We start from the raw sequence: 42,381 nt of genomic DNA, 5'->3' as shown, positions 1-42,381 counted from the left end.
GAGCACTGGCTGCGCCCACCGCCAACATACCGCTCAGAAAACGGCGGCGAGACGGGTTAAAATCATGAATATCCATACATTTTCCTTAATTTTTGTTAGATTCAGACACATCGCTGGCATGGGTCTGGAGGTATTTCAACAACGTACGTTCTTCCACCGGATTAAGTCGGTAATAGGTGGACATCGCTTTCAATCCGGCGATCCAGCCGTTGGCGGTATATCGGGTCGTAGGAGGAGTGCTATGACAGGCGCTACAGGTGGATTGCAGCATTTGATCCGAATATTCCCAGATCGGTGCAATATCGTTGATAAGCCCCTGAGCAGAGGTCCAGGCGGTCACACTCACCTGCTGCCATTGCTGGTGTGAGTCAGGATCGACCTGAGTTTGCAGCACTTTGACGTTAGCCATCAGAGAGTCATCCAGCACGGCCGAGAACACACGCTTACCCATATACTGGGTTATCACCCGCCCGCGTCCTTTGCTTTCACGCCAGCCCGTCAGTTCAAGCTGCACGTTGCTGCCCTCTTTTTGCAGCACTTTGACCTCGGTGGCAGGAAATAACAGCGCTTTACCTGCGGGGCTTCCGGCCGTTGCCGTCAGTGCTTTTTCGCTTAACGAGAACAGCATGCTCGCATTCGATAAAGACGCTCCCTGCTGCTGCAACTGCTTATAGCGATCGCGGAAACCGCTGCTCATATCGGGTTTGTGATGGGCAATACCTTTATGGCAATCAATACAGTTGCTGTCTTTTGCCGCCGCCGCGGTCATTTGCGCCGCCGCATTCGCAGATTGTTTGCCGTGATCCATCGCCTCATAGCTGTGGCAAGATTTACATGCCGCCGAATTGTTAGCGCTCATTCGCGCCCACTCTCGCTGGGCCAATTCCGCTCGTTTTGCGGCAAATTTTTCCGGGGTATCAATCGAAGGAGAGATAAAGGTGTGGTAGAGGTCGTTTAAGGCTTCCGTTTTACGAACCAGCGTCGGGACGATCCCTGGCGGAATATGACAATCCTTACACTCAGCACGCACGCCAGAAGCATTGCGAAAATGCACGCTGGTTTTATATTCCTCTCCTGATGTGCGCATCGAGTGACACGATAAACAAAATTCGGTGGTACTGGTGTAATGAACGCCTTGCCACGTTCCCCAAATTGCCAGGGCCATTGCTACTGCCCCGACGAATGCGCACCACAGTGCGTTCTTTTTTATCCACGACATGCTTGCCTCCATTTTTTTAATAGCGACACGCTAAGCGATCATAAAAATCAAAAATAGAGACAGCAAAAGCAGCTTATAGGAACAGCATCTACTCTATGAGGTGCATCAAAGCGGAAAGAAGAGAAGCTCGTAATATAGTGCGTATATATACATAAGGAATTTCTCATGCTAACACTGACTCTCGATCGAGAAAGCCGTACCCCGCTGCAATTGCAGATATTTCAATTTTATTTCCAGGCCATTCAGCGCGGTGATTTGCTTTGTGGAGATAAACTTCCCTCTATTCGCGAGCAGGCGCAGGTATTAAACGTTGCCAAAATAACGGTCGTGATGGCCTATGATAAGCTCATGGCCGCGGGATTAATTAAGAGTCGACAAGGTATCGGCTACGAGGTCATCTTCACCACACCTGTACGCACAACGCCAGCAATCGTGCCCGTCGCGCAGGGTTCCCCGCCGATGAAACCTAAAGCGGCTGGGATCCCCACCGATGTTTATGTAGAGCCTGGACGAGAGTGCTATTGTCAAATGAGCGTTCCCGATCCCAATGCTTTTCCCTGGTCAAGTTGGCGCAAATGGAATAACGCCCCCAGCATCCTCAAGGAACAATTATTTACCCGATATCATTCACCAAATGGATTATTTTCACTGCGTGAACAATTGGTCAGATATCTTAATTTATCTCGCGGTATTAATACTCGAGCAGAGAACATCATTATTACTAACGGGATTCAGGAAGGACTATCACTGCTCACTCAACTCTTTATTAACCATCATACTTTCAGTCAGCAAAAAAAGTGCCATATTGTAACCGAGTCCCCTTGTTATTCGGGTGCCTGGCATCTGTTTAATTATTACGGCGCAGACATTACGCCAATTGCCGTCGATAACCACGGACTGCAAACAGATAATTTACCGGAATATGCCACCCAGCTTTGTTATGTTACTCCAGCGCATCAGTATCCGCTGGGTAGCGTCCTGTCACTGGAGCGGCGTCAGGCATTATTAACATGGGCGCAGCGCGTCGGCGCTTACATTATTGAAGACGATTACGATGCCGTTTTTACCTATGGAGAAAATCCCCTTCCCGCGCTGAAAGCCATGGATTATCACAACCGGGTTATCTATATGGGGACATTTTCCAAAACACTGGGACCAGGAGGACGTCTTGGCTATCTGATTTGCCCTGACGAACTGCTTCCGGCCGTACAGAATATGAAAGCGCTCAACAACAACGGGAGCCAGTGGTTGTTGCAGCAATTTTTGGCCGAATTAATGCAAAATCAGGTGTTTTATACGCATATCAGCAAGCTGGCCTGCAATTATGCGGCACGTCTTACGCTATTACGCGACGGCCTGTCCGCGTTGTTTCCGGAAGGGAAAATCGCTGGTGCAACGGCAGGTCTGCACCTCTCTTTACGCATTGCCTGGTCCCCCGAAACTATCGCCAGGCTGCAACAACGCTGCCTGCTGGCCGGGATTCGTTTTGATACCCTGCCAGATATAGAGAATGGATCAGAATCCGCATGGCGTAAGGAGAACAGCGATGGAGTCATGTTTTTTGGTTTTGGTGGATTGCAGATACAGCAGATAAAAAGAGTTCTGGCAGTACTGGAACAGGCGCTATCGCAGCCTTGATGGATTACAGGGATCGAGCCTGCCGCTCAATCCCTGTTGTTCGCCTTACAGCAGATCGCGAAACTGCGTTTGTTTCAGCGCCAGCTCAACGCCACGGACTTCCGCCAGGCCTTTCAGACGACCAATCGCAGAGTAGCCCGGGTTGGTTTTCTTATGCAAATCATCAAGCATCTGGTGCCCGTGATCGGGGCGCATCGGGATTGGACGTAGATCGCCCGCCTGTTTACGACGCTGCTCTTCGCTCAGAATCGCCGCCACCACCGATACCATATCCACATCACCCTGCAAATGCGCACCTTCGTGGAAGGTTTTCGGGTTATCTTCACGGCAAGTTGAACGCAGATGCGTGAAGTGAATACGATCGCCAAAAGTTTCAATCATTTTCACCAGATCGTTATCGGCGCGTACGCCGTAGGAGCCGGTGCACATGGTGAAACCGTTATTGATGCTGTCGACGGTGTCTTTCAGCCACTGCATATCTTCAATGGTCGAAACGATGCGCGGCAGGCCGAGGATGGGACGCGGCGGATCGTCCGGGTGTACGGCCAGACGCACGCCGACTTCTTCTGCCACTGGCACTATCGCCCGCAGGAATACCGCCATGTTATTGCGCAAATCGTCTTTACTGATGCCGTCATATTCAGCAAGGCGCGCACGGAACTGATCCAGGGTATATCCCTCTTCGGCACCGGGTAGACCTGCAATAATATTGCGCGTCAGTTTTTCAATATCGGCTTCGCTCATGGCATTGAAATAGTCCAGCGCCTGGCGTTGTTCTTCCGGGGTGTAATCTGCTTCGGCCCCAGAACGTTTGAGGATATACAGCTCAAAGGCAGCAAAAGCGATCTGGTCAAAACGCAGCGCTTTGGAGCCGTCCGGCAACTGATATTCGAGGTCAGTACGCGTCCAGTCGAGGATCGGCATGAAGTTATAGCACACGGTATCGATGCCGCAGGTCGCCAGATTACGGATACTCTGCTGATAGTTAGCAATCCACGTTTGATACTGACCAGAGTGCGTTTTGATATCTTCGTGGACGGGGATACTTTCCACCACTGACCAGGTCAGCCCTTTTTCAGCAAGAATAGCCTGCCGCTTTTTAATCTCTTCTACCGGCCAGACTTCACCGTTGGCAATGTGGTGCAAGGCGGTCACAACACCCGTTGCGCCAGCCTGACGCACATCATCAAGCGATACTGGATCGTTAGGTCCGTACCAACGCCAGGTTTGTTCCATTGTTTCACCTCACAAGTTGTTATACCAAATTAAACTCACTTAATGACGACTACCATACAGGCATCTGGGCGAGGATCAACGAATCCGCGATGATTGGTTGATCCAGCTCACATTCCCCGGATAAATGAGGCACACCAATTCAATTTGCTGTCATATAACTTTATACTGCTATTGTTAATTAATGGTTAATCAGGTGTATTGAATGAAAACTATTGCCTCAGCGCCGCTCGCGAAAAATGTCATGATGCCGCAGTACGATCGCCAACAATTAAAAACGCGGATTGTGCATTTTGGTTTCGGTGCTTTTCACCGCGCCCATCAGGCATTACTGACCGACCGGGTACTGAATGCACAGGGTGGGGACTGGGGAATTTGCGAAATAAGTCTATTCAGCGGCGATAGGCTAATGAGTCAGCTTCGCGAGCAGGATCATTTATTTACCGTGTTAGAAAAAGGGGCGAATGGTAACCAACCGATTGTTATTGGCTCCGTCAAAGAATGCCTGAACGCCACGCTGGATTCACTGGCGGCCATTATCGAAAAATTCTGTGAACCTCAGGTGGCGATTGTCTCGTTAACCATTACGGAAAAAGGCTACTGCATCGATCCGGCAACAGGCTCGCTGGATCTTTCTCATCCACGCATTGTTCATGATCTACAGACTCCGGCTGAACCACACTCCGCACCCGGTATTATTGTTGAAGCGCTGCACCGCCGACGTGAACGCGGGCTGCAGCCTTTTACCGTCCTCTCCTGCGATAATATCCCGGACAATGGCCATGTGGTAAAAAACGCCGTACTGGGAATGGCGGAGAAACGCTCACTTGAGCTGGCACACTGGATCCAGGAACATGTCAGCTTCCCGGGTACCATGGTGGACAGGATTGTTCCTGCCGCTACCGAAGAGTCACTGGCTGAAATCGCCCGCGAGCTGGGAGTGGCCGATCCCTGCGCAATCAGTTGTGAGCCCTTTATCCAGTGGGTGATTGAAGACAATTTTGTGTGTGGTCGTCCGCAGTGGGAAACCGCCGGCGTACAAATGGTTGAAAACGTTCTGCCGTGGGAACAAATGAAACTGCGGATGCTGAACGGTAGTCATTCGTTTCTCGCGTATCTCGGCTATCTGGCTGGGTTTCAGCACATCAGCGACTGCATGCAGGACAGTGCATTTCGTGAAGCCGCCTACCGCCTGATGCTCAACGAACAGGCACCTACGCTGCAAATCACCGATGTTGATTTAGACCAGTATGCCGCTAACCTGCTGGAGCGCTTTGCCAACCCGGCGCTGAAGCATAAAACCTGGCAAATCGCGATGGATGGTAGCCAAAAATTACCCCAGCGTATGCTGGAAGGGATCCGCGTACATTTAGCACGGCGCAGCGAGTGGCCGCTGCTGGCGCTTGGCGTCGCAGGCTGGATGCGTTACGTGAGCGGAGTGGATGATTCAGGTGCGGCCATTGATATTCGCGATCCATTGAGCGAGAAAATCGGCGCGCTTGTGGAGCAGAGTACAGACTCAGAACGCGTCAGCGCCCTACTTTCTCTGCATGAGATTTTCGCCACCGATCTCGTACAGAATCCGCAGTTTGTTGCGGCTATTCAGCTCGCCTGGCAACGTATTGCCCAATATGGTGCGCATCAGGCTGTCATTGAGACGTTAAAAAGTTAACGATTTCTGCCATTAATCAGGACGAAGCGCGTCTTCGTCCTCTCACCCCTTCTCTTTTTCCCCGTTTTTCGCCAGGATTGTTAAATGCCATTACGGCAATTTATGATTCTGGAGTAAATGTGACTAAAACCAATCTCATCACCGGTTTTCTCGGCAGTGGCAAAACCACCTCTATTCTTCATTTATTGGCAAACAAAGATCCCGCAGAGAAGTGGGCCGTACTGGTCAATGAGTTTGGCGAAGTAGGTATTGATGGCGCCCTGTTAGCCGACAGCGGCGCATTGCTGAAAGAGATCCCCGGCGGCTGTATGTGCTGTGTTAACGGTCTGCCAATGCAGGTTGGCCTCAATACGTTGTTGCGTCAGGGAAAACCCGACCGACTACTCATTGAACCTACCGGTCTCGGACATCCCAAACAGATTCTGGATTTACTCACTGCGCCGGTTTACGAACCGTGGATCGATTTGCGCGCGACCCTTTGTATTCTTGATCCTCGCCAGCTACTGGATGAAAAAAGCGTCGCCAATGACAATTTCCGCGATCAGCTGGCTGCCGCCGATATCATCGTCGCCAACAAAGCCGACCGCGCCACAACGGAAAGCGAAAACGCCCTGCAAACCTGGTGGCAGCACTATGGCGGCAATCGTCAGTTGGTTCATGCCGATCATGGAAATATTGCTGGCCAATTACTGGATTTGCCCCGACTAAACCTGGCGCAGCTTCCCGCAAGCGCCGAGCACGCCCATAGTCATGCTGACAAAAAAGGGCTGGCGGCGTTAAGTTTGCCCGCACAACAGCGCTGGCGTCGCAGCCTGAACAGCGGTCAGGGTCATCAGGCCTGCGGCTGGATTTTTGACGCCGATACGGTGTTCGATACCATCGGCCTGCTGGAATGGTCGCGCCTTGCCCCCGTAGGGCGTGTAAAAGGAGTCATGCGTATAAAAGAGGGTCTGGTGCGCATTAACCGTCAGGGAGAGGACTGGCATATTGAGACGCAAAACGTCGCTCCGCCGGATAGCCGTATTGAACTCATCTCCGATACTGACACCGACTGGAATACGTTACAGAGCGCATTGTTGAGACTTCGTTTAGACGGTAGCGCGTAAGGTTGCCTTCGTTTTATAGCAATGGTAAACGACGATGAAAACCCGATACCCTCTTATTCTTCTGCTCAATATTGCAGGTATAGCGCTGTTTCTGTCCTGGTATATTCCCGCCGGGCACGGGTTCTGGTCCTCACTGGATACGGGCGTTTTCCGTTTCTTCAACCAGAAGCTGGTTGAAAGCCCGCTGTTCCTGTGGATTGTTGCGATCACTAATAACCGGGCATTTGATGGCTGCTCGTTGTTGGCGATGGGCGCACTGATGCTGCACTTTTGGCTGAAGGATACGACGGAAGGTCGCCGGCGTATTGTGGCTATAGGTCTGGTGATGCTGCTCACCGCAGTGGTATTAAATCAGTTGGGCCAGGCGCTTATTCCGGTTAAACGCGCCAGTCCTACGCTGATGCTGGATAATATTCATCGCGTCAGCGAACTGCTGCATATTCCAACCAAAGATGCCTCCAGAGACAGTTTTCCTGGCGATCACGGCATGATGCTGCTTATTTTTTCCGCATTTATGCTGCGTTATTTCGGAAAAGTTGCAGGTATAATCGGCCTTATTATCGCTGTGGTTTTTGCCTTTCCGCGTGTAATGATCGGCGCTCACTGGCTCACCGATATCGTGGTCGGCTCCATGACGGTTGTGCTGATTGGTTTGCCCTGGTGGCTAATGACGCCATTAAGCGATCGTCTGGTCACGCTGTTTGTGAATTATCTGCCCGGCAAAAACAAACAATTTTCAAACAAATAACGCAAAATAATTAACATCATCAGGGATACTTCTGATTCCCTGATGATGCCGACCAATATTCCATCATTCTGATTGTCATTCTCCTGTCATCTTATTCATGTTTAGAATGAATGACTTGCGTATTTTTTGCGCTAATTGTTCTTAATTTAGCCAATGCCGTTTATTCACTTTCTGTATCAATTTTTCTTATAAGAAATCACATAAAATCTCTCGCAATGACTGGGGCGATCGGGTAACCTCGAACTCGTTTTGCCTCGCGGGACAATTATTCCCTTTCTGAATAAATTTGTGCGTTCTGCCACAGATTTGACCTTAAGGAATTGTCTCATCGTGCGATGGTAATTAGTCTCGTCACGTTTGGCATTTTTTATAACGATATTTATCGTTAAGGACTTCAAGGGAAAACAAACAAAATGGTCAAATCTCAACCGATTTTGAGATATATCTTGCGGGGCATACCCGCGATAGCAGTTGCGGTTCTGCTTTCCGCATGTAGTACCACGAACACCGCCAGGAATATGCATTCTGAGACGCATGCTGTGGGCAATGGAGATAACTCTTCACTGCAAGCCTCTCAGGATGAATTTGAAAATATGGTCCGTAATATCGATGTTAAATCACGTATTATGGATCAGTATGCTGACTGGAAAGGCGTGCGTTACCGCCTTGGCGGCAGCACCAAAAAAGGTATTGACTGCTCCAGCTTCGTACAGCGTACGTTCCGTGAGCAGTTTGGTTTAGAGCTTCCGCGCTCAACCTACGAACAACAGGAAACAGGTAAATCCGTTTCGCGTACTAATCTGCGCACAGGCGATCTGGTTCTGTTCCGCGCTGGCTCCACAGGCCGTCACGTCGGTATCTATATCGGCAACAACCAGTTTGTTCATGCCTCGACCAGCAGTGGCGTTATCATTTCCAGCATGAACGAGCCTTACTGGAAAAAGCGTTACAACGAAGCTCGCCGGGTCCTGAGCCGCAGTTAATTTCGTTTGGCAGCTATCCCTTGGCTATCCTGATGAGACATATTGAAAAGCACTGCTACGGCGGTGCTTTTTTTTTGCGTTGCCTTGAGACTAAGAAAAATCTCACATGGTGAGTCATTTCAGGTTATATTCATACAGAATAAGCGGTTAAATCAGGTAAAATAAGGATCTATGTTCAGACGCTCCTCTTCATCCGGTCGGAAAATCCTGCTTTCCTGTATGATAACGGGGCTTATCGTCGCAATCCTTGTGAGTACCCTGCAATTTTTGGTCACCTGGCATAAACGAGAGGTTAAGTACGAAACGCTGCTTGCCGATATCCAGAATTATGTCAGTAGTTACTTTGCAGATCTCAAAACCACCACCGATGCGCTTCAACCCCTGCTGGAAAAGAACTGCCAGCAAGTCGCTGCAAAACTTACCTCCAGTGCGGCTTTTAACCTCAACGTTCGTGCTTTTTTGTTGGTAAAAGACGGTATTGCTTTTTGCTCCTCCGCAACAGGCGCAATGAACGCCCCCATTTTGTCGCTGATCCCCAAGCTGAATATCAACAAAGATGTTGATGTGGAAATACTTTCCGGTACGCCCATGATGCCGGATAAACCCGCGATAATGATTTGGCACCGCAATCACTCACTCCATAACAGCGGCGTATTTTCTTCACTGAATATCAACCTGGCCCCCTATCTGCTTTATACCGCCCGCGAAGATAATTTTAATGGTATTGCCGTTATTGCTGGCGACACGGCTATTTCAACATTTTCATCCCGAATTATGGACGTCTCTGCGCTACCTAACACGCCATGGCGCCAGGCGACGCTTAAAGAGGTGCCGCTGAAAATTCGTTTGTATGCGCAAGAGTGGACGTACAACGACATCTGGTACGCGATTATGTTGGGATGCATGGCCGGGATTATCACCGGGGTTCTCCTCTGGTATTACATCTTCACTATCCGGTTACGCCCTGGTAAAGATATCCTCCACGCCATCAAACATAATCAATTTTATGTGGTGTACCAGCCCGTCGTAGAGATGCAAACGCTGGAGGTAAAAGGTGTTGAGGTGTTATTACGTTGGCATCATCCATCAACGGGTGAGATCCCCCCGGATGCCTTCATTCATTACGCAGAATCGCAGAAAATGATTGTCCCGCTGACCCAACATCTCTTTAAGTTGATAGCGCAGGACGCCCCGACGCTGCAAAAAGTGTTTCCTGCTGGCGCCAAACTGGGGATTAACATCGCACCAACGCACCTGCACGGCGAGAGTTTTAAAGACGATATTCGACGGCTGCGCGCCTCACTTCCCGCGAACCATTTTCAGTTAGTGCTGGAAATCACTGAACGCGATATGCTCAATCAACACGAGGCGACCCAGCTATTTGAATGGCTACACTCTGTTGGCTTTGAAATTGCTATTGATGATTTCGGCACCGGTCATAGCGCGCTTATCTATCTGGAACGCTTCACCGTTGACTACCTGAAAATCGATCGCGGGTTTATTAACGCCATCGGCACAGAAACCCTGACCTCTCCGGTTCTGGACGCCGTGTTGACACTCTCTAAGCGTCTTAATATGCTGACGGTTGCTGAAGGGGTAGAAACACCTGAGCAAGCTCGTTGGCTGCGCGATCGTGGAGTACATTTTTTCCAGGGGTACTGGATTAGCCGACCGTTAAAGCTTGCTGATTTCGTGCGTTGGATGGCACAGCCCAATAAGCCAACGTGGTGATCGCAGTTTGCGATTCATATACTCTTACTCGCCGCCACACCCCTTATCTCTCAGGCATGATGCCCGTCGGGTTGTGACAGGAAAAGGAAAGCGCTTTTATATGATCCCTCGCCTACTGCTGCTGTTTATCGCCCTTATCGGGTTTAGCGTCCAGGCGCAATCCATCAAAGAAAGCTATGCGTTTGCCGTACTGGGCGAACCGAAGTACGCGTTTAACTTTAACCACTTTGATTACGTTAACCCGGCCGCCCCCAAAGGCGGGCAAATCACCCTCTCCGCGATTGGTACGTTCGATAACTTCAACCGCTATGCAATGCGTGGCAACCCCGGCGCGCGTACAGAAACGCTATACGATACGCTATTTACCACCTCTGACGACGAGCCTGGCAGCTATTACCCGCTCATTGCCGACAGCGCGCGCTATGCTGACGACTATTCCTGGGTAGAAATCGCTATTAATCCGCGGGCGCGTTTTCATGATGGCTCCCCCATTACCGCCAGCGATGTCGCCTTCACCTTTCACAAATTTATGACTGAAGGCGTGCCGCAGTTTCGCCTCGTCTACAAAGGCACAACGGTAAAAGCCATTGCACCGTTAACCGTGCGTATTGAATTAGCCAAACCGGGCAAAGAGGATATGCTCAGCCTGTTTTCATTACCCGTGATGCCTGAGAAATACTGGAAGGATCATAAACTCAGCGATCCCTTATCTTCCCCACCGCTTGCCAGTGGCCCGTACCGTATCACCCAGTGGAAAATGGGCCAGTATATTGTCTATTCGCGTGTCAAAGATTATTGGGCCGCGAACCTGCCCGTTAACCGCGGGCGCTGGAACTTTGATACCATCCGCTACGATTACTATCTTGATGACAACGTCGCCTTTGAAGCGTTTAAGGCCGGTGCGTTTGATCTGCGTCTGGAGAATGATGCCAAAAACTGGGCGACACGTTATACAGGCAAAAATTTCGCAAATCATTACATCATCAAAGATGAGCAGAAAAACGAATCCGCACAGGATACGCGTTGGCTGGCCTTTAATATTCAGCGTCCGGTATTCAGCGATCGACGCGTACGTGAAGCCATCACGTTGGCCTTTGACTTTGAATGGATGAATAAAGCCCTGTTCTATAACGCCTGGAGCCGGACAAACAGCTATTTTCAGAATACCGAGTATGCCGCAAAAAATTACCCCGATGCGGATGAACTGGTGATACTCGCGCCATTGAAAAAAGATCTCCCCCCTGAGGTCTTCAGCCAAATTTATCAGCCGCCGAAATCAACAGGTGATGGTTACGATCGGGACAACTTATTGAAAGCCAATACCTTACTGGAACAGGCTGGCTGGGTACTAAAGGGACAGCAGCGCGTGAACAGCACCAGCGGTAAACCCCTGAGCTTCGAACTGTTGCTCCCGGCGGGCAGTAACAGCCAGTGGGTACTGCCGTTCCAGCACAACCTGCAGCGCTTAGGCATCACCATGAACATCCGCCAGGTTGATAATTCGCAAATCACGAACCGTCTGCGCAGTCGCGACTATGACATGATGCCGAGGTTGTATCGCGCGATGCCGTGGCCGAGTTCAGACCTGCAAATTCTGTGGGCCTCTGAATACATTGACTCCAGCTACAATGCTCCCGGCGTGCAAAGCCCGGTGATTGATAAATTGATCAATCAAATCATCGCGGCACAAGGTGATAAAGCCAAACTGATCCCGCTGGGACGGGCGCTGGACAGGGTATTAACCTGGAACTACTACATGTTGCCAATGTGGTACATGGCCGAGGATCGTATCGCCTGGTGGGATAAATTTTCACATCCTACTATTCGCCCAATTTACACCATCGGCCTCGATAACTGGTGGTATGACGTCAACAAAGCGGCGAAGCTACCCGCAGCCAGACGGCAGGGAGAGTAAATGGGCGCTTATCTGATTCGACGTCTGCTACTGGTGATCCCGACGCTCTGGGCCATCATCACCATTAACTTTTTTATCGTGCAAATTGCCCCAGGCGGTCCCGTTGAGCAGGCCGTCGCCGCTATTGAGTTCGGGCAAAGTGGAGCCTTACCCGGCGCGGGCAGCGAAGGCGTTCGCGCCAGCCACGCGCAAACCGGCGTGGGTAACATCAGCGACAGCAATTATCGCGGAGGCCGCGGTCTTGACCCGGAAGTGATTGCAGAAATCACCCGCCGCTACGGGTTCGATAAGCCTATTCATGAGCGTTACTTCAAAATGCTCTGGGACTACATTCGTTTCGATTTCGGCGACAGCCTGTTCCGTAGCGCTTCGGTGCTGACGCTTATAAAAGACAGCCTACCCGTTTCCGTCACGCTGGGGCTGTGGAGCACACTCATCATCTATCTGGTGTCGATACCGCTAGGTATCCGCAAAGCGGTTCACAATGGTAGTCGATTTGATGTGTGGAGCAGTGCATTCATTATTATTGGCTATGCCATCCCGGCATTTCTGTTTGCGATTTTGCTGATCGTCTTTTTTGCCGGGGGAAGCTATTACGATCTGTTCCCGCTACGCGGGCTGGTTTCCGCTAATTTTGACGCTCTCCCCTGGTATCAAAAAATAACCGACTACCTGTGGCATATTACCCTGCCGGTGCTGGCGACGGTGGTTGGCGGGTTTGCCGCGCTGACCATGCTGACTAAAAACTCATTTCTGGATGAAGTCCGCAAACAGTATGTCGTCACCGCGCGCGCCAAAGGGGTAAGCGAGAAAAATATTCTATGGAAACATGTGTTTCGCAACGCGATGTTACTGGTGATAGCAGGTTTCCCGGCAACGTTTATCAGCATGTTTTTTACCGGCTCTCTGCTGATTGAAGTCATGTTCTCGCTTAACGGACTGGGGTTACTGGGGTATGAATCCACCGTATCACGCGACTACCCGGTGATGTTTGGCACGCTCTATATCTTCACCCTGATCGGACTGCTGCTGAATATTCTTAGTGATATCAGCTATACGCTGGTCGATCCCCGTATTGATTTTGAGGGACGCTAATGTCGCGATTAAGCCCCGTCAATCAAGCCCGCTGGGCGCGTTTTCGCCATAACCGCCGCGGCTACTGGTCGCTGTGGATTTTTCTGGTGTTGTTTGGCCTGAGCCTGTGTTCCGAACTGATTGCCAACGATAAGCCGCTGCTGGTGCGCTATGACAGCAGTTGGTATTTCCCTCTGTTCAAAAACTACAGTGAAAGCGACTTCGGCGGACCGCTGGCGACCAAAGCTGATTATCAGGATCCCTGGCTACAGCAGCGCCTGGAGAAGCAGGGCTGGATCCTGTGGGCGCCCGTACGCTTTGGCGCCACCAGCATTAACTTTGCCACCGATAAGCCCTTCCCTTCCCCACCTTCTGCACAAAACTGGCTGGGGACGGACGCCAACGGCGGCGATGTGCTGGCGCGTATCCTGTACGGCACTCGTATCTCGGTCCTGTTTGGTTTAATGCTGACTCTGTGTTCCAGCGTGATGGGCATCATGGCAGGTGCTATTCAGGGCTATTATGGCGGCAAGGTGGACCTGTGGGGACAGCGATTTATTGAGGTTTGGTCTGGTATGCCGACGCTGTTTCTAATCATTCTGCTGTCGAGCGTGGTTCAGCCAAACTTCTGGTGGCTGCTGGGCATTACCGTGCTGTTTGGCTGGATGAGTCTGGTTGGCGTGGTGCGTGCGGAATTTTTACGTACCCGAAACTTTGATTACATTCGTGCCGCGCAGGCGCTCGGCGTAAGCGATCGCAGTATTATTCTGCGTCATATGCTACCCAACGCGATGGTCGCCGCCCTGACTTTTTTACCGTTTATATTATGCGCCTCGATCACCACCCTGACCTCGCTGGATTTTCTCGGATTCGGCTTACCGCTTGGCTCGCCATCGTTGGGAGAGCTCCTGTTACAAGGTAAAAATAACCTGCAGGCGCCGTGGCTTGGGATCACTGCGTTCATCTCCGTTGCCCTGCTTTTATCGCTACTGATCTTTATTGGTGAAGCGGTACGCGACGCGTTTGATCCCAATAAGGCGATTTAAAATGACACAACCTCTGTTAGCTATTGAGAATTTATCGGTAGGTTTTCGCCAACAAGAGACCGTGCGCACCGTGGTCAACACTCTCTCATTGCGGGTTGATGCCGGGCAAACGCTGGCGCTGGTGGGCGAATCTGGCTCAGGGAAAAGTGTGACCGCGCTTTCTATTCTGCGCTTATTACCGTCCCCTCCCGCGGTTTATCTTGCCGGTGATATTCGTTTCCATGGTGAATCATTGCTTCACGCCAACGAGCAGACGCTTCGCAGCGTACGAGGGAACAAAATCGCCATGATTTTCCAGGAGCCGATGGTGTCACTAAACCCGCTTCACAACCTGGAAAAACAGCTTTACGAGGTGCTGTCGCTGCATCGGGGAATGCGTCGCGAGGCCGCCCGAGCAGAGATTCTGACCTGTCTGGACCGCGTCGGCATCCGCCAGGCGGCCAAACGTCTCGCAGATTACCCGCACCAGTTGTCCGGCGGTGAGCGCCAACGTGTGATGATTGCCATGGCGCTGCTAACGCGGCCAGAACTGCTTATTGCTGATGAACCCACCACCGCGCTGGATGTCTCCGTCCAGGCACAGATCCTGCAATTGTTACGGGAGTTACAGCGAGAGCTGAATATGGGATTACTGTTTATCACCCATAACCTAAGCATTGTGAAAAAGCTGGCCGATACCGTGGCGGTCATGCAAAACGGCCTGTGCGTAGAGCAAAATCGTGCCGCACAGCTGCTCTCTGCGCCCTCGCATCCGTACACGCAGAAATTGTTAAACAGCGAACCTTCCGGTGACCCGGTCCCCTTACCTGTAGGGCAAGCTCCCTTGCTGGAAGTGGAAAAACTCCGCGTCGCCTTCCCTGTCCGCAAAGGCATTCTGAAGCGCGTAGTAGACCATAACGTCGTGGTTAACGACGTCAGTTTTTCCCTGCGGCCCGGTGAAACGCTGGGGCTGGTCGGTGAGTCAGGTTCCGGAAAAAGCACCACCGGACTGGCGCTACTGAGGCTAATCACATCGCAGGGGAGTATTGTGTTCGATGGCCAGGCGTTGCATACCTTAAATCGTCGCCAACTGTTACCCGTACGTCACCGCATTCAGGTGGTATTTCAGGATCCTAACTCCTCGCTAAACCCACGCTTAAGCGTGCTACAAATTATTGAGGAGGGACTACGCGTTCATCAACCGACACTTACTGCCGAACAACGTGAAGCGCAGGTGAAAGCGGTAATGACAGAAGTGGGGCTGGATAGCGAAACGCGGCATCGTTATCCCGCAGAGTTTTCCGGTGGTCAACGTCAACGCATAGCCATTGCCCGGGCGTTGATTCTAAAACCTTCGCTGATCATTCTGGATGAGCCGACATCCTCACTCGACAGGACCGTACAGGCGCAAATCCTGATGTTGTTAAAGTCGTTACAGGAAAAGCATCGTCTGGCCTATATTTTTATCAGCCATGATTTGCATGTCGTACGCGCGTTATGCCATCAGGTTATTGTGCTAAGGCAGGGAGAAGTTGTGGAACAGGGGCAATGCGAGCACGTATTCAACTCGCCACAACAGGCCTATACGCGTCAGCTGCTCGCGCTAAGCTGACGCTCAAAACGGATTGTTATTTGAAAAAGGTTCTGCAATTGCTACGCCGAAATTTTTCAGTCTGCAGGTCGCAGCAAACTCATCCTGACGATTCACAAACAGGCACGGCTCCCCTTCGCATTCCAGCACGGAACAAGGAACCTCAATATCACTGAGGGCCTGGCTGAGTTTATGCATAACTGACCACGCGCTATCACCATCCGGGCTGAGCAATTTGAGCGCCACCAGGCTGTTCTCATTGCTCTGGCCGTTCTGCGGAATCGGTTCAACTTTCGAACCTGCGAAACCCACCGACCAACGATAGCACTGCGGCAGACGATGAACGATTGAGAGTTGTAATGTCATCACTTTCTTTCCCTGGAAGCACAATCACTTCACAATTATTTTACATCAATATTAACACATCATTGACAAAACGTCTTTAAACAGTTGGTAAACGTTTACACCCATGTCCATATGCTACTTTCCGAACCAGGTATTTAAATTTATTCAATGGTTCTGGCAAATTTCCGGGCTATATGTACTCGTTTCTGCGATCTAACTCAACCTTTTTAACTACAATGATGTGACTTTTTACATAAATTGATTTTACATAAAATAAACATAAGCAGGAGAATTGATAGATTTGCGGTTGATATACATCAACTCTGGAGGCCTTATGACCTCCATGTTGTGTATTAGATCACCGTTTTTTAGCGCGACTGGCGTAGAGATAGAAGAGAATAGAGCTGGTGGCGCAAAACGCTATCGACCAAATCATCGGCCAGGCCGAGTTAAAGGTCGCCAGTGACAACAGTGCCCCAACAATAGCGCCAATGCCAAAGCGGAACGTCCCCGCCAAAGATGATGCCGTTCCCGCCATATGCGGGAATTCATCCAGGATGACCGCCATCGCGTTAGATGACACCATCGACACGCAGCCGACAAATGCCGCCACGCCCACCACCAGCGCCCAAAAACCTACCCCGAACAGCGCACTGAAAACCATCCAGCCCGCCATCACAAACTGGATCCACAGCCCTGCACGGAACATATTCAATGCCCCTACCCGACGGACAAAGCGGCTGTTGATAATGGTCATCACGAACAGGAAAACAATATTCAGCGCGAAGTAGTAACCGAAATGCTGCGGTGAAACATGGTTAATCTCGATGTAGACAAAAGGCCCGGCGCTAAGGAAAGAAAACATGCCGGCAAAGCTGAACCCGCTGGCCAGCATATAGCTCAGTACGCGCTTATGACGAAACAACGAGGCAAAGTTGCCCAGAGTCGTGCGCAAGCGAAATGGCTGGCGACGCTCTACGGGCAACGTTTCTTTGATCAGCGTAAAGATCATCACTGAAGCCAGAATAGCCGCCACAGCGAGGATCCAAAAGATATAGTGCCAGCTCAGCCATACCAGCACCCAGCCGCCCACAATGGGCGCCAGCAATGGCGCTATTGTGGTGACCAACATGACGAATGACATCATGCGCGAGAACTCTTCCTTCGGATAGATGTCGCGCATCAGGGCGTTGATAACCACGCTCGCTGCCGCAGCCGCCAGACCATGGAAGAAACGCATTATGATCAGTTGATCGATAGTTTGCGCCAGCGCACAGGCAACTGCCGCCGCCGCAAATATCAGCGTTCCGCCCAGTATTACCGGTTTACGCCCAATGCTGTCTGCCATTGGACCATACAGCAACTGCCCCACCGCAAAACCTAAAATATAGGTACTGAGGGTCATCTGCGCGCTACCGGCAGGCACCCCAAACTGCTCAGAGATAACAGGCAGCGCCGGAAGATACATATCAATCGACAACGGCATCAGCATGGCTAACAAGCCAAGGATAAAGACAATGGCAATTGACGAGTTCTGCCGGGTGGTCACATTTAGCTCCTGAGATTAACGCGGGGTTAAGTTAACGCTGGCAATTTCTTCTTCAGTTAATGGACGGTATTCACCTGGCTCAAGATCATCATCGAGCTTAATGGCGCCGATCCGTTCACGGTGCAGTTCTACAACGTGGTTCCCCACGGCGGCAAACATGCGTTTCACCTGATGATAGCGCCCTTCGCTGATGGTCAATCGCACCTGAGTTGGCGTAATGACTTCCAGCACGGCCGGCTTTGTCAGGTCTTTTTCGTTATGTAGTTGTACACCACGGGCAAACTGCTCGGCGGTATCATCCGCCACCGGCGATTCCAGTGTCACCAGATAGGTTTTCTCACAATGGTGACGTGGTGAAGTGATGCGATGCGACCACTGACCGTCATCGGTCATCAGCACCAGTCCGGTGGTGTCGATATCCAGACGGCCTGCCGCATGTAATTTGTGGGCGACGGGCTCATCAAGGAAATAAAGAACCGTCGGGTGATCCGGGTCATCCGTTGAACAAACATAGCCCTGAGGCTTATTCAGCATAAAATAGCGCGGGCCATTTTGTTGAATCAGGGAATTGCCGTCATATTCGACGTCATGTTCTGGCAGCAGCTTAAAGGCGCTATTTCTGACGATTTCACCGTCGACGGTAACGCGGTTAGCACGGATCTCACGCCCGGCAATAGCGCGGCTGACGCCGAGTTGCTGAGCGATAAATTTATCAAGTCGCATGAGTGTGATTTTTGCCTGTAAAAATACGAGAATCGGGTTTGCGCCCGAAAAGTGGGACTGTTATCCGCCCAGTATAGCGGTGTTACACCATCCCTCAAGGGAAATGATTCATGGCATACTATTCATTGTTACTGTTTACCTTAGTGAGCCAATGATTTTTACTCTTCGTCCGTACCAAAAAGAAGCCGTGGACGCCACGCTCAACCATTTTCGCCACCACCGCACACCGGCAGTTATCGTCCTGCCAACTGGCGCAGGCAAAAGCCTGGTGATAGCGGAACTGGCCCGCGTGGCGCGTGGTCGCGTGCTGGTACTGGCACACGTCAAAGAGCTGGTCGCGCAAAACCACGCCAAATATTGCGCGTTGGGGCTGGAGGCAGATATTTTTGCCGCCGGGCTGAAGCGTAAAGAGAGCCACGGGAAAGTGGTATTCGGCAGCGTACAGTCGGTGGCGCGCAATCTGGACGCCTTTCAGGGAGAGTTTTCCCTGCTTATCGTCGATGAATGCCACCGCATCAGTGATGATGAAGAGAGTCAGTATCAGCAAATTCTCACTCACCTGACCAACGTCAATCCCCACTTACGCCTGCTGGGGCTTACCGCCACGCCTTTTCGTCTGGGTAAAGGCTGGATTTACCACTTTCATTATCACGGAATGGTGCGCGGCGATGAAAAAGCGCTGTTTCGCGACTGCATTTATGAATTACCGCTGCGCTATATGATTAAACACGGCTATCTGACGCCGCCGGAACGCCTCGACATGCCGGTCGTGCAGTATGACTTCAGCCGTCTGCAGGCGCAGAGTAACGGCCTGTTCAGCGAGGCGGACCTTAATCGGGAATTAAAAAAGCAACAGCGAATCACGCCGCATATCATCAGCCAGATTGTCGAGTTTGCCCAGTCGCGCAAAGGGGTGATGATTTTCGCCGCCACCGTTGAACACGCCAAAGAAATTCTGGGCCTGCTGCCTGCTGACGATGCCGCGCTTATCACCGGAGATACGCCAGGCGCGGAGCGTGACGTGCTGATTGAAGAGTTCAAAGCCCAGCGTTTTCGCTTTCTGGTGAATGTGTCGGTCCTGACTACCGGCTTCGATGCCCCGCACGTCGACCTTATCGCTATTCTGCGCCCGACTGAATCAGTCAGCCTGTACCAACAAATTGTTGGTCGCGGACTGCGCCTGGCCCCAGGTAAAACCGACTGTCTGATCCTCGATTACGCGGGCAATCCCCACGATCTGTACGCCCCGGAAGTGGGCGCGCCGAAGGGAAAAAGCGACAACGTGCCGGTGCAGGTATTCTGTCCTGCCTGCGGATTTGCCAACACCTTTTGGGGCAAAACAACGGCTGACGGTACGCTGATTGAACATTTTGGCCGCCGCTGCCAGGGATGGTTTGAAGATGATGACGGCCATCGCGAACAGTGCGACTTTCGTTTCCGTTTTAAAAATTGCCCGCAGTGCAACGCGGAAAATGACATTGCTGCCCGCCGCTGTCGTGAATGCGATACGGTGCTGGTCGATCCGGATGACATGCTAAAAGCGGCGTTGAGGCTAAAAGATGCGCTGGTCCTGCGCTGTAGCGGGATGGTGTTACAAAATGGCCAGGATGAGAAAGGCGAATGGCTAAAAATCACCTATTACGATGAAGACGGAGCCGACGTCAGCGAACGTTTTCGTCTACACACTCCTGCGCAGCGTACAGCATTCGAACAACTGTTTATTCGCCCACACACCCGAACTCCCGGTATTCCCTTACGCTGGATAACCGCCACCGATATCCTCGCCCAGCAGGCGCTATTGCGCCATCCTGATTTCGTGGTTGCGCGTATGAAAGGTCAGTACTGGCAGGTGCGTGAAAAGGTCTTCGATTATGAAGGTCGCTTTCGCCGGGCACATGAATTACGCGGTTAATTGTACTTTTGATTGATGTACCAGCCGTTTGAGTATAGAATCTCGCCCGCTTTTGCATACGCAAAGCAGATCACTTACCTGTTGCTGGGTCGCCTGTAGCAGGAATTATTAAAGAGAGATTTAAATGTTTACTATCAACGCTGAAGTACGTAAAGAGCAGGGTAAGGGTGCGAGCCGCCGCCTGCGTGCCGCTAACAAGTTCCCGGCAATCATCTACGGTGGCGCAGAAGCCCCGATTGCTATCGAACTGGATCACGATGCAGTTATGAACATGCAAGCTAAAGCTGAATTCTACAGCGAAGTTCTGACCATCGTTGTTGACGGTAAAGAAGTTAAAGTTAAAGCTCAGGCTGTACAGCGTCACGCTTTCAAGCCGAAGCTGACTCACATCGACTTCGTTCGCGCGTAATCGCCTGGAAGTTGAAGAAAACCCCGCCTCGGCGGGGTTTTTTTATGGGATTCTGTTGGCGCTAAAGATAGATCACGCAGGCCGGCTAAGGCGTTTCCTCCCCCACCCGGCAAACGGTTTTATTTCCCGCCCGACGTGCGGCGCTGGAGCTGGTCGCGCAGGTTCGGCGGCGTACCTTTGATGGTTAACGTGTCCGTCGCCGGATCCCAGAAAATACGCTCGCCCAGCAGCATGGCGTCAAAATTAATGGTTAACCCACCGCCGCTGCCGGCAAATTTGGTTAACTGGCGCAGCGTACTGCGATCCGCCGGGAAGCTCTCTTCCAGCTCATACCCTTTATCAGCAGCGAATTCGCTGAAGCTGACTTCACTGACGCCGGAAAGCTCTTTAGACAGCGACTCCAGCTCAATCTCTTCACCGGCCTGTAGCTGCTCGTTGCAGTAGCTGTAGACCTGCTGACGCACATTCTGGCGCTCGGCTTTATCCAGTTGCGCCTCATTGGTGAAGTCATCGACCGCCTGCAGCAGACCGCGGTTTTGCGCTTTGGCGTTCAGACCTTCGCTGGCGCCGAGAAAGTCCATGAAGAAATCGGCGACTTTGCGCCCTACCCGCCCTTTCAGGAACGTCAGATAGCGTGTGGACTCCGGATTGGTTTCCCACTCGGTTAAATCAATACGCGCCACGATGTCCGCATGATTGATATCCAGATAGTGCGTCGGGTTGATATCCAGATTTTCATTGACGCGCATGCTGCTTAAATTGTTCAGCACGGCAACCAGCAGATACTCTACCGCCAGATAGCGGTAATGGCAGAACAGGACAATACCGCCGTCGGCAAAAGGATATTTCGCCAGCTCGTCCCGCAAACGCCCTGTCGCGGCCCGGCTAAAAGCCAGAAAATCCTCTTCGCCCTGACGCTGTAAACGCAGCGTTTGCGCCAGCTCGCTCTCTTCGCTGAACAGGCCATAGGCTTTATTCTTGGCGCTATACACCCGATGCAGTTCAGCCATCATATCGACAACGGTCGCTGTCGGTTCCAGTAATGAATCGCGCAAGACCAGCTCAAGGTTTTGCTCATCACGTTTGATAAGCTGGTGCAGGGCAATCTGGTTGATATCCAGACTCATGATAAACTCTCCTTTTAGACCGGGCGGTATTCAACCACCTGCCGGGCAGTGACGCAATAGAAGATAAAAAAGCAGAAAAAAAACTGTCCGTACGGTAATATGTTGCCCTTTCATGAACAGACTGATTTCGATTTATGCCACAAATTTCCCGCTATAGTGACGAACACGTTGAACAACTGCTGAATGAGATGCTCAACGTACTGGAAAAACATAAGGCGCCGACCGATCTTTCCCTGATGGTACTGGGAAACATGGTGACTAACCTTATCAATACAAGCATCGCACCGGCCCAGCGCCAGGCGATTGCCAACTCTTTTGCCCGCGCATTGCAGTCTTCGGTAAACGACGACCAAGCGCATTAAGAGCCTGCTCCGGGGAAACGAACAACAGTTTATGGTAACTCATCGTCAGCGCTACCGTGAGAAAGTCTCCCAGATGGTTAGCTGGGGGCACTGGTTTGCTTTGTTCAACATTCTGTTGGCCATGGTACTCGGTAGCCGTTACCTGTTTGTCGCCGACTGGCCGACTACGCTTGCAGGGCGCGTTTATTCCTACCTGAGCGTTGTCGGGCATTTTAGCTTCCTGGTGTTTGCCACCTATCTGCTGATCCTGTTTCCCCTGACGTTTATCGTCATGTCCCAGAGGCTGATGCGATTCTTATCAGCTATCCTGGCGACGGCGGGCATGACGCTGTTGTTAATCGACAGCGAAGTTTTTACCCGCTTCCACCTGCACCTCAACCCGATCGTCTGGGAACTGGTCATTAACCCTGACCAGAATGAAGCGGCGCGTGACTGGCAACTGATGTTTATCAGCGTGCCGGTTATTCTGTTAATCGAAATGCTGTTTGCGACCTGGAGCTGGCAAAAGCTGCGCAGCCTGACGCGTCGTCGCCATTTTGCGAAACCCTTAGCAGCATTCTTCTTCGTTTCCTTTATCGCCTCGCATGTGGTGTACATCTGGGCAGACGCCAATTTCTATCGCCCTATTACCATGCAACGCGCGAACCTGCCGCTCTCCTATCCGATGACGGCGCGTAAGTTTCTGGAAAAACATGGTCTGTTGGATGCGCAAGAATATCAACGCCGCCTGATCGAGCAGGGAAACCCGGAAGCGGTTTCCGTACAGTACCCGCTCAGCGACCTGCGCTACCGCGATATGGGAACCGGCCAGAACGTTCTGCTGATTACCGTAGACGGCCTGAACTACTCCCGTTTTGAAAAACAGATGCCAGCGCTGGCTGAATTCGCTGAGCAGAATATCGCCTTTACGCGTCACATGAGCACAGGCAACACCACAGATAACGGGATTTTTGGCCTGTTCTATGGCGTGTCCCCAAGCTACATGGACGGCATTTTGTCGACCCGAACGCCTGCGGCGCTGATCTCTGCACTGAACCAGCAGGGGTATCAGTTGGGGCTATTCTCCTCGGATGGCTTTACCAGCCCGCTTTATCGCCAGGCGCTACTGTCAGATTTCTCTATGCCGAGCGTGCAAACGCAGTCTGACGAGCAAACCGCAAGCCAGTGGATTAACTGGTTGGGTCGCTACGCACAGGAAGATAACCGCTGGTTCTCCTGGGTCTCCTTTAACGGAACGAACCTGGATGACAGCAACCAGAAGAACTTTGCCAAACGCTACGCCAATGCCGCTCAGGATGTGGATGCCAACATTAACCGGATCCTTAGCGCCCTGCGCGACTCCGGTAAACTGAACAACACGGTGGTGATTATTACTGCTGGTCGGGGCGTGCCGCTGACTCAGGAAGAGAACAGCTTTGCGTGGTCGCGCGGCCATCTGCAGGTTCCTCTGATTATTCACTGGCCGGGAACACCTGCTCAGCGCATCAATAGCCTGACCGATCATACAGACCTGATGACGACGCTTATGCAACGTCTGCTCCACGTCAGCACGCCAGCTAACGAGTACTCGCAGGGCCAGGATTTGTTTAATGCAACCCGCCGCCATTACTGGGTTACCGCCGCCGACGGCAGCACGCTGGCAATTACCACACCAGAGATGACGCTGGTGCTTAACAACAACGGTAATTATCAGACGTATGATTTACACGGTGAGAAGATAAAAGATCAGAAACCGCAGCTGAGCCTGCTGCTGCAAGTTCTGACGGATGAGAAGCGATTCATTGCTAACTGATTAATTATAAATCAGTTAGCAAGCCATCCTCTTGCATTCGCGGTGGAAAGCAGTAGTATTATCAGCCATAGCGTCGGCACGTAGCGCAGCCTGGTAGCGCACCGTCATGGGGTGTCGGGGGTCGGAGGTTCAAATCCTCTCGTGCCGACCAAAAATCCTCAAAAAAAACCAACCCTTGTGGTTGGTTTTTTTTATGCCTGCGATTCAATGTTCCGCACCACCACGGCTTTTAGCACAGGTTTTACTACTTACCCATGTACAAATTGGGGTAAAATTTACCCTCTCATCAGCGCGATAAACCTGGACGATTGATGCGCTGAAAACAATAATGATACTAATAAAACTCAGGAGAATAGTATGCCTGAAGCAACGCCTTTTCGGGTGCTGATTGTCGACGACCACCCACTGATGCGGCGGGGAATTAGTCAATTATTGCAACTGGATCCCGCATTTAACGTAGTGGCTGAAGCAGGTGACGGCGCAAGTGCGATCGATCTGGCAAACCGTCTGGACCTTGACGTGATCCTGTTAGATCTCAATATGAAAGGTATGAGTGGGCTGGATACCCTGAATGCGCTGCGTCGGGACGGCGTTACCGCACAAATTATCATTCTGACCGTTTCGGATGCCGCCAGCGATGTATACGCCTTAATTGACGCGGGTGCGGATGGTTATTTGCTCAAAGACAGCGATCCTGAAGTCCTGCTGGAGGCCATTCGCAGCGGAGCCAAAGGCGGTAAAGCGTTTAGTACACGCGTCAGTGAATATCTGCGCGAACGCGACCTGTTCGGCGCACAAGAAGATCCGTTCAGCATTCTCACCGAACGCGAGCTGGATGTGTTACACGAACTGGCTCAGGGGCTGTCGAATAAACAGATTGCTTCGGTATTAAATATTTCCGAACAGACGGTGAAGGTGCATATTCGCAACCTGCTGCGCAAACTCAATGTGCGCTCTCGCGTTGCTGCCACCATCCTGTTTTTGCAAACGCGCGGCATGCAATAACCAGATATTGCCCGATGGCGCTACGCTTATCGGGCCTACAAATCACGAGCATCGCAAGGCCGGATAAGACGCTTTGCGTCGCCATCCGGCCCCTTCCACTCTTACTTCTCCTGCGGCGTTAGCTGCTCCATCGCCTGTTTAATACTGCGTTCTATTACCGCCCGACGGGTATCGTTAGCGGGCAATAATTTCAGCATCATCTCCCACGCCGCAACAGCTTCGCCGAAACGCTGCTGTTCGAAAGCGTTAAAAGCATACATGCTCAATACGCGCACGTTAGCATGCTCGCCTCTTATCAGCTGGCGCAACAACTCCCCTCCCCGACGGTTATCATCAGGATCGGAAGAACGGGTCAATGCTTCCGCATAACCCAGCGCCGCATCGCTGTTGTTAGGATCCAGTCGATAGGCATTGGCATAGGCTTCAGTAGCCGTACTGGCGTTACCGAGTACCATGCCAATACGTCCGAGCATGATCCAGCCTTCGACGTTTGCGGGATCGGCCTGTAAGCGAGTGCGCAGCCCCAGCGCCAGACGCGTCATGTCTTCTTCATTCAACGGGTCGGCTTTCGGATCCAATGCCCGCTCCAGCAGCGCTGGAGCCTGAGCGGTGGCCTGCTGCCAGACCTGCACCTGTTTATAGTTCCCGGTTTGATAATAGCTCACCGCGCCGACCACCAGCGCCACCACGATGCCGGGCACAAAGAGTCCGAATCCACCGCGCTTGCCATCCGGGATAATGTCGTCAGGAAACTCTTCTTGTTTCACCCGCACGCGTCGGCGAGTACGGGCGAAAATAATCCAGCCCCCGAGACCAATCGCTACCACAGGCATCACCCACAGCAGCACGGTCAGCGGAGTTAACGGCGGATCGTAAGTGACGAAGTTGCCGTAGCGCGCCACCATGTAGTCAACAATCTCTTTCTGGCTTTTGCCTTCCTGCATCAGTTCGTACACTTTCTGCCGCAGGTCGGTGGCGATCATTGAGTTAGAGTCGGCAATACTGTTGTTCTGACATTTAGGACAACGTAGTTGCTCGGTAAGCTGGCGGAACTGCTGCTCCTGCGCTTCATCCTTAAACTGCATTACGTCGATAGTCGCAAGCGCGGATCCCGAGATAACCAGCATCAGCAGGCCCAATAAAAATCTCATTGCGCAGCCTCCTTACTGTACTTGTCCCACAACGGTTTGATCTCGCTTTCCCACACCCGGGCATTCAGATCGCCGGCATGGCGATAGCGAATAATACCTTTCCCGTCGATCAGGAACGTCTCCGGTGCGCCGTACACGCCAAGATCGAGGCCGAGCATACCGTCGCCGTCAAACAGACTTAATGAGTAAGGATTGCCCAGCTCTTTCAGCCAGACAATGGCTTTCTGACGATCGTCTTTATAGTTCAGGCCCACTACCCGCACGCCTTGCGCAGACAGTTGATTCAGATACTGATGCTCGGCGCGACAGGTCGGACACCATGTCGCCCAGACGTTCAGCAACACTGGCTTCCCCTGCGTCAGCACATCGGCCTGATAATGCTGCCCCGGGTTTTCCAGCGATTCCAGACGGAACGTCGGAACAGGTTTGCCGATCAACGCCGACTCCAGATTAGTAGGGTCGTCTCCTTGCGCGTTACGCGCTAACTGCCATAGCAGCGCCGCTGCAATGATGAGAAAAATAATAAACGGAATTAACAGTGCGTTGCGCTTCATACAGCCTCCGACGCATTTTTTTGCACCGCGACACGCGGGCGCGTGCGCTGGCGATAGCGTGGATCAAACAGGCAGAACACCCCGCCCAGCGCCATCAGCAACCCTCCGGCCCAAATCCAGCGAATAAACGGTTTGTAATACAAACGTACAGCCCATGCGCCGTTATCCAGCTCTTCACCCAGCGCAGCATACAGATCGCGCGTAAGCCCGCCGTCAATCGCCGCTTCGGTCATCATCGAACTGGTGCTGTTATAAAAGCGTTTCTCCGCATGCAGCGTGGCTTCCGGTTTACCATCACGCGTGACGCCAATAATGGCGACCCCGCCCCGGTAGTTTGGTCCGGTAATGTCTTTTACTTCACGGAAGGTGAACTGATAGTTATGGATACTGACGCTATCGCCCGCTTTCATGCGCACATCGCGTTCCACGCTGTAATTCTGGCTAAAGGCAATACCAACAATGGTAATCGCCAGCCCAACGTGACCTGATACCATCCCCCAGTAGCTTGGCGTCAGCTTTGTTCCACGAGAAATGCGCAGGTACGCTTCGGACATGGCCAGCACAAATATCCAGCACGCCATCGCCAGCCCCACCACCGTCATGGCGGCAATGCGATCCTCAAACAGCCACGGCAGCAGCAGCGACAGAATAAGCGTGGTGACAAACGCGATGATCAGTAACGTTTTCAGTTTACGTGGTCGGTCACGGCCCCAGCGCACTAATGGCCCAATGCCCAGCAGCAGCGCAAACGGCGCCATCAGCCAAGTGAACATGGTATTGAAGAACGGCTCGCCAATCGAAATGCTGCCCAACCCAAGCTGTTTGTGCACCAGCGGCAGCAGCGTACCCAATAACACCACCAGCATAGCGGCGATCAGCAGGACGTTGTTGCCCAACAGCAGCGATTCACGCGACCACAGCGCGTTGTTTACCCGCGAGCGAACCTTATGCCCACGCACTGCAAACAGCAGCAGGGAACCGCCAATCACCAGCACCATGAAGGCCAGGATAAACATTCCGCGCGACGGGTCTGAGGCGAAAGCATGCACCGAAACCAGTACGCCGGAGCGTACCAGGAAAGTACCCAACAGGCACAGCGAGAAGGCGCTGATTGACAGCAGCAGGGTCCAGGCTTTGAAGCTGGCGCGCTGTTCGGTTACCGACAGCGAGTGCATCAGGGCTGTGCCCACCAGCCATGGCATAAAGGAGGCGTTCTCAACCGGATCCCAGAACCACCAGCCGCCCCAGCCCAGCTCGTAATAGGCCCAGGCCGAACCGAGTACAATCCCCAGCGTCAGAAACACCCACGCCGCCAGCGTCCATGGACGCGAAAAGCGAGCGAAGGTGCTGTCCAGACGCCCGCTCATCAACGCGGCGATCGCAAACGCAAAAGCCACCGAGAAACCGACATACCCCATGTACAGCAACGGCGGATGGAAAATCAGTCCCGGATCCTGCAACAGCGGGTTGAGGTCGCGCCCTTCGATAGGGAAGTTGGGCAACGTGCGGGCAAACGGATTAGAGGTAAACAGGATAAACAGCAGGAAGCCGACGCTGACCATCCCCATCACCGCCAACACGCGGGCGACGATATCCAGCGGCATGCGCTGGCTGAACACTGCGACGGCGAACGTCCAGCCGCTCATCAGCAACACCCACAGCAGCAGCGAGCCTTCATGCGCGCCCCAGGTCGCCGCGACCCGATACCAGACCGGAAGTTGGGTATTGGAGTTACTGGCGACGTAGGTCACGGTAAAGTCGTTAACCACAAAGGCATTAACCAGAATCAGGAACGCCCCCATCACGCAGATAAACAAGACCCAGGCAAAGGGCCGTGCTGAGGCCATCATCCGCACGTCGCCGCGCGCCACGCCCCACAGCGGATAGACCGACAGCAGTAATGCAACGCCAAGCGCAAGGCACAACAGCGCATTGCCAATTTCAGGCATCATGACGTTTTATCCTTATAAACACTTTCCGGGCGACGGTGGTTTTCCTGCATCGCTTTTTCGACTTCCGGCGGGGTGTAGTTTTCATCATGTTTGGCAAGAACCTCTTTAGCCTGCACATGATTTCCCTTGTCCAACTCGCCCTGAACGACGACGCCCTGCCCCTCGCGGAACAGGTCCGGCAAAATGCCTTCATAGGTCACATCCACCACACCTTCGGCGTCATAGATGCTGAAATTTACTTTTAGCGATTGCGGATCGCGCTTCACGCTGCCCGGCATCACCATCCCACCCACGCGCAGACGTTGACCGACTTCAGGCATCTGCTGCGTTTCACGCTTACCGTAGAGTATCTCTCCCGGGGTGTAGAACAGATCGATATTGGAACGCAGCGCGTAGAGCACCAGCGAAATGGTCAACGCCAGACCTGCCAGTACCGCGCAGGCTATCCATAGCCGATTTTTACGTCGAATATTCACGCCGCCTCCCGTTGTACTTGCGCTGCGCGCATGCGCGCTTCCCTCGCCCGCTGCTGAGCCACACCGCGTAAAATTGCGCGATGCTGTAACGCAGAATGCAGCACCAGCACCAGTAGCGGAATAACGCTCATGGCGACAGCCAGCCAGACATACAAGGCGTAACCGCCCATCGCGAAAAAATCACTCCATGATGCAAATGCAGGGGTCATTGGCGGCCTCTTTTTAAGATCAGTTCGCTCACCCACGGGCGGCGTTTTTCCATCATCAAAATCAGGTTACGCATGCGCATTAGCGCCAGCGTGACAAACAGTAACAGGTAGCCGACGATCGCCAGACGCAGCGGCGCGCGCATTGCCGGATCGATACTCTGCTGCATACGGGTTGACCCCTGATGCAGCGTATTCCACCACTCGACCGAGTAATGAATGATCGGTAAGTTGACCACGCCAATCAGCACCAGAATACCGGCAGCGCGACCTGCCAGACGACGGTCGTCAAAGGCATGCCACAGCGCAATGGCGCCAACGTAGAGAAACAGCAGCACCAGTTCCGAGGTGAGTCGGGCATCCCAGACCCACCAGGTTCCCCACATCGGTTTGCCCCATGCGGACCCCGTCACCAACGCAATAAAGGTAAACACAGCGCCAATGGGCGCCATCGCAGCCAGCGCCAGATTGGCCATTTTCATTTGCCAGACCAGGCCGATAAACGCCGCAACAGCCATTGAGGCATAAATCCCCATCGACCAGATTGCCGCCGGAACGTGCAGATAAATGATGCGATAGCTCTGTCCCTGCTGATAATCAGCTGGCGCGAAGCCAAAGCCCCAGCCCCATCCCGTTATGAGTACCACCGCGCTGGCAATCGCCAGCCACGGAATAAACCAGCCGCAGATCTGATAGAGCCGAGGGGGCATCGCCAATTGATGAAGTGTTTTCCACATAGTTCAGTCACCAGACTCCATTAATTAATATCCGTTTTGCCGGAGTACCTTGCCCGGCCTGCAAATCCTGTCCGCATTACTGCACGCTAATCCGTAACGCCGCAGCCGTGGCAAACGGGCTTAACGTGGCGCTGCCTACCAGCAACGCCCCCAGAATCGCCATGTACCCTTCAACCGGTAGGTGCATGGAAGCCGCATCCATCGCGGCGGTCGCAAAAATCAGTAGTGGTATGGTAAGCGGGAGAACCAGCACGCTTAACAGCACGCCGCCGCGCTTTAAGCCCACCGTCAAACCCACACCCGGCGCGCCGAGAAAACCCAGCGTCGGCGTACCGAGCAGCAAGGTCAGCGCCATAATTTTCCAGCCGTACATATCCATGCCCAGCAGTAATGCCACCAGCGGCGAGAGGATTAACAGCGGCAAACCAGTTACGACCCAGTGCGCCATCACTTTCGCCAGCACGACCGCCGGAAGCGGCAGCGGCAGCAGCATCAGTTGCTCAAGGCTGCCGTCCTGTAAGTCATCACGAAACAAGCGCTCCAGCGCCAGCAATGACGCCAGCAGCGCCGCAACCCAGATGATGCCCGGCGCAATACGCGCCAGCAGCTGTGGCTCCGGCCCAATGCTCAGAGGGAACAGCGTGATAACAATCAGGAAGAACCATAAAGGATTGGCGATTTCCGCACTATGACGAAACGCAACTCGCAGTTCTAAACGGAAGATTCGCCACATCATTGCGTTGCCCTCTCGCTGGTCAGCGCAATACGTCGCACTTTACTGGTCTCAACATTAAGCGGCTGGTGGGTGGTAAGAATAACAATACCGCCCTGCTCCGTGTGCTGTGCCATACGCTGAGTCAGTCGCTCAACGCCGTTCACATCAATGGCGGTAAAGGGTTCATCGAGGATCCACAGCCGGGCGCGGGTCAGCCACAAACGGGCCAGCGCCACGCGCCGCTGTTGTCCGGCGGAGAGCTGATTCACCGGAATATCTTCGTATCCGGCAAGTCCCGCCTGCGCCAGCGCGTCCAGACACTGTGCGATATCACCGTCGTGATGGAAAAAACGCAGGTTCTCCAACGCCGAAAGCCGGGTTTTTATCCCCGGCTGATGTCCGATCCAGAGCAATTGCTGATGGTAGCTGTCCCGCACGTGATGCAGGGGTTGTTCTTGCCAGCAAACCTCCCCTGCGTCGGGACGCGCCAGCCCGGTAAGCAACCGCAGCAGAGTGGTTTTCCCCGCGCCGTTGCTGCCGGTAATTTGTACCCATTCCCCTGCGTTGACGCGAAATGACAGATCGCTGAACAGTATTCTGTCATCCCGCTCGCAAAGTAATTCTCTGGCTTCAAGCATACCTGGTTATCTACATCCTGTTAAAAGCCCGGTTTGACTTCGCGCATATCAGGCAGTTTGTGCGCTATCCCTTTATGACAGTCAATACAGGTTTGCCCGTCTTTCACGGCCTGGTCGTGCATTTTGGCCGCAACGCCTTTCTGGGCGGTTAAATCCATAAACTCGAAGTTGTGACAGTTGCGACACTCTTGCGAGTTATTGTCTTTCATACGCCGCCACTCATTTTGCGCCATCGTCAGACGATGGTCTTCAAATTTTTGCGGTGTATCTATTAACCCCAATGCTTTCGCGTACAGCTCTTTACTGGCCTTGATCTTACGGATCATTTTCGGGCCCCACTCATGCGGGACGTGGCAATCAGGGCAAGTCGCACGCACACCACTGCGGTTGTTGTAGTGTACGGTTTCCATGTATTCCTGGTACACCGTATTGCGCATTTCGTGACAGCTAATGCAGAACTCTTCCGTATTGGCCTTTTCCATACCGGTATTAAAGCCGCCCCAGAAAATAATGCCGCCCACAAAGCCGATTAACAACAGCGTGCCGAGCGCCAGACGGCTGGGGCGACGCCACCATTGCCAGACGCGCTTAATCCAGCCTGGTTTACGGTTAGAATTTTCCATAATGACCTCTTATTTCCCGTAACCTTTCGAGGGGGTGAAGGTATTTTCAACAATCGGCGCAGCGTCAGCCTGCGGGACGTGACATTGCAGACAGAAATAACGACGCGGCGCGACTTCAGCCAATACCTTGCCATCGCTGTCCATAAAGTGCGTCGGACTGATGCGCGGCGCGCCGGTAGTGCGATAGCTTTCCACACCGTGGCATTGCAGACAGCGGTTAGTATTGGTCGTCACCTGATACCCTTCAACGCTGTGCGGAACCATTGGCGGTTGATTCACATAGTTCAGCGGCATACGCTCCTGCTCTTTCGGCATGCGAATCGCCCCTTCCTGTGTCCCTGAGACTTCCGGTGACTGGCTTAGGTCCACTCCGTTTGCAGCCCAAACGGCCCCACTGACGACCAGGGCAAGCAGGGCCGTCCATTGACTCAGCTTTTTAATCAGGTCATGGCTTTTCATGATTTCGCTCCCGAACTCCATCGTGTTGTTATTGTAAAAACATCCTCAGAACAGACATCCACGCAGCGACCGCAGGCCATGCAATCGCGACTGGTTACCTGCACCGGGCTTTGCTCATCCAGCACCGGCGCACGTAGCACATGCGGTTCCGGGCAAACATGAAAACAATCCATACAGCGGTTACATCTGTTACGTTCTTTTGCCGAAACGGTTAATGCGCCTTTACTTCCCACTACGCTATACAGTGCGCCCAGTGGACAGAGATGCCCGCACCAGCCATGCTCAACGACCAGTAGATCAAATAAAAACAGTGCCAGAATCAGCAGTGCACCACTGCCAAATCCCATTACCAGACTCCGTCCGAGCAGAGAGACGGGATTTATCCATTCCCACAGCAGCGTACCGGTCAAGGCGGAACCGACCAGGATAACCACCAGCAGGACGTACCGTATATAGCGCGGCAGGGTCGCGGACTGATTCAGGTCAAACCTTCTGCGTAACCAACTGGCTAAATCGGTGACCGGGTTCATCGGACAAACCCAGCTGCAAAACAGACGCTTACCCGCAAGGGCATACAGCACCGTGATGACGACCGCCCCCGTTAACGCCACCGTTGCCGGCAGGTGTCCGCTGGCCAGGCTTTGCAGCGTAATCAGCGGATCGGTGAATGGGACGGTATCCAACAGCAGACTGCCACTGTAGTTGCCATGCAGGATCCACACGCCAAGCCACGGGCCGCTGAGGAACATCGCCAGTATCAAAAACTGACTCAAACGACGCAGCAGCAGCCAGCGATGACTCTTCCACCATCCTTTTTTTGCCTGCGCTTCACGCCCGGCATCACGTTTACGATTTGCCATTGTTCCCCTCCAGCCAACCGAAGCGGTAATGGTGTCCTAACTCCCCTTTCGCCAGCGACAGCGGCAGCACTTTTATTGCTGGCTGTTCCAGTACGCAGACTTTTTCGCATTTCCCACAGCCGGTACAGGCATCGCTGTGCACGGTCGGAATAAACCGCGCATGCTTGCCGGTACGCATATTACGGTCCAGCTCAAGGGTGATAGCCTCATCGATTTTCGGGCACTCGCGGTAACAAACATCGCAGCGTAACCCTTGGTAGTTGAGGCAGTTTTCGTGATCCAGCAGTACCGCCAGCCCCATACGCGAATCGTCAATGGATTCAATTTCCCTGTCCAACGCGCCGCTGGGGCAGACTTTGGCACACGGAATGTCCTCACACATTTCGCAAGGAATATCGCGGGCGACAAAATAGGGCGTACCTGCTGCCAGCCCGGAGGCCAGCGTCGCCAGCTTCAGCGTGTCATATGGGCATGCCTGAACGCACTGACCGCAGCGCACACAGGCGCTGGCGAATGCCTCCTCGCTCAGTGCGCCAGGCGGGCGTAACCGCACGCCGGTTGCACGTGCGGTTTGCTGTTGTAACCCCAGCGCCACGCCAACGACGGCCAGCCCGCCCGCCGCGCGAACCATATCGCGCAGAAAGCGGCGGCGGCCATTTTGGGGTTTTGCTGACCGGGACATAACGCGTTACACCTTCGCCAGTTTCACGGCGCACTTCTTGAAATCCGTCTCTTTGGAGAGCGGATCCGTCGCATCCAGCGTCAGATTATTCACCAGCTGTGCGGCATCGAAGAACGGCATGTATACCAGCCCCTGCGGCGGACGGTTACGCCCGCGCGTTTCAACAATCGAGATAACTTCACCACGGCGGGAAACCACTTTGGCTTTATCGCCACGGCGCAGATCGCGCGCTTTTGCATCCAGCGGGTGGATAAACAGCACCGCTTCCGGGAAGGCGCGGTGCAGTTCAGGCACACGACGCGTCATGCTGCCGGTATGCCAGTGCTCCAGCACACGTCCAGTGGAAAGCCACAGGTCATACTCTTTATCCGGCGCTTCAGCGGCAGGTTCAAATGGCAGCGCGAAGATAACCGCTTTACCGTCCGGCTTACCGTAGAACTTGTAGCTTTCCCCCGCTTTCACGTACGGGTCGTTGCCTTCGCTGTAGCGCCACTGAGTCTCTTTGCCCTCAACGACCGGCCAGCGTAAACCGCGCGCTTTATGGTAATCGTCAAACGGTGCGAGATCGTGTCCGTGGCCACGGCCAAACCAGGCATACTCTTCGAACAGCCCTTTTTGCAGATAGAAGCCCAGCTCGCGGGATTCATCGTTGAGCTGATCTTCAGCCAGTTCAGCGACCGGGAATTTGGTCACGGCTGGCGTGGCAAACAGCACGTCATACAACGTTTTGCCGCGCAGCTCTGGTTTCTGCGCCAGCAGTTCTTCCGGCCATACCTCTTCTGTTTTGAAGCGACGAGAAAACTGCACCAGTTGCCACAGATCCGATTTCGATTCACCCGGCGCTTTAATCTGCTGACGCCAGAACTGAGTACGGCGTTCCGCGTTACCGTAAGCCCCTTCTTTCTCTACCCACATTGCGGTCGGTAGGATCAGGTCGGCTGACAGGGCGCTGACCGTCGGGTACGGATCGGAGACGATGATGAAATTGCGCGGATCGCGCCAGCCCGGCATACGCTCTTCGTTGATGTTCGGGCCGGCCTGCATGTTGTTGGTACACATCGTCCAGTAGACATTGAGTTTGCCATCTTTCAGCGCACGGTCTTGCGCCACGGCGTGCAGCCCGATTTTTGCCGGAATAGTCCCGGTCGGGATATTCCAATGCTTCTCGCAGATATCGCGGTGTTTTTCGTTGGTGACCACCATATCCGCAGGCAGACGGTGGGAGAACGTCCCGACTTCACGCGCGGTACCGCAGGCGGAAGGCTGACCGGTCAATGAGAACGGGCCACAGCCTGGCTGAGAAATTTTACCGGTCAGCAGGTGCAGGTTATAGACCAGGTTGTTGGCCCACACGCCACGGGTATGCTGGTTAAAGCCCATCGTCCAGTAGGAGATGACCTTTTTCTTCGGATCGGCATACAGCTGCGCCAACTGTTCCAGTTGATCTTTCGGTACGCCGGTCATTTCGGCGGTTTTATCCAGCGTGTACTCAGCAACGAAGGCTTTGTAATCTTCAAAGCTCATCGGTTCAGAAGCATCGGAACCTGGATTCTTCGCCGCTTTTTCCAGCGGATGGGTTGGACGCAGGCCGTAGCCGATGTCAGTCACCCCTTTACGCAGGTTAACGTGCTTGCTGAAGAAATCCTGGTTGATCGCATTGTTTTGAATGATGTAGTTTGCGATGTAGTTGAGGATCACCAGATCGGTTTGCGGCGTGAAGACCATACCGTTATCCGCCAGCTCAAAACTACGATGCTGGAAGGTGGAGAGCACCGCGACGGTAACATTCGGATCGGACAGACGACGGTTGGTGATGCGCGACCACAGAATCGGGTGCATCTCCGCCATATTCGCGCCCCACAAGACGAAAGCATCGGCATGCTCAATATCGTCATAGCAGCCCATCGGCTCATCCATACCGAAGGTACGCATAAAACCGACCACCGCTGACGCCATACAGTGACGGGCGTTCGGGTCGATGTTATTAGAACGGAAGCCGGCTTTAAACAATTTGGCGGCAGCGTAACCTTCCCAAATCGTCCACTGACCCGAGCCGAACATGCCGATAGACTCTGGGCCTTTTTCTTTCATGGACGTTTTGAATTTCTCTTCCATCACGTCAAAGGCCTGATCCCAGCTAATCGGAGTGAATTCGCCTTCTTTGTGATACTTACCGTCCTTCATGCGCAGCATCGGCTGTGTTAAACGGTCTTTTCCGTACATGATTTTCGGCAGGAAGTAACCTTTGATGCAGTTAAGTCCACGGTTAACCGGCGCATCCGGGTCACCCTGGCATGCCACAACACGCCCTTGCTGCGTCCCGACCAATACGCCACAGCCCGTTCCGCAGAAACGGCACGGGGCTTTGTCCCATTTGATGGCTTCTTGCTGACCGACTACCGCGCGGGCTACGCCCGGCACGCTTAACCCGGCAGCCGCCGCAGCGGCCGCAACGGCGTTAGCTTTCATAAAGCTACGACGACTGAGTTTCATGGTGTTTCCTCACCTTGCTCATCCTGCTGGTGATAAACCAGCGACACCGCCAGCACGCCCGCAACGTTGCGCACTGACTCAATAGTTTTCATTAGCGTTTCACTTTGCTCTGCTTCCACCACCACAATGAGCTGGCCGCTTTCCACATCGCTAAGTGCAACTTCGCAACCCGGAAACGAACGCAACTGCGTGGCGATATCATTGATATGCTGACTTTTGGCCTGAACGACCAGGCTGCAGACCTGCCAGTTACTGTCCATGGTTGTACTCCGCATTAATGGCTGATACCGGGCAAATAGCGACACACGCGCCGCATCCGTTACAGGCCTGATTGTCGAGCTGTGGCTGATAAATACCGGACAGCGTGGGGCGAAAGGTTATGGCCATGGGTTCACAGCTATCCTGACAGCGATGACACTCAACTGACTGGTGTGCGAGACAGTTTTCCCCGATCGTAAAATTCAGATCCCATGCCCTGGTGTGGCGCGGAAGAAAAAGTGATTCGGGACAGGCCTCTGCGCAGGCATAACAAAAGCTGCACTCGCCGTGTTTGAAATTTACGCTCGGATAACCACCCTGGCCTCGCTGCAGGATGTCGGTTTCACACGCCTGGATGCAGGCGTCACAACGAAGGCAATGGGCCAGAAAGTGAGAATCTTCCTTGCTCCACGGCGGACGGATCCCTGCGTTGGCGTTACGCCAACTGCCTGTCAACATACCTCGACGGGATAAATCAACCATGACATTGTCCTTCCATAATGACGCTCTCCCCCGGCGGGTTGAACGACATAAAAAACTGCACTATTTATGAGTAGTTATTTTTAGTCGTAAGATATTTCAGGATGTGTAAGAGGAGCATACCCCGATCGGGGTAAATGCTGTTGCCGGATCAAAAGAGTGTTGAGTTGACGGGAAAAAATGCGCTTTTGCTCACATTTCAATGGGTTGTATAATGAAATACACAACGAAGAAGGCAACAAGAGAATAATCTTATAATTAAGATAGTTCTTAGAATATATCGCTACATTGATTATAAACCCCTTCCAAATACACTTTAAATATAAGTAAATCCAGATTAATAGATAACACAAATATGTTAACCTGCTCCAGGTTCGTTCATAAGACAGAAGAAAGGAAACACTGTGAACAATAAGATGAAGACAATTGTCCCTGCCGTACTTTTCGCCGCCTTTGCCAGCACCTCTGCCTGGGCTGCCAGTAACGATACCGGTGCTCAGCCGCTGGAAAAAGTCGCCCCTTATCCTAAAGCGGAAAAGGGTATGAAGCGCCAGGTTATCCAGCTTCCCCCTGAGAAAGATGAATCTACTCTGAAAGTAGAACTGCTGATCGGACAAACGCTGGAAGTTGACTGTAACCAGCACCGCCTGGGTGGAGAGCTGGACAGTAAAACGCTGGAAGGTTGGGGATACGACTACTATGTTTTCGACAAAGTCACCTCTCCGGTTTCAACCATGATGGCCTGCCCGGACGGCAAGAAAGAGAAGAAATTTATTACCGCGTATCTGGGTGATGACGGTATGCTGCGCTACAACAGCAAGCTGCCGATTGTGGTCTACACCCCGGAAAACGTGGAAGTGAAATACCGAATCTGGAAAGCGGAAGAGAATATTCAGGACGCAGTCGCGCGATAAGTGAGAATGTGCCGGATGGCGGCGTACCGCCGTATCCGACCTACAGACGCATGAACCATGCCGGATAAGCGCAGCGCTTATCCGGCATTTTATTTACAGCGCGATATCCGCCACAGCTTTCTGCTCAGGCTGCGGTTGAGCCTGAGGTTTCAACTGCGGTTTTGGCGCTTCATCGGCAACCTGCGGCTTGTCGTATTTCAGACCCAGAACTTCGCTGGTGTATTGCAGCTCTTGTTCAGTTGCTTCAACGTTTCCGTTCAGCTTAGTACCATAAGACGGAATAATCGTTTTCAGCTTCGCCTGCCACTCAGGGCTGGCGACTTTATCTTTAAACACTTTTTCCATCAGATGTAGCATGATCGGTGCCGCGGTTGATGCACCAGGCGAAGCGCCCAGCAGCGCAGCAATCGTACCTTCTTTATCGCTGACGACTTCGGTTCCCAGACGGAGAACGCCGCCCTTCTCTGCATCACTTTTAATGATCTGCACACGCTGACCCGCCTGCCATAAACGCCAGTCTTCTTTCTTCGCCTGCGGATAGTACTCTTGCAGTGCGGCAAAACGGTCGTCATCGCTCAGCATCACCTGGCTTACCAGATATTTCACTAGATCGAAGTTATCCAGGCCTACGTTGACCATCGGCATAAAGTTCGACGTCGTGGTCGAGCTGAGCAGATCCCACAACGAACCGTTTTTCAGGAACTTGGTGGAGAATGTCGCGAATGGCCCAAACAGCACGACACGTTTGCCATCCAGGATACGGGTATCGATGTGCGGTACGGACATCGGCGGCGCGCCCACAGACGCCTGACCATACACTTTCGCCAGGTGACGATTCACTACGTCCGGGTTTTCCGCCACCAGGAACTGGCCGCCAACCGGGAATCCGGCATAGCCTTTCGCTTCTGGAATGTTGGTTTCCTGCAACAGCTTCAGCGCAGCGCCACCGGCACCGATAAAGACAAACTTCGCCTTGATATCATGTTCCGCTTCGTTGTTTTTCAGATCGGCGACCGTAACGGTCCAGCTATTGTCTGCATTACGCTTAAAGCCTCGCACTTCGGTGCTCAGTTGCAGCGCAAAGTTGGGCTTTTTCTGCAACGAGGCAATCAGTTGGCGCGTGATTTCACCATAGTTAACGTCAGTACCAATCTCGGTGCGCGTTGCCGCGACTTTCTGTTTCGGATCGCGACCTTCCATGACCAGCGGTGCCCACTCTTTAATCTGCGCGTGATCTTCGGAATAACGCATACCACGGAATAAGGTGCTCTGCTGCAGTGCGGCGTAACGTGCGCGCAGGAAATTCACATTCTCGTCGCCCCAGACAAAACTCATATGCGGGACGGTAGTGATAAATGAGCGTGGTTCATGCATCACGCCATTATTAACCTGATAAGCCCAAAACTGACGGGAAATCTGGAAGGCTTCGTTGATTTCGACTGCCTTTTCAATGCTGATGCTACCGTCGGCCTTTTTAGGCGTGTAGTTCAGCTCCATCAGTGCGGAGTGGCCGGTTCCGGCGTTATTCCAGCCGTTTGAGCTTTCCTGCGCTACGCCATCCAGTCGCTCGACCATGGTCATTGACCATTGTGGCTCCAGCTCTTGTAAATAGGTTCCCAGCGTGGCGCTCATGATACCGCCGCCAATCAACAGTACATCCGTTTCCTGCTCTTCCGCCGCTTTCGCTTTTGCCGCCATCGAGACAACGTTCAGCCCTACAGCCATGGTGAAGAGCATGGCAGTCACTTTTTTCATAATGTTAATGCCTTACTTTTAGTATCGCTTTTTGCTTTTAATGCAGGTGAAAATCGAGCGGCACCAACGGTAACACTTAAGTAAAAATAATTAAATATTGTTTATAAATTATATTTTAATTTTAAAAATGTTATTAATACGTTGATGATTTATACGGTTATTGACAATCACGTCTGGAAACCTGCCCGCCAGACGCGTACTATGCTGCGCTTTGCTATTCACCGCACGGATGCCTGTCGGTCTGCTGTTATCAGGCCCTTTCTGACCTGAGAGTTACTATGTCTGCAACACACTCCTCCCCTGCGGTGACAGAACAGGGCACCCGCGCCGTACTGCGACAACCCCGCCTGCTGGTACGTGAAACACTGGCGGGGGTGGTAACCGCCCTGGCGCTGATCCCGGAAGTGATCTCTTTTTCCGTAATTGCGGGCGTCGACCCTAAAGTCAGCCTGATAGCTTCCGTCGTGTTGTGCCTGGCAATGTCTTTTTTAGGTGGTCGTCCCGCAATGGTTACCGCCGCTGCAGGATCGGTCGCGCTGGTGATTGGTCCGATGGTGCATCAACACGGCGTGCAATACATCCTGCCTGCAGTGGTGCTGGCCGGGATGATTCAGATCCTGTTTGGTGTATTGGGAATGGCGCGTCTGATGCGATTCATTCCTACAGCCGTCATGACCGGCTTTGTCAACGCCTTGGGCATTTTGATTTTCTTTGCTCAGGTCCCACATTTTTGGGGTAAAAGCCCACTAATCTGGGGACTGTTTGTCCTGACACTGCTGATTGTGCTGTGGGTTCCACGGTTTATTAAAACAATCCCCGCGCCGCTTATCGCCATCGTGCTGCTGACGGTATTTACTGTAAGCAGCGGACAACTGCTACCAACCGTCGGTGACGAAGGTTCAATGAGCGGCGGCCTGCCGGGATTAACGCAGCTACTCGTCCCACTCAACCTGCACACTCTGGCAATTATCTGGCCCTGCGCGTTGAGCATCGCTTTTGTTGGTTTGATGGAGTCATTGTTAACCGCCCGTCTGGTGGATGACCTGACGGTTACGCCGTCGAATAAGAATCGCGAGAGCGCCGGGCTGGGGATAGCCAATATTCTGGCCGGATTTTATGGTGGCATTGCCGGGTGCGCGATGATTGGTCAAACCATCGTTAACGTCGAGATGGGCAAAGGACGCAGTCGCGTTTCGACGATTGCCGCCGGACTTGTGTTGCTGCTGTTAGTCACCGCATTGAGCGAAGTCATGGCGAAAATACCCATGTCGGTGCTGGCGGGAATTATGGTGATTGTGGCGGTGAAAACCTTCAGTTGGCAGAGTATCCAGCCCGCGACACTGACGAAAATCCCCGTTACTGAAACGCTGGTTATGCTGATAACTGTCGGCGCAACGGTCACTACCGGCAACCTGGCGATTGGCGTGGTTGCCGGGGTGATGACGATGCTCATCCTGCCGCGCATCGTCAGACGCAAACCCGCGGCTACATCAGAAACAGGGTTGCCAGGCCGAGAAAAATAAAGAAACCGCCGGTATCGGTGATGGCCGTAATCATGACGCTTGAGCCGACCGCCGGGTCGCGCCCGAGCTTCACCATCGTCATGGGAATAATCACCCCCATCAACGCCGCCATCAGCAGATTAAGCATCATCGCCAGGGTCATCACGCCGCCGAGCGCCATATCATCGTACAGCCACCAGGTAATGCCGCCCATAATCCCACCCCAGACGAGGCCATTTACCAGCGCCACGCCCATCTCACGCAGGATCAAAAACGTCAGGTTTCCCGGCTGAATATTTTGTAGCGCGAGCGCGCGAACGATCATGGTGATAGTTTGATTTCCGGTATTGCCGCCGATCCCTGCTACAATCGGCATCAGCGAGGCCAGTGCCACCAGTTGCGAAATCGTATGTTCAAAGCCATCAATGACCCGCGAGGCGATAAAGGCGGTACAGAGATTAATAGCCAACCATGCCCAGCGGGTTTTTACCGCCTTGGTCACGGGAGCAAACACATCCTCTTCGGCGCTTAAGCCCCCCATTCGACGCAGATCGGTATCGGTCTCTTCGTATACCACATCAACGATCTCATCGATGGTCAAACGACCCATCAACTTACCGGCAGGATCAACCACCGCGGCACTGACCAGGTTGTCACGTTCGAACGTGCGCGCGGCGTTTTCGGCAATGTCTTCCGGGGAAAAGGTGAGCGGGTCATCTTCCATCACCTCGCTGACTTTACGCTGCACATCATTGAGCAGGATACAG

41 protein-coding genes, 1 tRNA gene and 1 pseudogene (1 of these 43 cut by a window edge) are annotated in these 42,381 nt (G+C 52.9%); 18 read left to right on the top strand and 25 right to left on the bottom strand.

The window, feature by feature from the left end; translation table 11 throughout:
- Window positions 1–76, bottom strand: a 76-nt coding sequence (locus FDW96_RS26355) for a twin-arginine translocation signal domain-containing protein (RefSeq protein ID WP_373562183.1), incomplete at its 3' end; no start/stop codon positions are given.
- A gap of 9 nt (window positions 77–85) precedes the next feature.
- Window positions 86–1,219, bottom strand: coding sequence for a pentaheme c-type cytochrome TorC (gene torC / locus FDW96_RS24965; protein ID WP_137366495.1), 1,134 nt, complete (start codon window positions 1,217–1,219; stop codon window positions 86–88).
- A gap of 165 nt (window positions 1,220–1,384) precedes the next feature.
- Here torC and FDW96_RS24960 point away from each other — a divergent pair, with 165 nt between their 5' ends.
- Window positions 1,385–2,857, top strand: a complete 1,473-nt coding sequence (locus FDW96_RS24960; protein ID WP_079223410.1) for a PLP-dependent aminotransferase family protein — start codon at window positions 1,385–1,387, stop codon at window positions 2,855–2,857.
- A 45-nt stretch (window positions 2,858–2,902) separates the two neighbouring features.
- On the opposite strand, the gene uxuA is transcribed toward FDW96_RS24960, so the two are convergent.
- Window positions 2,903–4,093 (bottom strand): mannonate dehydratase, encoded by a 1,191-nt coding sequence (uxuA, locus tag FDW96_RS24955; protein ID WP_137366494.1) that lies wholly within the window; start codon window positions 4,091–4,093, stop codon window positions 2,903–2,905.
- A gap of 202 nt (window positions 4,094–4,295) precedes the next feature.
- Between uxuA and FDW96_RS24950 the strand changes: the two genes are divergently transcribed.
- The 9 genes from FDW96_RS24950 to yejF all read left to right on the top strand — a co-directional run bounded on the left by FDW96_RS24950 (window position 4,296) and on the right by yejF (window position 15,956).
- Window positions 4,296–5,762: a mannitol dehydrogenase family protein gene (locus FDW96_RS24950; protein ID WP_042307268.1), complete on the top strand. Its 1,467-nt coding sequence runs from the start codon at window positions 4,296–4,298 to the stop codon at window positions 5,760–5,762.
- 119 nt (window positions 5,763–5,881) lie between these two features.
- Window positions 5,882–6,868 carry a GTP-binding protein gene (locus tag FDW96_RS24945; RefSeq protein ID WP_042307267.1) on the top strand — a complete coding sequence of 329 codons (987 nt, stop codon included), beginning with the start codon at window positions 5,882–5,884 and terminating at the stop codon, window positions 6,866–6,868.
- 34 nt (window positions 6,869–6,902) lie between these two features.
- A complete protein-coding gene (locus tag FDW96_RS24940; protein ID WP_042307265.1) occupies window positions 6,903–7,616 on the top strand; it encodes a phosphatase PAP2 family protein in 714 nt (237 codons plus the stop codon).
- 413 nt (window positions 7,617–8,029) lie between these two features.
- Window positions 8,030–8,599 (top strand): bifunctional murein DD-endopeptidase/murein LD-carboxypeptidase, encoded by a 570-nt coding sequence (gene mepS / locus FDW96_RS24935; RefSeq protein ID WP_003027474.1) that lies wholly within the window; start codon window positions 8,030–8,032, stop codon window positions 8,597–8,599.
- A gap of 171 nt (window positions 8,600–8,770) precedes the next feature.
- Complete coding sequence (locus tag FDW96_RS24930) at window positions 8,771–10,330, top strand: cyclic di-GMP phosphodiesterase (RefSeq protein ID WP_061382083.1); 1,560 nt, start codon at window positions 8,771–8,773, stop codon at window positions 10,328–10,330.
- A 100-nt stretch (window positions 10,331–10,430) separates the two neighbouring features.
- Complete coding sequence (locus tag FDW96_RS24925) at window positions 10,431–12,245, top strand: extracellular solute-binding protein (protein ID WP_137366493.1); 1,815 nt, start codon at window positions 10,431–10,433, stop codon at window positions 12,243–12,245.
- The gene (locus FDW96_RS24920; RefSeq protein WP_040230596.1) at window positions 12,246–13,340 is read left to right on the top strand and encodes a microcin C ABC transporter permease YejB; all 1,095 of its coding nucleotides are present in this window, start codon (window positions 12,246–12,248) and stop codon (window positions 13,338–13,340) included.
- The gene (locus FDW96_RS24915) at window positions 13,340–14,365 is read left to right on the top strand and encodes an ABC transporter permease (RefSeq protein WP_061382084.1); all 1,026 of its coding nucleotides are present in this window, start codon (window positions 13,340–13,342) and stop codon (window positions 14,363–14,365) included. Before FDW96_RS24920 ends, FDW96_RS24915 begins: the two co-directional genes overlap by 1 nt.
- Before the next feature lies 1 nt (window position 14,366).
- Entirely contained in the window at window positions 14,367–15,956 is a 1,590-nt protein-coding gene (gene yejF / locus FDW96_RS24910; protein WP_079223379.1) for a microcin C ABC transporter ATP-binding protein YejF, read from the top strand.
- A 3-nt stretch (window positions 15,957–15,959) separates the two neighbouring features.
- Here the strand turns inward: yejF and FDW96_RS24905 are convergent, their stop codons facing one another.
- From FDW96_RS24905 to rsuA, 3 genes are all read right to left on the bottom strand, one after another.
- Window positions 15,960–16,304: a YejG family protein gene (locus FDW96_RS24905; protein ID WP_029139605.1), complete on the bottom strand. Its 345-nt coding sequence runs from the start codon at window positions 16,302–16,304 to the stop codon at window positions 15,960–15,962.
- A gap of 334 nt (window positions 16,305–16,638) precedes the next feature.
- A complete protein-coding gene (locus tag FDW96_RS24895) occupies window positions 16,639–17,829 on the bottom strand; it encodes a Bcr/CflA family multidrug efflux MFS transporter (protein WP_137366492.1) in 1,191 nt (396 codons plus the stop codon).
- 15 nt (window positions 17,830–17,844) lie between these two features.
- The gene (rsuA, locus tag FDW96_RS24890) at window positions 17,845–18,552 is read right to left on the bottom strand and encodes a 16S rRNA pseudouridine(516) synthase RsuA (protein WP_061382086.1); all 708 of its coding nucleotides are present in this window, start codon (window positions 18,550–18,552) and stop codon (window positions 17,845–17,847) included.
- 151 nt (window positions 18,553–18,703) lie between these two features.
- Between rsuA and FDW96_RS24885 the strand changes: the two genes are divergently transcribed.
- Complete coding sequence (locus tag FDW96_RS24885) at window positions 18,704–20,464, top strand: DEAD/DEAH box helicase (protein ID WP_042307971.1); 1,761 nt, start codon at window positions 18,704–18,706, stop codon at window positions 20,462–20,464.
- Window positions 20,465–20,588: 124 nt separating this feature from the next.
- Window positions 20,589–20,873, top strand: a complete 285-nt coding sequence (rplY, locus tag FDW96_RS24880; protein ID WP_006683755.1) for a 50S ribosomal protein L25 — start codon at window positions 20,589–20,591, stop codon at window positions 20,871–20,873.
- Between the two features lie 119 nt (window positions 20,874–20,992).
- Here rplY and yejK read toward each other — a convergent pair whose 3' ends face one another.
- Window positions 20,993–22,000: a nucleoid-associated protein YejK gene (gene yejK, locus FDW96_RS24875; RefSeq protein WP_006683753.1), complete on the bottom strand. Its 1,008-nt coding sequence runs from the start codon at window positions 21,998–22,000 to the stop codon at window positions 20,993–20,995.
- Between the two features lie 134 nt (window positions 22,001–22,134).
- Here yejK and FDW96_RS24870 point away from each other — a divergent pair, with 134 nt between their 5' ends.
- The 4 genes from FDW96_RS24870 to narP all read left to right on the top strand — a co-directional run bounded on the left by FDW96_RS24870 (window position 22,135) and on the right by narP (window position 25,159).
- Window positions 22,135–22,362, top strand: a complete 228-nt coding sequence (locus FDW96_RS24870; RefSeq protein WP_003027506.1) for a YejL family protein — start codon at window positions 22,135–22,137, stop codon at window positions 22,360–22,362.
- A gap of 31 nt (window positions 22,363–22,393) precedes the next feature.
- On the top strand, window positions 22,394–24,154 hold the full coding sequence (yejM, locus tag FDW96_RS24865; protein ID WP_061382087.1) for an LPS biosynthesis-modulating metalloenzyme YejM: 1,761 nt from the start codon (window positions 22,394–22,396) through the stop codon (window positions 24,152–24,154).
- A gap of 74 nt (window positions 24,155–24,228) precedes the next feature.
- Window positions 24,229–24,305: transfer RNA gene (locus FDW96_RS24860), tRNA-Pro, on the top strand.
- 206 nt (window positions 24,306–24,511) lie between these two features.
- The gene (gene narP / locus FDW96_RS24855) at window positions 24,512–25,159 is read left to right on the top strand and encodes a nitrate/nitrite response regulator protein NarP (RefSeq protein ID WP_016153764.1); all 648 of its coding nucleotides are present in this window, start codon (window positions 24,512–24,514) and stop codon (window positions 25,157–25,159) included.
- Window positions 25,160–25,260: 101 nt separating this feature from the next.
- On the opposite strand, the gene FDW96_RS24850 is transcribed toward narP, so the two are convergent.
- The 16 genes and pseudogenes from FDW96_RS24850 to FDW96_RS26350 all read right to left on the bottom strand — a co-directional run.
- Entirely contained in the window at window positions 25,261–26,310 is a 1,050-nt protein-coding gene (locus FDW96_RS24850) for a cytochrome c-type biogenesis protein CcmH (RefSeq protein ID WP_137366491.1), read from the bottom strand.
- Window positions 26,307–26,864, bottom strand: coding sequence for a thiol:disulfide interchange protein DsbE (dsbE, locus tag FDW96_RS24845; RefSeq protein ID WP_003834613.1), 558 nt, complete (start codon window positions 26,862–26,864; stop codon window positions 26,307–26,309). The genes FDW96_RS24850 and dsbE overlap by 4 nt, the downstream gene beginning before the upstream one ends.
- Window positions 26,861–28,816 carry a heme lyase CcmF/NrfE family subunit gene (locus FDW96_RS24840; protein WP_137350028.1) on the bottom strand — a complete coding sequence of 652 codons (1,956 nt, stop codon included), beginning with the start codon at window positions 28,814–28,816 and terminating at the stop codon, window positions 26,861–26,863. Before FDW96_RS24840 ends, dsbE begins: the two co-directional genes overlap by 4 nt.
- The gene (ccmE, locus tag FDW96_RS24835) at window positions 28,813–29,292 is read right to left on the bottom strand and encodes a cytochrome c maturation protein CcmE (RefSeq protein ID WP_042307191.1); all 480 of its coding nucleotides are present in this window, start codon (window positions 29,290–29,292) and stop codon (window positions 28,813–28,815) included. Before ccmE ends, FDW96_RS24840 begins: the two co-directional genes overlap by 4 nt.
- Window positions 29,289–29,501 (bottom strand): heme exporter protein CcmD, encoded by a 213-nt coding sequence (gene ccmD / locus FDW96_RS24830; RefSeq protein ID WP_005129320.1) that lies wholly within the window; start codon window positions 29,499–29,501, stop codon window positions 29,289–29,291. Before ccmD ends, ccmE begins: the two co-directional genes overlap by 4 nt.
- A complete protein-coding gene (locus tag FDW96_RS24825; RefSeq protein ID WP_137366490.1) occupies window positions 29,498–30,235 on the bottom strand; it encodes a heme ABC transporter permease in 738 nt (245 codons plus the stop codon). The genes ccmD and FDW96_RS24825 overlap by 4 nt, the downstream gene beginning before the upstream one ends.
- Before the next feature lie 76 nt (window positions 30,236–30,311).
- Window positions 30,312–30,971 carry a heme exporter protein CcmB gene (gene ccmB / locus FDW96_RS24820; protein WP_003027542.1) on the bottom strand — a complete coding sequence of 220 codons (660 nt, stop codon included), beginning with the start codon at window positions 30,969–30,971 and terminating at the stop codon, window positions 30,312–30,314.
- Complete coding sequence (ccmA, locus tag FDW96_RS24815) at window positions 30,968–31,588, bottom strand: cytochrome c biogenesis heme-transporting ATPase CcmA (RefSeq protein WP_137366489.1); 621 nt, start codon at window positions 31,586–31,588, stop codon at window positions 30,968–30,970. Before ccmA ends, ccmB begins: the two co-directional genes overlap by 4 nt.
- Before the next feature lie 20 nt (window positions 31,589–31,608).
- Window positions 31,609–32,211 (bottom strand): cytochrome c-type protein NapC, encoded by a 603-nt coding sequence (napC, locus tag FDW96_RS24810; protein WP_003027548.1) that lies wholly within the window; start codon window positions 32,209–32,211, stop codon window positions 31,609–31,611.
- A 9-nt stretch (window positions 32,212–32,220) separates the two neighbouring features.
- A complete protein-coding gene (gene napB / locus FDW96_RS24805) occupies window positions 32,221–32,670 on the bottom strand; it encodes a nitrate reductase cytochrome c-type subunit (RefSeq protein ID WP_038642185.1) in 450 nt (149 codons plus the stop codon).
- On the bottom strand, window positions 32,667–33,530 hold the full coding sequence (napH, locus tag FDW96_RS24800; protein WP_042307187.1) for a quinol dehydrogenase ferredoxin subunit NapH: 864 nt from the start codon (window positions 33,528–33,530) through the stop codon (window positions 32,667–32,669). The genes napB and napH overlap by 4 nt, the downstream gene beginning before the upstream one ends.
- On the bottom strand, window positions 33,517–34,212 hold the full coding sequence (gene napG, locus FDW96_RS24795) for a ferredoxin-type protein NapG (protein WP_003834629.1): 696 nt from the start codon (window positions 34,210–34,212) through the stop codon (window positions 33,517–33,519). Before napG ends, napH begins: the two co-directional genes overlap by 14 nt.
- Before the next feature lie 6 nt (window positions 34,213–34,218).
- A complete protein-coding gene (gene napA / locus FDW96_RS24790) occupies window positions 34,219–36,705 on the bottom strand; it encodes a nitrate reductase catalytic subunit NapA (RefSeq protein WP_137366488.1) in 2,487 nt (828 codons plus the stop codon).
- A complete protein-coding gene (gene napD, locus FDW96_RS24785; protein ID WP_038642193.1) occupies window positions 36,702–36,965 on the bottom strand; it encodes a chaperone NapD in 264 nt (87 codons plus the stop codon). Before napD ends, napA begins: the two co-directional genes overlap by 4 nt.
- A complete protein-coding gene (napF, locus tag FDW96_RS24780) occupies window positions 36,955–37,446 on the bottom strand; it encodes a ferredoxin-type protein NapF (protein WP_038642195.1) in 492 nt (163 codons plus the stop codon). Before napF ends, napD begins: the two co-directional genes overlap by 11 nt.
- A 375-nt stretch (window positions 37,447–37,821) precedes the next feature.
- Window positions 37,822–37,881, bottom strand: a pseudogene (locus FDW96_RS26350) (hypothetical protein); the annotation flags it as partial.
- On the opposite strand from FDW96_RS26350, the gene eco reads away from it, so the two are divergent.
- A complete protein-coding gene (gene eco / locus FDW96_RS24775) occupies window positions 37,860–38,357 on the top strand; it encodes a serine protease inhibitor ecotin (RefSeq protein ID WP_137366501.1) in 498 nt (165 codons plus the stop codon). The pseudogene FDW96_RS26350 and the gene eco sit on opposite strands and share 22 nt — an antisense overlap.
- Window positions 38,358–38,450: 93 nt before the next feature.
- On the opposite strand, the gene mqo is transcribed toward eco, so the two are convergent.
- Entirely contained in the window at window positions 38,451–40,112 is a 1,662-nt protein-coding gene (gene mqo / locus FDW96_RS24770) for a malate dehydrogenase (quinone) (protein ID WP_042307182.1), read from the bottom strand.
- Window positions 40,113–40,390: 278 nt separating this feature from the next.
- On the opposite strand from mqo, the gene FDW96_RS24765 reads away from it, so the two are divergent.
- Window positions 40,391–41,635, top strand: coding sequence for a SulP family inorganic anion transporter (locus FDW96_RS24765; protein WP_042307180.1), 1,245 nt, complete (start codon window positions 40,391–40,393; stop codon window positions 41,633–41,635).
- Here the strand turns inward: FDW96_RS24765 and mgtE are convergent.
- Window positions 41,598–42,381, bottom strand: the 3' portion of a protein-coding gene (gene mgtE, locus FDW96_RS24760; RefSeq protein WP_042307178.1) for a magnesium transporter. 653 nt of this gene lie beyond the right edge of the window; only the last 784 of its 1,437 coding nucleotides appear in the window; its start codon lies off the right edge, out of view; the stop codon is at window positions 41,598–41,600. The genes FDW96_RS24765 and mgtE overlap by 38 nt on opposite strands.

Origin of the sequence: Citrobacter sp. TBCS-15, from assembly GCF_005280815.1 — a bacterium.
In the GTDB taxonomy this organism is placed as follows: Bacteria; Pseudomonadota; Gammaproteobacteria; order Enterobacterales; family Enterobacteriaceae; genus Citrobacter; species Citrobacter werkmanii.
This window is presented reverse-complemented; position numbering and strand designations above follow the sequence as displayed.

Coding starts and splice junctions, on each gene's coding strand:
- torC (WP_137366495.1), bottom strand. CDS start 1,219: ATGTCGTGGATAAAAAAGAACGCACTGTGGTGCGCATTCGTCGGGGCA.
- FDW96_RS24960 (WP_079223410.1), top strand. CDS start 1,385: ATGCTAACACTGACTCTCGATCGAGAAAGCCGTACCCCGCTGCAATTG.
- uxuA (WP_137366494.1), bottom strand. CDS start 4,093: ATGGAACAAACCTGGCGTTGGTACGGACCTAACGATCCAGTATCGCTT.
- FDW96_RS24950 (WP_042307268.1), top strand. CDS start 4,296: ATGAAAACTATTGCCTCAGCGCCGCTCGCGAAAAATGTCATGATGCCG.
- FDW96_RS24940 (WP_042307265.1), top strand. CDS start 6,903: ATGAAAACCCGATACCCTCTTATTCTTCTGCTCAATATTGCAGGTATA.
- mepS (WP_003027474.1), top strand. CDS start 8,030: ATGGTCAAATCTCAACCGATTTTGAGATATATCTTGCGGGGCATACCC.
- FDW96_RS24930 (WP_061382083.1), top strand. CDS start 8,771: ATGTTCAGACGCTCCTCTTCATCCGGTCGGAAAATCCTGCTTTCCTGT.
- FDW96_RS24925 (WP_137366493.1), top strand. CDS start 10,431: ATGATCCCTCGCCTACTGCTGCTGTTTATCGCCCTTATCGGGTTTAGC.
- FDW96_RS24920 (WP_040230596.1), top strand. CDS start 12,246: ATGGGCGCTTATCTGATTCGACGTCTGCTACTGGTGATCCCGACGCTC.
- FDW96_RS24915 (WP_061382084.1), top strand. CDS start 13,340: ATGTCGCGATTAAGCCCCGTCAATCAAGCCCGCTGGGCGCGTTTTCGC.
- yejF (WP_079223379.1), top strand. CDS start 14,367: ATGACACAACCTCTGTTAGCTATTGAGAATTTATCGGTAGGTTTTCGC.
- rsuA (WP_061382086.1), bottom strand. CDS start 18,552: ATGCGACTTGATAAATTTATCGCTCAGCAACTCGGCGTCAGCCGCGCT.
- FDW96_RS24885 (WP_042307971.1), top strand. CDS start 18,704: ATGATTTTTACTCTTCGTCCGTACCAAAAAGAAGCCGTGGACGCCACG.
- rplY (WP_006683755.1), top strand. CDS start 20,589: ATGTTTACTATCAACGCTGAAGTACGTAAAGAGCAGGGTAAGGGTGCG.
- yejK (WP_006683753.1), bottom strand. CDS start 22,000: ATGAGTCTGGATATCAACCAGATTGCCCTGCACCAGCTTATCAAACGT.
- FDW96_RS24870 (WP_003027506.1), top strand. CDS start 22,135: ATGCCACAAATTTCCCGCTATAGTGACGAACACGTTGAACAACTGCTG.
- yejM (WP_061382087.1), top strand. CDS start 22,394: ATGGTAACTCATCGTCAGCGCTACCGTGAGAAAGTCTCCCAGATGGTT.
- narP (WP_016153764.1), top strand. CDS start 24,512: ATGCCTGAAGCAACGCCTTTTCGGGTGCTGATTGTCGACGACCACCCA.
- FDW96_RS24850 (WP_137366491.1), bottom strand. CDS start 26,310: ATGAGATTTTTATTGGGCCTGCTGATGCTGGTTATCTCGGGATCCGCG.
- dsbE (WP_003834613.1), bottom strand. CDS start 26,864: ATGAAGCGCAACGCACTGTTAATTCCGTTTATTATTTTTCTCATCATT.
- FDW96_RS24840 (WP_137350028.1), bottom strand. CDS start 28,816: ATGATGCCTGAAATTGGCAATGCGCTGTTGTGCCTTGCGCTTGGCGTT.
- ccmD (WP_005129320.1), bottom strand. CDS start 29,501: ATGACCCCTGCATTTGCATCATGGAGTGATTTTTTCGCGATGGGCGGT.
- FDW96_RS24825 (WP_137366490.1), bottom strand. CDS start 30,235: ATGTGGAAAACACTTCATCAATTGGCGATGCCCCCTCGGCTCTATCAG.
- ccmB (WP_003027542.1), bottom strand. CDS start 30,971: ATGATGTGGCGAATCTTCCGTTTAGAACTGCGAGTTGCGTTTCGTCAT.
- ccmA (WP_137366489.1), bottom strand. CDS start 31,588: ATGCTTGAAGCCAGAGAATTACTTTGCGAGCGGGATGACAGAATACTG.
- napC (WP_003027548.1), bottom strand. CDS start 32,211: ATGGAAAATTCTAACCGTAAACCAGGCTGGATTAAGCGCGTCTGGCAA.
- napB (WP_038642185.1), bottom strand. CDS start 32,670: ATGAAAAGCCATGACCTGATTAAAAAGCTGAGTCAATGGACGGCCCTG.
- napH (WP_042307187.1), bottom strand. CDS start 33,530: ATGGCAAATCGTAAACGTGATGCCGGGCGTGAAGCGCAGGCAAAAAAA.
- napG (WP_003834629.1), bottom strand. CDS start 34,212: ATGTCCCGGTCAGCAAAACCCCAAAATGGCCGCCGCCGCTTTCTGCGC.
- napA (WP_137366488.1), bottom strand. CDS start 36,705: ATGAAACTCAGTCGTCGTAGCTTTATGAAAGCTAACGCCGTTGCGGCC.
- napD (WP_038642193.1), bottom strand. CDS start 36,965: ATGGACAGTAACTGGCAGGTCTGCAGCCTGGTCGTTCAGGCCAAAAGT.
- napF (WP_038642195.1), bottom strand. CDS start 37,446: ATGGTTGATTTATCCCGTCGAGGTATGTTGACAGGCAGTTGGCGTAAC.
- eco (WP_137366501.1), top strand. CDS start 37,860: ATGAAGACAATTGTCCCTGCCGTACTTTTCGCCGCCTTTGCCAGCACC.
- mqo (WP_042307182.1), bottom strand. CDS start 40,112: ATGAAAAAAGTGACTGCCATGCTCTTCACCATGGCTGTAGGGCTGAAC.
- FDW96_RS24765 (WP_042307180.1), top strand. CDS start 40,391: ATGTCTGCAACACACTCCTCCCCTGCGGTGACAGAACAGGGCACCCGC.